This is a genomic window from Microbacterium sp. Bi121 (assembly GCF_918698005.1).
In the GTDB taxonomy this organism is placed as follows: Bacteria; Actinomycetota; Actinomycetes; order Actinomycetales; family Microbacteriaceae; genus Microbacterium.
Genome location: NZ_CAKKLJ010000004.1, coordinates 339,474 through 392,560, shown reverse-complemented (window position 1 = coordinate 392,560; position 53,087 = coordinate 339,474). Strand labels below are relative to the sequence as shown.

The following is a 53,087-nucleotide window of genomic DNA, read 5'->3' as shown; positions in this document are numbered from 1 at the left end:
AACCCGGAAGCTAAGCCTCACAGCGCCGATGGTACTGCAGGGGGGACCCTGTGGGAGAGTAGGACACCGCCGGACTCCTTTTAGTCAAAATGGCCACCCAAAGCAGGGTGGCCATTTTGCGTTAACAGAAGAGTTGAGAGAATCAGTACATGCCGAACGACGACGAGCGCCGACCACGACGCGATGACGACCGCCGGGACGACCGCCCCCGCCGGCCACGTACTGAGAACTCCGGCTCTGAAGGCCGCACTGGCGCACCGCGCCGTGACGGCGCCGCGCCTCGTCGTGACGGCGCCGCGCCTCGTCGTGACGGTGACCGCCGTGAGGGTGGTCACCAGCGTCGCGATGGTGCTGCTCCTCGTCGTGACGGTGCTGCTCCTCGTCGTGATGGTGACCGTCGTGAAGGCGGCTACCAGCCGCGTGAAGGTGGTTACCAGCGTCGTGATGGTTCTGCTCCTCGTCGTGATGGTGACCGTCGTGAGGGTGGTTACCAGCGTCGCGATGGTGCCGCGCCCCGTCGTGATGGTGACCGCCGTGAAGGCGGATACCAGCGTCGCGATGGTGCTGCGCCGCGTCGTGATGGCGACCGCCGCGAAGGCGGCTACCAGCAGCGCGAAGGTGGTTACCAGCGTCGTGATGGTGCTGCTCCTCGTCGTGACGGTGACCGCCGCGAGGGCGGTTACCAACGTCGTGATGGTGTCGCGCCCCGTCGCGACGGTGACCGCCGCGAGGACGGTTACCAGCAGCGCGACGGCGGGGGCCATCAGCGTCGCGACGACCGCCGTACCGATTCCCGGAACTCTGAGGGCCGCGGCTTCCCGCAACGTGGAGGCGCAGGACGCGAGCGTACTGATCGGCAGTCTGATGACCGACCGCGCCACGATGACCCGATCGTGCCCGAAGAGGTCACCGCGGACGACCTGCACAAGTCTGCTCGCAACGAGCTGAAGACGCTGAGCAAGGAGAACGCCGAGCAGGTCGCTCGTCACCTCGCGATGGCGTCCCAGCTCATCGATGAGGATCCTGAACTCGCCCACAAGCATGCCCTCGCGGCATCCCGTCGGGCTGGGCGCATCGCGATCGTCCGCGAGACTCTCGGTATCACCGCTTACGCCACCGGTGACTTCGCCCTCGCGCTGCGCGAACTGCGTACGTACCGTCGCATCTCGGGCAAGGACGACCAGATAGCCCTCATGGTCGACAGCGAACGCGGCGTCGGTCGCCCCGACCGCGCACTCGAAGCCGGTCGCGCAGTCGACCGTGCCACCCTGCCGACCCCGGTGCGCGTCGCACTGGCCATTGCGATGTCCGGCGCGCGTCTCGACCAGGGCGAAGCTGAACTCGCGCTCGGCGAGCTGCAGATTCCTGAACTCGATCCGGACCGCGCTTTCGAGTGGAGCCCCGCCCTGTTCGGCGCGCACGCTGCCGTCCTCGAGGATCTCGGCCGCGAAGAAGAGGCAGCCTTCTGGAGTGCACGCGCAGAAGTCGCAGCGGATGCCCTGGGTCTTAACGACGAGGACGACGAAGAGATCTTCATCGAGGACGGACTGATCGAAGGCGAGTTCGACGACGATATCGACGACGAGCCCTCTGCCTCCACGGAGCCGTCCACGCCTGAACCTCAGGAGACTCCGAAGGAGGAATCCTGAGTGGGACTCTTCTCCAAGACGCGCCCGACCCCCTTGGACGGCGTCGACGTCGTTCTCGCTGACCTCGACGGGGTCGTGTACGCCGGCGCAGGTGCGCTCCCGCATGCGGTGGAGAGCCTGAACCGCGTCGCGGAGAAGCGGCGCGTCGGGTACATCACGAACAACGCCTCACGCACCGACGCATCCGTGGCCGGCCACCTCACCGAGCTCGGGCTGACCGTCGCTGCCGAGGATGTCGTCACCAGCCCTCAGGCGGCCATGCGCCTGCTCTCGACCATGGTTCCCGCTCCGGCGACGTTGCTCATCGTCGGGGGAGAGGGGCTCGTCGTCGAGGCGGAGAAGGCCGGTTATCGCGTCACCCGCAGCGCGGACGACGCCCCGGATGCCGTCGTGCAGGGATTCGCCCCGGAGGTGGCCTGGACGGACCTCGCTGAAGCGGCGTTCGCACTCAAGGTCCCCGAGGAAGAAGGCGGCATTCCCTGGATCGCCACCAACAGCGACTGGACGATTCCGCGCGAGCGCGGTGTCGCCCCCGGCAACGGCACCCTGGTCTCGGCCGTCCACACCGCTATCGGACGCCTTGCGACCGTCGCAGGCAAGCCAGAGGTTCCGATCTTCGAAGAGGCGATCGCCCGCTTCAAGGCGCACAAGACCCTGTTCATCGGCGACCGCCTCGACACCGACATCATGGGGGCTGCCCGCGTCGGGATCGACTCCGTGCTCGTCCTGACGGGCATCGACCGACCGAAGCACGTTCTCGCCGCTCCCGAAGGATCCAGACCGACCTACATCCTCAGCGATCTGCGCGAACTGCATGAGCCGTACCCGAAGATCGAGCGCCAGGACGGCGCCGTCACGGTCAACGGTGCCACGGTCCGCGTCGTCGGGGGAGATGTCGAGATCCTCGCCGAGGGCAAGCGGCACATCGACCTCGTCCGAGCGGGTGCACACGCCATCTGGGACTCCGGCACCCCGGTCTTCGTGCTCAGGGTCCCGGAGCGGCTCTACGACGATCCCTTCCACCGGCCATAGAGTGGAATCGTGAACGACGAGACGCCGCAGCCGACCGATGGTCTGTGGAGCCGTCTGCGTCTGATCGAAGGCCAGCCGCTGGCAGCCAGGGCGGACGCGTACACGGCAGTCCACGACGACCTGTTCCGCAGACTTGAGAGCGGGACGAAGCTGGACTCATACGACAAGGGCCAGGAGAAGCCCTCGCCAGGAGACCGGTGACGCGCCTCGACGCCGCTCTCGCCTCCCGCGGACTCGCACGCTCCCGAACGCACGCGGCAACCCTGATCGCCGGCGGACTCGTGAGCGTGAACGGCCGCCAGATCATCAAACCGTCGACGGCCGTGGCCGACACCGCCGAGATCGTCGTCGCTGAGACCGACCACTACGTCAGCCGGGGAGCCCACAAGCTTGTCGCAGCGCTGGACGCCTTCGATGTTTCGACAGACGGGCGGCTCGCGCTCGACATGGGCGCATCGACCGGCGGTTTCACGCAAGTGCTCCGCGAACGCGGTGCTCGTAAGGTGCTCGCCGTCGACGTCGGCCACGGCCAGCTCGCGGCATCGATCGCGGCCGATCCCGGCGTCGTCGACGTCGAAGGATTCAACGTCCGCTACATGACGCCGCAGACTCTCGCTGATGCCACCGGCGAATCCGAGGCGCCAGGTCTCATCGTCGGGGACCTCTCGTTCATCTCGCTCGAACTGATCCTTCCGGCGGCCGCCGGTGTCGCGGCATCCGATGCGGACGTCATCGTCCTCGTCAAGCCGCAGTTCGAGGTCGGCCGGACCGCCGTCCGAGGCGGTCTCGTCACCGACCCTGCCACCCGCGCCGATGCCGTAGCCCGTGTCGTGTGGCACGGATGGGACGTCGGGCTCGGGATGCTCGGGATCATCGCCTCGCCGATCCTCGGCACGCACGGAAACGCCGAGTTCCTCGTCCACATGGCGCCCGGACGCGGCAGCAATCCGTCACAATGGACAGGACGCATCGACGAGCTGGCGGGAGGACGATGAACGAGCGCAACATCCTGGTCGTCGCCCATGCCGGCCGGGACGAAACGGTCACTGCGGCCCGTCGAGTCATCGAACTGCTCCGCGCCGCAGGCGCGCATCCCGTGCTGTCGAACGAGGATCGAGCCGAGCTCTCCGCGGTCGACGGCGACTTCTCCGACGTGGATGTGCTCGGCGACGTCCACGTCGACGATCTCGAGCTCGCCATCGTTCTCGGGGGCGACGGCACGATCCTGCGCGCTGCCGAACTCGTGCGCGGCACCCGCAGCGCCCCGGTGCTCGGCATCAACATGGGACACGTCGGCTTCCTCGCCGAGATCGAGCGCGACGCCATGGATGACGCCGTGCAGCGCGTCATCGACCGTGACTACACCGTCGAAGAGCGTCTGGCTCTCGCGGTCCGTGTGAAGGACGCCGCCGGCGCCGTGGTCTACGAGACCTGGGCGCTGAACGAGGCGACGGTCGAGAAGGCCAGCCGCGAGCGGATGATCGAGGTCGTCGTCGAGATCGACGGCCGACCGTTGTCGAGCTACGGGTGCGACGGCATGGTGATCTCGACGCCAACGGGTTCGACCGCATACAACTTCTCCGCCGGCGGACCCGTCATCTGGCCGACGGTCGAGGCCATCGCTGTCATCCCGCTGTCGGCGCACGCCCTCTTCGCACGCCCTCTCGTCGTCAGTCCTGACGCCTCGGTGGCGATCGAGATGCTCGAGCGCACCTCAGGAACCGGAATCCTCTGGTGCGACGGACGCCGCTCGCACGAGCTGCCGCCCGGTGCTCGCGTCGTGGCTCGCCGGTCCTCGCGGCCAGTGCGCCTGGCGCGTCTGCACCCGGCCGCGTTCACCGATCGGCTCGTGCGCAAGTTCCAGCTGCCGGTGGCGGGCTGGCGAGGAGCGGCATCGTGATCGAGGAGATGCGGATGCAGGGCCTCGGCGTGATCGATGATGCCGTGCTGCCGCTCGGCCCAGGATTCACCGCGATCACCGGCGAGACCGGAGCGGGCAAGACCATGGTCGTCACCGGACTCGGTCTGCTGCTCGGCCAGCGGGCAGACTCCGGCGCCGTGCGCGCCGGCGCGAGCCAGGCGTCCGTCGCCGGCGTGTGGATCGTCCCGGCTGAGGGCACGATCGCCGATATCGTCGCGGATGCCGGGGGAGAGCTCGAAGCTTTCGGTGAGAGCCAGGGCGAACTGTATGTCTCGCGGACGCTCAGCGCCGAGGGGCGCAGCCGCGCCAGCGTCGGAGGGCGAGCGGCACCCGCCGGCGTGCTGTCATCGCTCGCGGACGAGCTCGTCGTCGTGCACGGCCAGTCCGAGCAGCTGCGGCTGCGATCAGCCGCTGCGCAGCGCGACGCGCTCGACCGCTTCGGCGGAGCACCGGTGGCGAAAGCGCTCGAGGCCTACTCGGTGGCATTCGCCCGCTGGCGCGAGCTGGATGCCGAGATCGCAGACCTCTCCGAGAACCGCGACCGCCGAGCCGAAGAGGCAGACCGCCTCCGCGAGGCGCTGGCGCTGATCGAGGCGACCGCACCGGAGGAGGGTGAGGACGTCGTGCTCACCGAGCGCGCTGAGCGTCTCGCGAACTCCGAAGAGCTGCGGCTCGCAGCATCCCTCGCCCGCAACGCGATCTCCAGCGAGGAGGGCGAGGCAGACGCGTCCGCGCTCGTCGCGGAGGCCCGTCGCAACCTCGAGCGCGCCACAGACCCCGAACTCGCGAAGATCGCGGAGGGCGTCGCCGATGTCGGCTATCGTCTCGCAGATCTCGCCCTGCAGCTGTCGGCCTACCTCGCCGACCTCGACGAGACCGGGCCGCACGAGCTCGCCGCGGTCGAAGAGCGCCGCGCTGCACTGAACACGCTGATCCGGGCGCACGGCTCGCTGGATGAGGCACTGGAGGTCTGGCGGACGGGTTCCACCCGCCTCGCCGAACTCGATGACGACGGCGACCGGCTCGAGCGTCTCCAAGCGGAGCGCGACGATGCCCGTGCCGACCTCGATGCGGCAGCGTCAGCACTGACCGGTGTGCGCACAGAAGCCGCGGGACGGCTCGGCGCCGAGGTCACCGAAGAACTGCATGCCCTCGCCATGCCCGACGCGCGTCTCCAGGTCGCGATTCGGGAAGGCGTCGAGAGCGCTCATGGCCGTGACGACGTCGCGATCCTGCTCGCCCCGCATCCGGGAGCCGAACCGCGCTCGGTCGCCAAGAGCGCCTCCGGCGGCGAGCTGTCGCGCGTCATGCTCGCGATCGAGGTCGTCATCGCCGGCACCGACCCCGTGCCGACCTTCGTGTTCGACGAGGTGGATGCCGGAATCGGCGGTGCCGCGGCGATCGAGGTGGGCCGCAGACTCGCCCGGCTTGCAGAGTCGTCGCAGGTCATCGCTGTGACGCACCTGGCGCAGGTCGCGGCGTTCGCGTCGAATCATCTTTCCGTCGTGAAGTCCAACGACGGCGCAGTGACCGCATCGAGCGTCAGGCGTCTGGAGGGTCCCGAGCGCGAGGCCGAGATGGCCAGGCTGCTCTCGGGACTCACCGATTCGGATGCCGCCCTCACCCATGCCCGAGAACTTCTCAGCCTCTCCGTCTGAGCGAACTGTTAGGATTGAAGCCCGTGATGAACTCTTCTGAGGCGGGGCCCGAAAACGACACGACCAAGCACATCTTCGTGACAGGTGGTGTCGTTTCTTCTTTGGGCAAGGGCCTGACGGCTGCGAGCCTCGGCAATCTGCTCACCGCCCGCGGACTCCGCGTCGTGATGCAGAAGCTCGACCCTTATCTGAACGTCGACCCCGGCACGATGAACCCGTTCCAGCACGGTGAGGTCTTCGTCACGGATGACGGTGCCGAGACCGATCTCGACATCGGACACTACGAGCGCTTCCTCGACATCAACCTGTCGCAGGCCGCCAACGTGACCACGGGGCAGATCTACTCGCAGGTCATCGCCAAGGAGCGCCGCGGCGAGTACCTCGGCGACACGGTGCAGGTCATCCCGCACATCACCGACGAGATCAAGCGCCGCATGCGCTTGCAGGCGACGGAGGAGCCGCGTCCCGACGTGATCATCACCGAGGTCGGCGGCACGGTCGGCGACATCGAGTCGCAGCCGTTCCTCGAGTCAGCGCGTCAGCTTCGTCACGAGCTCGGCCGCGACAACGTGTTCTTCGTGCACGTCTCTCTCGTGCCGTTCATGGGCGCCTCCGGCGAGCAGAAGACCAAGCCGACCCAGCACTCGGTCGCAGCGCTCCGCCAGGTCGGCATCCAGCCCGACGCGCTCGTCTTGCGCAGCGACCGCCCGGTCAGCGAGTCGAACCGCAACAAGATCGCGCTCATGTGCGACGTCGACGTCGAGGGTGTCATCAACACCGTCGACCTGCCGAGCATCTACGACATTCCCTCGACCCTCAACGACCAGGGTCTCGACTCGTACATCGTTCGTCGCCTCGGCCTCGACGGCAAGGCAGCGACCGAGGTCGACTGGTCGCGCTGGCAGAAGGTGCTGCAGGCCGTCCACAACCCCAAGCACGAGGTGACCATCGGCCTGGTCGGCAAGTACATCGACCTGCCGGACGCATACCTCTCCGTGACCGAGGCGCTGCGCGCTGGCGGCTTCGCCCACGAGGCGCACGTCAGCATCCGCTGGATCCCCTCCGACTCGTGCGAGACACCGGAGGGTGCAGCCAAGGCGCTGTCCGACCTCGACGGCATCTGCGTTCCCGGTGGCTTCGGCATCCGCGGCATCGAGGGCAAGCTGGGCGCGCTGAAGTTCGCACGCGAGCAGGGCATCCCGACGCTCGGCCTGTGCCTGGGTCTGCAGTGCATGGTCATCGAGTACGGCCGCAACATCGCCGGTATCGCCGGTGCGTCCTCGAGCGAGTTCGACCCGGAGACCACCGAGCCCGTCATCGCCACGATGGCTGAGCAGATCGAGATCCTCGACGGCGGAGACCTCGGCGGCACGATGCGCCTGGGCCTCTACGAGGCGTCGCTCGCCGATGGCTCGCTGGCGGCGGAGGTGTACGGCGGCACGAAGATCTCTGAGCGCCACCGCCACCGCTACGAGGTCAACAACGCCTACCGTGCTCGCCTGTCGGACGCCGGTCTGGTGTTCTCGGGCCTCAACCCCGAGCTGGATCTCGTCGAGTTCGTCGAGCTGCCGCGCGACGTGCACCCGTACTACATCGCCACGCAGGCGCACCCCGAGCTGCGTTCGCGTCCGACGGATCCGCACCCGCTGTTCCGCGGACTCATCGGCGCGGCGATCGAACGTCACCGCTCCAGCGAGCTGTTCGACGTCGAAGCAGATGACTGAGCTCCGCGACGAGCCGTTCGAGCCGGAAGTCCTCCAGAGCGACCTCGTTTACAAGGGCTGGGTCTGGGATGTCCGCTCGGACCGCGTCGCGTACGGTGACGGGGAGATCGTTCGGGAGTACGTCGATCACACCGGGGCCGTCGCGGTTCTCGCGGTGGACGACGACGGCAAGGTGCTGCTGATCCAGCAGTACCGGCATCCGATCCGCCATCGGGACTGGGAGCTGCCCGCAGGTCTTCTCGACATCGAGGGTGAGGACCCCATGGTCGCCGCGCAGCGCGAGCTCGCCGAGGAGGCCGACCTCACGGCCCGGAACTGGGACCTGCTCGTCTCGACGTGGACGACGCCCGGTGGCAACAGCGAGTTGATCCGCATCTACCTCGCCACAGGCATCCAGGCGGCTCCTGACGTGTACGCGCGGGAGGACGAGGAGGCCGACATCCGGCTCAAGTGGGTTCCACTCTCGGATGCCGTGGACGCCGTGCTCGCCGGCCGGCTGCGCAACGGCATCCTGTCCGTCGGCGTGCTCGCTGCCGAGCGGAGACTGCGGGCGTAACCATGCGCGTGGATCGGGCGGTGGACGCCTACCTGCGGCACATCACGATCGAGCGCGGCCTGTCGGAGCACACGGTCGGCGCGTATCGGCGCGATCTCGCCGTGTATCTTCAATGGCTGTCGGATGCCGGGATCGACGACACGACGGCTGTGACGGGTGCGATCATCGGCCGCTTCATCGCCGACCGCTCGTCCGTCGTTCCGGCGCCGGCGGCGACGAGTCTCGCCCGACTGCAGTCGTCCGTGCGCGGGCTGCACAGGTTCCTGGTCCGGGAGGGGATCGAGGTCGAGGATCCGACTGGCCGGCTTCGACCGCCGAAGATGCCGCAGCGGCTGCCGAAGGCCCTGACGATCGATCAGGTCGAGCGGCTGCTTGCGGCCCCATCCGCCGAGGATCCTCTCGGCATCAGGGATCGCGCACTGCTCGAACTGCTGTACGCCACCGGCGCGCGCGTCTCGGAGGCGGTCGGGCTGGACGTCGACGACCTCGCCCACGGCGATGTGCTGCGCCTTCGCGGCAAGGGGGCGAAGGAGCGGATCGTGCCGATCGGATCGTTCGCCCGGGATGCCGTCGGTGCGTACCTCACGCGGGTCAGGCCGGCTCTCGCGGCGAAGGGCAGGGCGTCGGCGCGGCTGTTCCTCGGCGCCCGCGGGGCCCCGCTGTCGCGGCAGAGCGCGTGGTTGGTGATCAGATCGGCCGCAGAGCGCGCCCAGATCACGTCGGAGGTCTCGCCTCACACGCTGCGGCACTCGTTCGCCACTCATCTTCTGCAGGGCGGCGCGGATGTGCGCGTCGTGCAGGAGCTGCTCGGACACGCGTCCGTGGCGACCACGCAGATCTACACGCATGTCTCGGTCGACACGCTGCGCGACATCTACGCGACGTCGCATCCGCGTGCCCGCTGACGGGCTCCTGGGGGATCGCCGGGCACGGAACCGGCGGAATCGCAGGTGAATAGCTAGAATCGAGCAAGCATGAGGGAAGCAGGAGATTCGGTGGCTCAGAACGCGACGAAGACCAAGGGCAAGACGTCGAAGACCGACGACACCCCCATGGGTCCCACCGGGCGTCCCTACCATGGCTTCCCGACTCCCGCTCCGCTTCAGTCCCATGGGCCCGCGCGCATCATCGCGCTGTGCAACCAGAAGGGCGGCGTCGGCAAGACGACCACGTCGATCAACCTCGCAGCATCCCTCGCCGAATACGGCCGCAAGGTGCTGGCCGTCGACTTCGATCCGCAGGGAGCCCTGTCTGCGGGCCTCGGCATCCAGACCCACGACGTCCCCACGGTCTACGACCTGCTGCTGGACACCAAGCGCGACGCGCACGACGCGATCGTGACGTCCAATGTGGCGGGACTCGACGTCATGCCGGCGAACATCGACCTGTCAGCGGCCGAGGTGCACCTCGTCAACGAGGTCGCGCGTGAGACGATCCTCGCCCGCGTGCTGCGTCAGGTGGCGGGGGAGTACGACGTCATCCTCATCGACTGCCAGCCCTCGCTCGGGTTGCTCACGGTCAACGCCCTCACCGCGAGCCACGGCGTGCTCATCCCGCTGGAGTGCGAGTTCTTCGCCCTCCGCGGCGTGGCGCTGCTCATCGAGACCATCGAGAAGGTGCGCGACCGGCTGAACCCCGCGATCCAGCTCGACGGCCTGCTCGCCACGATGTACGACGCTCGCACTCTGCACTCGCGCGAGGTGCTGGAGCGCGTGGTCGAGGCCTTCGGCGACGATGTGCTCGAGACCGTGATCGGACGCACTGTGAAGTTCCCCGACGCGTCGGTGTCCGGGGTGCCCATCACCGAGTTCGCGCCGGAGCATGCCGCCGCTCAGGCGTACCTGCGACTGGCTCGGGAGCTGGTCGCCCGTGGCGCCGTCGCGTAGCGAGGAAGTCGCCGATCCCTCGACAGGCTCAGGGATCGAGTCTGCGGATGCGGCCCCTGAACCCGTCGAAGGGTTCCGCGTCTCGCTGACGAACTTCGACGGGCCGTTCGACCTGCTGCTGAACCTCATCTCGAAGCACGAGATGGACATCACCGAGGTGTCGCTCAGCGCCGTGACGAACGAGTTCATCTCGTACCTGAAGGAGCTCGAGGCCGACGAGGAGCTGGATCAGGCATCCGAATTCCTCGTCGTCGCGGCGACTCTGCTCGACATGAAGGTCGCCGGGCTCCTGCCGCAGGGCGAGCTCGTCGATGCCGAAGCCGTCGCGCTGCTCGAGGCTCGCGACCTGCTGTTCGCGCGGTTGCTGCAGTACCGGGCTTTCAAAGAGGTCTCGGCGTGGTTCGCGCGGTGCCTGCAACGCGAAGACCGTCGCCACACCCGCGCCGTCCGACTCGACGAGAAGCACCGACGCCAGACGCCGGAACTGGTCTGGACGCTCAGCGCCGATGACTTCGCGGCCCTCGCCCTCCTCGCGTTCGCGCCCAAGGAGATCCCGACCGTCGGCTTCGACCACCTGCACGCACCGCTGGTCAGCATCCGCGAGCAGGCCGCGATCGTCGTCACTCTGCTCCGCACCAGCGAGTCGCTGACGTTCCGCGAGCTCGTCGCCGGCACCGCAGAGCCCGGCATCGTCGTCGCACGGTTCATCTCGGTGCTCGAGCTGTACCGTCACGCCGCACTGTCCTTCGAACAACTGGAACCGCTCGGCGAGCTCACGCTGCGCTGGGCCGCCGACTCCTGGTCGGACGAGACACTGGCGAGCCTGGGAGCCGACTATGACCGATGACACTTCGACGGGCTCAGCGACCGCCGTGCTCGAGACTCCACTCACCGAGAAGCTCGAAGCCATCCTCCTGATCATCGACGAGCCGCTCGGCCTCGTCGCCCTCGCCGCGGCTGTCGGTGCACCGGTGCCAGCCGTGCGCCAGGCGATCGAGACGCTCGTCGACGACTACGACGGCAACGGCCCCGGCCCCCGTCGAGGATTCGAGCTGCGCGAGGTCGGCGGAGGGTGGCGGCTGTACGTGCGCGAAGACCATGACGACCTCGTCGCGGAGTTCGTCGGCGGACAGGCGCCTGCTCGGCTCTCGCAGGCGGCGCTCGAGACTCTCGCGGTCATCGCCTACAAGCAGCCGGTCACGCGGAGCCAGGTGGCATCCATCCGCGCGGTGAACGTCGACTCCGTCGTGCGCACGCTGCTCGCGCGCGGACTCATCACCGAACTGTTCGCCGACTCCGAGACCGGCGCCATCAATTACGGCACCACGGACGCACTGCTGCAGAACCTCGGCATCAACTCGCTCGACGAGCTGCCGCCGATCTCGCCGCTGCTCGACGACGGTGCAGAAGGATTCGACGAAGGAACCATCCGATGACCCATTCGACAAGCTCAGGGACCGACGCAGGACCAGAAGGCGTCCGCCTGCAGAAGGTCCTCGCCGCCGCCGGCGTGGCATCGCGCCGCGTGGTCGAGCAGTACATCGTCGAAGGACGCATCCGCGTCAACGGCGAAGTCGTCCAAGAGCTCGGCCGCCGCATCGACCCCGAGAACGACCTCGTCGACGTCGACGGCACGGCGATCCAGCTCGACGTCTCGAAGCGCTACGTGATGCTGAACAAGCCCACCGGCGTCGTCAGCACGATGAAGGACGAGAACGGACGCCCCGACCTGCGCCGGTTCACGAAGGAGTACGAGGAGCGGCTGTACAACGTCGGGCGACTGGATGCCGAGACCAGCGGACTGCTCATCCTCACGAACGACGGCGAGCTCGCCCACGTGCTCGCCCACCCGTCGTTCGGGGTCACCAAGGTGTACATCGCCAAGGTCGAGGGAATCGTCACGGCTCAGACGATCGCCAAGCTCACCACGGGCTTCGATCTGGATGACGGCTTCATCCAAGCGGACAAAGCGCGACTGCTGGACGCTTCCCGCGGGGCCAGCCTCGTCGAGCTCACTCTGCACTCCGGACGCAACCGGATCGTGCGCCGGATGCTCGCCGAGGTGGGGCATCCCGTCACCGAACTCGTGCGCCGTCAGTTCGGTCCTCTCCACCTGGGAACCCTCCCGGCGGGGAAGAGCAGAGAACTGACTAAAATCGAACGTGGTGCGCTTCTGACTCTCGCGCGCCACGATGCCCCTGCGGACGCTACGCCGGGAGACGCCCAGGAGACCGAGTGAGCGACACCGCCAGAACCCATGGCAACGGCAACGCGCCGCGCCTCTCGGGGACCGTGCGCATCGTCGGTGCCGGGCTCCTCGGAGCGAGCATCGGGCATGCGCTGCGCGCCAAGGGAATCGACGTCGTCCTCGCCGACACGTCGCCCGCTCAGCTGCGTCTGGCGATCGACTACGGCGCAGGACGCGCTGCCCGCGAGGACGACGCCCCGTCGCTGATCGTCGTCTCGGTTCCGCCGGACGTGACCGCCGACGTCATCGAGGCGGAGCTCGCGAAGCACCCGGATGCTGTCGTCACGGATGTCGCGAGCGTGAAGCTCGAGCCGTTCCGTGCGCTCAAGGATCGCGGCGTCGACCTCACGCGCTACATCGGGTCGCATCCGCTCGCCGGTCGTGAGCGCGGGGGAGCGATCTCGGCCCGCGCCGATCTGTTCATCGGGCGCCCCTGGGTCGTCTGCCGCGACGAGGAGACCCGCGCAGCGGATCTTGCTCTCGTCGAAGACCTCGCCCTCGACGTCGGTGCCATGCCGCTCGAGATGACGCCGGAGGAGCACGACCGCTCGGTGGCGCTCACCTCGCACGTTCCGCAGGTCGTCGCCAGTCTTCTCGCCGCACGCCTCGCGATGGCCGACGAGGACGCGCTGCGGCTCGCCGGACAAGGCGTCCGCGACACCACCCGCATCGCGGCATCCGCCCCCGAACTGTGGGTGCAGATCCTCGGGGCCAACGCCGATCCCGTCGTCGAAGTGCTCGACGCCCTCGCCGCGGACCTCAAGACCGTGTCGGACGCGCTTCGCGCCCCCGACGCGCCCGGCGCGCGTCGAGCAGTCGCCGAGACGATCAGACAGGGCAACGACGGCGTCGAGCGACTCCCAGGCAAGCACGGCCAGAACCGCAAGTTCGAGCAGCTCGTCGTCATGGTGGACGACACCGCCGGCCAGCTCGGACGTCTGTTCGGCGAGCTGGGCGAGCTGGGTGTGAACGTAGAGGATCTGCGCCTGGAGCATTCGCCGGGCGCGCAGTTCGGCCTCGCCGAGATCAGTGTGGCCCCCGCCGCTCTGCTCGGCGCGGTGGAGGGACTGCAGGAGCGCGGATGGCGGATTGCAGGAGCGACCAATGAGTAGCACTTCGACAGGCTCAGCACAGGTGAACTTGCCCGGAGCGGGCAAGTTCATCGCCATCGACGGCCCCGCAGGTTCCGGCAAGTCGAGCGTGTCAGCGGCGATCGCCCGGCAGCGCGGCTACGGCCTCCTCGACACCGGTGCCGCATACCGTGCGCTCGCGTGGCACGTCCTCGAGCGCGGCGACGACACCGATGACTCGCAGGCCGTTCTGGCCGCGGCATCCGAATTCGATCTGCGTCTCGGTCTCGACCCCGACGACCGCACCGTCGGCATCGGCGAGACGGACATCACGGCGGCGATCCGCGAGCCGCGCGTCTCCGGCGCCGTCAGCGGTGTCGCCCGCGTGCCCGCCGTCCGCGAGCAGGTCAACATCTTCTTCCGGTCTCTCGTCGCGCACGCGCCCCACCCGGCCGTCGTCGTCGAGGGGCGCGACATCACCACCGTCGTCGCCCCTGATGCACCGGTCCGCATCCTCCTCACCGCTGCGCCCGAGGTGCGCGCGGCCAGGCGAGCCGGTGAGCTCGCCGGAGAGAACGCTGCGGAGGTGGCAGCAGCACTGCACAAGCGCGATGCCTCCGACAGCGCCGTCGTCGACTTCCTGAACGCCGCAGAAGGCGTCGAGGTCGTCGACACCACCCACCTCGATTTCCCACAGACCATCGACGCCGTACTCGCGGTGATCGACCGAAAGCAAGGAGCGGAACATGGCCGCTGACGAAGAATACGAAGGTGGCCCCGACCACCTCGCCGAGAAGATGGATGAGCTCGACGAGCAGCTCGCCGAACAGCGCGCTGAGGCCCTGCGCGCCGGTCTCGCCGACTACGACCTCGATGAGGAAGACGCTCAGCTCCTCGCGGGCCTCAGCCGCGCAGAGGGCGGTGTCGAGTTCCTTCCCGCCCTCCCCGTCGTCGCGATCGTCGGGCGCCCGAACGTCGGCAAGTCCGCGCTGGTGAACCGCATCCTCGGCCGCCGCGAGGCCGTCGTCGAGGACACCCCCGGCGTCACCCGCGACCGCGTGACCTACAAGGCGGAGTGGAACGACCGGCGGTTCTCGCTCGTCGACACCGGCGGGTGGGAGCCGGATGCCAAGGGCATCGACCGCTCCGTCGCAGCGCAGGCCGAGATCGCCATCGACCTGTGCGACGTCGTGCTGTTCGTCGTCGACGCGATGGTGGGCGCCACGTCCACCGACGAGCACGTCGTGCGGTTGCTGCGCAAGAGCGGCAAGCCGGTGTTCCTCGTCGCGAACAAGATCGACGACACGCGCCAGGAGCCTGAGTCCGCGGCCCTGTGGAACCTCGGTCTCGGCCAGCCGTACCCGACCTCGGCCGTCCACGGCCGCGGTGTCGCCGACCTGCTCGACGCCGTGCTCGAGAAGCTGCCCAGCATCTCGGCCGTCGCGAAGTACGAGATCGGCGGACCGCGCCGCGTCGCGATCCTCGGTCGCCCGAACGTCGGCAAGTCGTCGCTTCTGAACAAGGCCGCAGGTGAAGAGCGCGTCGTTGTCAACGACCTCGCCGGCACGACTCGCGACCCGGTGGACGAGGTCGTCGAGCTCGGTGGCAAGCTGTGGCGTCTGATCGACACCGCCGGCATCCGCCGCCGCGTGCACCTGCAGCAGGGCGCGGACTTCTACGCGTCGCTGCGCACCTCGGCCGCCCTCGAGAAGGCCGAGGTCGCCGTCGTCGTGCTCGACGTGTCGCAGCCGCTCAGCGAGCAGGACGTGCGCATCATCGACCTCGTGCTCGAGTCCGGTCGTTCACTCGTCCTCGCCTTCAACAAGTGGGACCGCCTGAGCGACACCGACCTCGAGAACCAGGACCGCCGCCGGTACCTGGAACGCGAGATCGAGCAGGATCTCGCGCACGTGAGCTGGGCGCCTCGGGTGAACATCTCCGCCAAGACCGGCCGTCACCTCGACAAGCTCGTCCCCGCGCTGGAGACGGCTCTGGAGAACTGGGATCGCCGCATCCCGACCGGCAAGTTCAACGCGTTCATCTCCGAGCTCGTCGCCGAGCACCCGCACCCGCTGCGCGGTGGCAAGCAGCCGCGCATCCTGTTCGGCACGCAGGCGTCGACGCGTCCGCCGACGTTCGTGCTGTTCACGACCGGATTCCTCGACCCCGGCTACCGCCGGTACATCCAGCGCCGTCTGCGCGAGCTGTACGAGTTCGAGGGCACGCCGATCGTCATCAACATGCGTGTGCGGGAGAAGCGCCAGCGCTGAGTCAGCTCGTCGTCAACGCGTCCTGGATGCTCGGGCTGAGCCCGGGCGGGACGTCGACCTCGACCGCAAGCGCGTGCAGTGCTCGACTGAAGTAGTTGCGCACCGATGCCGCAAGGGCGATGTCCACGATCTCGCGATCGGTGAATCCGACCTCGCGCAGGCGGAGGCTGTCGGCGTCCGTCATGGATGCCGAATCGCGGCTGAGCTTCGCCGCGAAGTCCATCAGGGCCATCTCGGCGTCGCTGAGCCGCGCGTCGTGATAGTCGCGGAGGATCCGTTCCAGCTGCTCCTCGTCGAACAGCTTCAGCGACTTGCGCGCGTGCGCGTATCGGCATGACTGCGAGCCGATCGCGTCCGCGGCGGCAAGAGTGGCGAGCTCGTACCGGCGGACTCCGAGCTGCGAGACGATCGTGCGCACCAACTGCTGGAAGGCGCGGAACGCATCAGGGTTCACCGCCATCATGCGGGTGTGGCTGGGCACGTAGCCGAGCTCGGCGATCTCGGAGGCATACAGATCGGCGACGGCCTCATCGGCGTCATCCGGGGTGGTGATGATGGACATGGCAGGTCTCCTTGGATCAGGTGGTCACACGAACGGCGACGCCAACCCGTGCTGCAGCGCATACAGGCTCGCGCCCACCCTGTTGCTCGCGCCGATCTTGGCGTACGTGCGCTCGACGTGGTTGCGCACGGTCTTCTCGCTCAGCACGAGCTTGTCGGCGATCTGCCGGTTGCTGAGCCCACGGGCCACGTGCGCCAGCACCTCGCGTTCGCGCAGAGTGAGGCCGTCGTCGTCGCGAACTCGAGGGGTGTGGCGCCCTGCGACGACGCTCAGCAGGGCCTCGGTGTACTCCGGGTCGAGCTGACCGTGTGCACTGCGGCCACGCATCCGCTCTGCGGCTGAGGCTGCATCCAGCGCTTCGCGGTACGGGCGCGGCTCGAGCGCTGATTGGTAGGCGACAGCGACCGCCAGGATGCGCTCGCCCGGGCCGAGCGAGGCACCCGGCATACCCAGCGGGTAGCCGCTGCCGTCGAGATGCTCGTGGTGGGCGCGGGCATAGGTCCGCTCCCGCTCGAGGCCGGAGATCCGTGACAGCACCCGGTCGGTGAGGTACGGGTGCATCCGTACCCGTTCCCACTCCGACGCAGTGAGATCACCGGGCTTGGACCAGATCTGGCTCGAGACGCCGAGCCGGCCGATGTCGTGCAGATGCCCGGCCCGGCGCAGGGCGCGCACCTCGTCGGCCTCCATCCCGAGCTGTGCGCCGACGTCTGCAGCGAGCGCGGCGACGGCTCGCGAATGCCCGAGCGCGAAGGGACACTTCAGGTCGGCGAAGTCCCCGATCGCGCTCACCAGCCGGTCTAGGCCGTCCTGGTCCAGCCGCGTCTCAGCATCCGGTGCCTCGGCGATCGCCGCAGACCAGACATCGCCATCCGCAGCCTCGGCGAACACCGGCGCCGGGTCGCTGACCACCGCGTCGACGACGGCGGGGTCGAAGTGTCCGCCACTGCGGGCTCCCATCATCGTGACGGCGGCGTCGATGCCGTACATCCGCTGATGGACCTCGGCGACATCCGCGACCTGTGCGATGCGCATCTCGATGGGGATCTCGTCGCCCGGGCAGCCGCGGGGGAGGCCGGCGCCATCGAAACGCTCGAAGGTGAACTCCACGGCCCGTGCCACATCGATCGGCAGTCCCAGGTGGACGGCGAGTTCGGCGGCGGACGCGCAGTGCGAGTGCATGAGAGCCCCGAGCTGTCCGCGGGCGTCGCGGAGCATCTCCCCGATCATCAGCATCCGCCTGGTCGTCGGCTCCCCGCGAGCGACGTTGCCGAAGAGGAAGCGTATGAACGGCATCCCGACCCAGTCGACCGAGTACGCGTCATGACGGACGGCGATGTCGTCGCCGAACCACCGTGCGTACTCCTCAGAGTCGGCATTGCAGCCGATCCACATGATCAATGCCGTGTAGTACGTCGTGGCGCGCTGGGCGCTGCTCAGACCGAGCCGATCGGCCAGCCGGCAGGCGATGATCGCCGTGCGGAGCATGTGTTCCGCGGGTTGCCCGAGCCCGAGGTCGATCGCCACCGAGAGCCCTGCCAGGACCTCGATTCGGCGCGGCAGGACTCCCCGCCTCTGCTGCGCCGTCGGGTCCATTTCTCCAGTGTGCTCTCGATCAGTTCCGAACGGCAGTGCTCGTGAGAACGGGGGAGAAGCTTGCCCGCCCGACGAAGAAGATGCCGCGCTGAGGGAGCCAGAAGTCGGCCAGGTGGGTCTGCTCGGGCAGCGGCCCGATGCGACCCAGATCCTCGCCGTCGAGCAAGGCCCGCCCGCCGATCACGCGCCACACCTGCTGAGGTGCGGCCTTGTAGAGCGGGCCGTTCGGCGTGTTGCCGTGCAGCTTCGTGCGCCCGATCCCCAGGAATGCCGCCGCCATCGGACCCATCGAGGCGAGCACCGCGTCGCTGTTCCAGGCGCCGTCGGGCATGGCCCCGCCGGCCGCGCTCATCATGCGCGTCGCCGGCGTGCTGGCGAGGTTCATCCGCCACGACAGCCGGTCGCCCATCTTCACCTCGCAGGTCCAGTCATCGGGCCAGGCCATGTCGATGGCCGGCACGTGCTCACCCGGCGCCACGGATCCGAAATACCGGGGACAGCTCAATTCAGGCTCGACCGTGGTGAAGATCTCCCACCTGCCGTCCGGGGCACGGTGCCAGATCGCCCGGTACGCCGGGCCGACCGATGTCGCGACGAAAGCCCGGAGCGCGAGGTAGTGGTCGCTGGCGTACGGCAGTCCCATGACGCCGTACCCGGTGAATCGTTCATCGGTGCCCTCGATCAGTCGTGGTTCGGCCTCCTGTGCGGCGGTGGCCGCGCGGGGTGTGGTGTTCATGAGTCCAGCGTGCGCGCGGTGGGCGAGCCTCGCCTGAGGCATCCGCCTCAACTGTGCGGCTGGTTGCCGAAGTGCGGTCCGAGTGGTGCAATGGAGGGTGGATGCCTCAACCACGTCGCATCCATCAACGCTGCCCACAAGGCCTGCCGAAAGAGGATGCAATGTCGCACACCCTGCCCCTTCCCGATTTCTCCCACGAGCGGGTGGAGGTGACCACCGGCAGGCGAAGCGGATTGTTCATCGCCGTCGCCCTGCACTCCTCCGTGCTCGGCTCGGCTCTGGGCGGCGCCCGGCTGTGGACGTACCCGCACTGGAGCGACGCGCTCGGCGATGCCCTGCGTCTTTCGGCAGCGATGACCCTGAAGAACGCGACTGCCGGTCTCGATGCCGGCGGCGGGAAGTCGGTCATCGGGCTGGAGGAGGGGACGGTGCTCGACGCCGAGCGTCGCCGTGATGCCTTCCTCGACCTCGGCGATGTCGTCGAATCGTTCGGCGGCTCGTACCGCACGGCCGAGGATGTCGGATCGACCATGAACGACATGGCTGTCGTGGGTGAGCGCACGGCGCATGTCGTCGGACTTCCGGATTCCACTGGTGGCTCCGGCGAACCGGCGGGCCCCACGAGCCTCGGCGTCTACGAGTCGCTGCGCGCCGTTCTCGAGCGCACCACAGGAACAGCGGATGTCGCCGGTCGCCGCATCACCATCTCGGGCCTCGGCCAGGTCGGTGGGCGCCTCGCGATCCGCCTGTCCACCGAGGGCGCGATTCTCACCGTCACTGATGTGAACCCCGCACGCCGCCACCTCGCCGGCGAGCTCGGTGCGACCTGGGCGGAGCCCGGATCCGAGCACCTGGTCGCCTCCGACGTCTTCGTCCCAGCCGGCATCGGCGGGCTGCTCACGGACGATGTGATCGATGCTCTCGACACCCGTGCGGTGTGCGGCCCCGCGAACAACCCCCTCGCGTCGCACAGCGGCGCGGACCGGCTCGCTGCCCGTGGCATCCTGTACGCACCCGACTTCGTCGTCAACGCGGGTGGCGTCATCTACCTCGACCTCGAGGCGAAGCAGCAGGGCGCGCGCGAGGAGATCATGGGTCGTGTCGCCGAGATCGGTGACACGGTGCGCCGGATCCTCTCCGACGCGGAGGAGCGGGGGATCACCCCGCTGGCCGCTGCCGAGGAGCTCGCGGCCGAGCGCCTGCGCGCCGGAGCGCCGGCCTTGGCCGTCTAGACCAGTCCGGTCAGACCCCGTAGACGTCGCGCACGCGATCGCGCAGCTGGTGGGAGCAGGCGGTCACCGCCTGCTCCCATGTCAGGTTCGCACCGTCCTGGGCGTTATCGGAGACGGCCTTCCAGATGCGGATCGGAACATCGAACTGCGCGGCGACCCACGCGTACGCGAACGACTCCATGTCGACCAGGCGGCCGCCGAGAGACAGGATGAGCTGCACCGCCTCCGCGTCGTCGATGAAGCTGTCGCCGGTTGCGATCGAGACGTCGCCCTCACCGAGCTGCATGCGCTGCGGCATGGAGACGTGCTCGCCGCGGACGCCCTCTTCGTTGATGACATCGTGCTGGAACGCCCAGTGGACCTCGTGCACGCCGGAGTCGATGGTCTCGTCGAGCGCGCCAGCGGTGCCGACCACGAGGATCTCGTCGTAGGTGCCGGCGTCGAGCGCGCGGGTCAGCGCGTAGGTGGCCTTGAGCTTGCCTGGCCCGGTGACGAGGCGTTCGAACCCGGGGAGGTTCTCGGGGAAGGCGACGAGTTCGGATTCGAGGGCGGCGACGAGGAGTTTCACGGCTCCATTCTCCCAGAGCCCCGCGCCTCCCGCGGGTCGTTGAGCGAGCCCACCTGCGGGTCGTTGAGCGAGCGCAGCGAGACGAAACGCGTTGAGCGAGCGTCAGCGAGTCGAAACGATCCCCGGCTCCCGAAACGAACCGCAACGCACGACCCCGATTTCCGGATGCTGTGAAAGGCTGGACCCGTGACGATCGTGCCCCCGGAACCAGGAGAGCCGCGGCGCCCGCTCGGGCCGCGCGACCCCGGTGACGCCTGGGTCGTCGCCGAGACGGGGGAGCGGTACTGGGGGCGTTTCGGTGCCGCGGGTCTTCTCGCCGTAGATGCTGAGCGCGGAATCCTGCTGCAGCACCGCGTCAGCTGGAGTCATTTCGGTGGCACGTGGGGTCTCCCAGGAGGGGCGCTGCACGAAGGCGAGTCCGCCGTCGACGGTGCGATCCGCGAGGCGACCGAGGAGGCCGGCATTCCGGACGGTGCCGTACGCGTGCGGTTCACGAGCATCTACGACATCGAGATCTGGTCGTACACGACGGTCGTCGCCGATGTGGTGGAGCCGTTCGAACCCGTGATCAGCGATCCGGAGAGCGTCGCCCTGGAGTGGGTGCCGTTCGAGGAGGTCGACGATCGTCCGCTGCATCCGGGGTTCGCCGACGCGTGGCCGCGTCTGCGCGAGCGCCTCACGCCCTCTCTCGGTTAGTCCCGCCCGCGCAGTCTGTCGATGTCGCGGCGCTCTCGCTTGGTCGGACGACCGGCGCCGCGGTCACGGACGCCGAGCGCCGCGATCGGCTCGCGCACCGGTGTGCGGTCTTCGTAGGCGAGCGCGGCGACGGGTGCACCGACGCGCTTCGTGAGCGTCTGACGGACGATGAGGATGCGATCGAATCCGCTGATCCGCACTCGTACCTCGTCGCCGGGCTTGACGGTCTGCGCAGCCTTGATCTTGTCGCCGTTCACGCGTACATGCCCTGCGCGGCATGCGGTGGTCGCCGCCGAGCGCGTCTTGTAGATGCGGATCGCCCACAGCCAGCTGTCCACTCGCACTGGGGAGGTCATCAGCTGCCCGGTCATGCGGCGCTCCGCGTGCGCAGCGCCACCAAGGCGCCCGCGACGATGAGGCCCTGGCCGAGTGTGTAGGTGAGCATGACGAGGGGGCTGGTCCAGTCGGGCATCATGTCGCTCATGAACAGCCGGAACGCGAGCACGGTGTCGCTGATGAGGAAGAAGACGCCGCCCGTCACGACGAGCGGGTGGCAGCGGGCCGCGAACGCTGCGGTGCCACCGAGCACGAGGCCGTACGCGGCGACGGCGGGGAGCAAAGAGCCGGTGTGCGGTCCGAGCACGATGATCATTCCGACCCACCAGGCGGCGTAGACGAGCGCCCACCACGGCAACCGCCGAACGCGCAATACGCGGGCGAACAGGACGATGTACGCGACGTGGGCGAGGCCGAAGAAGAGCAGCATGAGGGGCAGCTCCGGGCCGCCGGGGAAGAACGCACCGGCTCCGTCACCGAGCCACGACAGGGCGATCGCCGCGAGCAGCAGGGCGATTGCGACGACGGGGCGCAGACGCAGCGAGACGAGCACGGGGATCGCGAGCAGCGGCATGAGCCACAGCTTGGTCGGATTCGCTATATCGCTGCCCATGGCGAGGGCCGCGACGTGGATGATCGACATCGCGATGTAGGGCAGGAATGCCCAGGGGAGGAGCGTTTTCAGCGGGGTGCTGCGCGGCATCCCACCATCGTATGGGTGCGCCTCTCAGGCGACCTCGAGACTCACGAGCGGACGGTCGGGCTTGGGGCCGTCGATCTTCGTGAAGCCGGCAGCGAGGAACGTCGACAAGGCGCCGTGGAACAAATCGTTGACGCGGACATCGGTCTTCGCCGTGTCGATCGGATAGCCCTCGATCACCCGCGCGCCGGCGGTTCGCGCGTACTCGATCGACGCTTGGAGGAGCGCGGCGTTCAGCCCCTGCCCTCGGTGCTCCTTGCGGACCACGAAGCAGCTGATCGCCCAGACGCTGTCGTCGTCGAGGGACTCGCGGGTGGTGGCCACGATGTTTCGGGTTCGGGCGAGGCGCCGTTGCGAGAGCCGTGGCCCGACACGGACCCAGCCGGCGGCTTCGCCGTCGATGTACGCCACAATGCCTGGAGGGCGGGCGGAGACGACCTCGTGCTGGAACATCGCGGTGCGCTGATCGAGGTCGGTCGTCTCCCATTCTTTGTTCGTGAGAACTGGCCAGACGCACTGGCAGCTGCGACCATCTCCACCGCCGCTCAGTGCGTGCTGGATGTCGTCCCAGACCTCAGGGCTTGCAAGCGCGGTGGTGATCGTAGGCATGTGCGGCAGGTTACGCCGAGGCGCGGACACGGGCAAGGCTTCTGGTTCGCGAACGCATCGCGGTGCGGCTAAGATAGGGGAGTTGCCTGCGCGAGAGCGCACGACAACGGGCTGTGGCGCAGCTTGGTAGCGCACTTGACTGGGGGTCAAGGGGTCGCAGGTTCAAATCCTGTCAGCCCGACCGAAGGGAAAATACCTGATCAGAAGATATTTTCGAGAGGTCGTGAGATCGGTGTTCGTGCCGGTCTTGTACCCAAAATTGTACCCGTTGAACCCCTTGACTCGACATGGTCAAGGGGTTCAGGCGTTTCTAGCTGCTCATCCCGGCCTCCCGAAAGTGCTCGTTCATCCGTGTCGCAGCACTCTGCAACGCGCTGTTGTCAGTGTGCAGGTACGCACGCGTCGTCTCTACCGATGCATGTCCGAGGATGTCGCTCACAACGTGGATAGGAATGCCGGCATTCGCGAACCATGTTGCGCCTGCATGTCGGAGATCGTGACGGCGCAACCCTCGCAATCCCAAAGATGCAACCAGTTCGTCCCAATCGGTTGCGTCACGCAATGCAGCGGTGGTGATGACACCACCGCGTGGGCCGCGCAACAGCGGCAGGTTGCGCGACCGTCGTGTCGTGAGCCTGCGCAGCATGGGTTCGAGCGGTTCGATGATCGGCACGCGGCGGGCGCGACGACCCTTCGGAGGCTTGATGCTCAGGCCGCCGGCGCCGGGGAAGCACTGCCGTTCGATCGTGACGACCTTGCTCGCCCAGTCGACGTCGCTGACGAGGAGCCCGCCTACTTCAGAGCTACGTGCGGCCAGAAATGCGCTGAGCATGACATGGTCGCCATAGCTTGTGTGGATCTGTTCGCAGGCCTCAGCGATTCGTGCGACATCATCGGGACCTGGAATCAACTTCGTGTGTGGAAGCTCCAGGTTCGTGCGGTAGCGCCTGTCGGCGCGGTCACGCGCAGGATTGCGAACGACGAGATCATCGCGCACCGCTTCATCGAGCACCCGTGTCAGTGCGGCGATCGTGTTCTTGAGCGTGGAGAGGGAATGCGTCGTCTCCCAGCTGTCGATCGCTCGGTCGACGAGCCCCGTCGTGATGTCGCGAAGACGGGTGTGGCCCAGCGTGGGGAGAACCCTGAGCCGGAGTCCGGCTCGGTATCCAGCTGCAGTCGAGGTCGGATCGACACCGCGAAGGAATCGGTCGCCGATTGAACGCGCGTAGTCGCTCAGACTGATGAACGGATCGATGGTTCGGTTCGAGTTCGTGCGCATGAGCTCGAAGAACTCCTGGGCAGCGATGTCATCATCGACCGTGACGGAGCGGCTTCGGCGCTCCCGCGATAGCGGATCGGTCCAGCGGATCCGGGCGAGGATCCGAGAACCGCGAAGGGTGTCGAGGTGGAGGGGAACTCCGAACGGTGGCAAAACGGAATGATGAACAGTCATCCCACCGAGAATCTCCCCACATCACGGTAGAACACAATCGGCCGACATGAGCAGAGTGCGACCGTTGACGCTACGTGGCGTCTCTGTGCCTGCCGCAGGGTGACGGTACGCTTGAAGCGCAGGTGTTGCAAACATGAAGCGCGCTTCGAGAGATACAAGCAAGTTCGGATCGTGCCAGCTTGTCACGGCCCAATCTGGGCACAACGGCGTGGGAAAGTGAGACCGAACAATGCACGGAGCGAATCGTCTCACTGTCGAGGAACTTCGTGACATCGTTCAAGACGCTCATCTGAACTTTCTCCTAGGCGCTGGCGCTTCAGCAGACTTACTCAAGCCGCTCGGAGCGGTCGAAGAGTGGCTCACACAGCTCTCGCGAGACGAAACGACCGCAAGAAGCCGAGTTGATCGCGTGCGAGCCTCGGTGTATGCATACTTTTTCGAGGGGGTCATTGCTCCCAACCGGAGCATCGTTGCTGAGGACTCGGATGCAGCCGCCGTGTTGCAGTCCTACAGAAAGTTCCTCCGGACGGTAAATACGCTGCTTGTCCGCCGCCGGAGCTCGATCCTCGACAAGCAGGTCAACCTCTTCACAACTAACGTGGACGTGGCAGTAGAAGTCGCTGCAGAGGAACTCCAACTCGAACTCAATGATGGATTCTCAGGACGATACCTGCCGCTGTTCAGCACCAGTAATTTCGGCACGGTAAAGTCACGGCGCAGCCTTCAATATGACAACCTCTCTGAGGTTCCCGCTTTCAACCTGTTGAAGCTTCACGGCTCGACTAGCTGGACGACTCGCGCCCTGGGCTCCGGCGGTGAGTCGAAGAGCCTCATCACCTTTGACCCCGACACGGAACGCCTCGACATCATCGAGGGAGAACTCTCCAACGCGATCGAAGCCCTCTACGAAATCGACAGCGACACCGACATCGACGCTCTCCTGACCGCCACGAGCGATCCCGATGACGAAGATGACACGCTGGCCTACTTCATGGCGGCGTATGAAGAGCTTGCGATCGTCAACCCGAACAAGGACAAGTTCAGCGTGACTGTGCTGAATCAGAACTATTACGACCTGCTCCGGCTCTTCTCGAACAGCTTGGAGAAGGAGAACAGCGTCCTGTTCATCATCGGATTCTCGTGTCGGGACGAACATATCCGGGAACTCATCATAAGAGCCGCCCGAAGCAACCCGACTCTTCAGATCATCGCCTTCGCCTACCTGCCCGGCGAGGTGCAAGCGTTGAAAGACCGACTCGACGCCGATCTCGCCTCGAACGGCAACATACTCGTTGTCGGCCCTCCGGAAGCGGACGACGAAGCTAAACAGGACAAGTACTCTCTACGCCGGATCACCGAGATCTTCTTCGAACCCCTTCTGCCCAAGCCTCCTCGCAGGCCCGACAGCATCGTGGATGTTCGCCTAAAGCTTGCCCAATCTCTGGATCTTGACGACGATGAGTAGCGCCATCGACGCGCAAGAGCTTTCAGTATTCAAGATCGGCAGCGTCGTCGAAGTCAGCGGCCGAACCGTTCGAATCCGTGTTGACAAGTCGAAGAACGGCTCTCACCTCCTCTATCAAGGGAAGATCCTCAGAAATGTCTCGGTAGGCGGATACGTCAAGATTGCAAAGGGCTTCTACGACATCATCGCGAAAGTCGATGGCGAAGCCGTCTCCGAAGACAACGAAGCTCGTTCGCCCTACGGCAGCAAACGTTCGCACGTCGACCGGGTGCTGACAGTCAGCCTGCTCGGTTTTTTTGACTCAAAAGGCAAGTTCCAACGAGGTGTGCGCGAGCTGCCCCTCATCAACAACGACTGCTTCGTCCTGAGCCAGGAGGAGTTCGACGAAATACACAGCTTTGTCAGTGGCAACGACGTCGCACTCACCATCGGAACACTCGCCATGGAGAAGGGCCAACACGTTAACATCGGTGTCGACGCCGTCTTCGCCAGCCACATCGGGATCTTTGGGAACACCGGTAGCGGCAAGTCATACACTCTCGCGACGATCTACCACCAGCTTTTCGAGCGCTACAAGGACTCCGCAGAGTTCAAAAGGAATGCCGAGTTCGTGCTCATTGATTTCAACGGCGAGTATGTCAATAGTGCGGAGGTGACCGAAGACAACCGATCTACGTCTGTTATCACAGACAGTAGCTTGAAGCGCGAGTACAGACTTTCGACGCGGGGCAAAGGAAAAGACCGTCTACCGATATCTAAGGGGACGGCTGAAGATCCTGTCTTCTGGACGGTTCTCTTGGACGCTTCGGAGAAGACGCAAGCTCCGTTCATCCAGCGAACCCTCGAGAGTACCTTCTGGGACGACAAGCTCGAAGACGATGACGCGCTCAAACACGAGATCGCGTACATCGTCCACAATGCGATAAAGAACGGAGACTCCGCCCAGGATCGGGCGTCGATCAACCACTTCCTCAAGGAGGTAGCGCTCGCACTCGGCAAGAAGGTTCCTCGCGAGCTGACGGATTACACCGATCAACTACATGCGAAACTCGGCTACCACAACGTTGGGAAGACGTTTTACTACCGTGACGATCAAAAAGGCGACGTCTACGCGAACGATCCCCGCAACGACGGCTTTTTCCGAGAACTCACTTTCGCCAAGATCGAGAAACTGGATCTCCAATTCGGTCTGGTGAAGCACTTGAATCGCATCCGATTCAAGTTGATCGTCCAGTACTACAGTGATGTATTTCGCGGCTTCGCGAATCGCGAACATCTTGGGCCCGTCATCAAGCGACTTGAGACACGAATGCCGGCTATCAGAAAACTGCTTAAGGTGTCGGGCAAGGGACTGATTCGTAAGCCCCTGACGGTGATCTCGCTGCGTGATGTCAACCTTGACATGAAGAAGGTCATTCCTCTACTTCTGTGTCGCCAGCTTTACGACCGAAAGAAGAAGAAGTCTGGTCATGGGAAATTCTTGAACATCATCATTGATGAAGCACATAACATCCTCTCTACAACCTCAGCTAGAGAGAGCGAGAGCTGGAAGGACTACCGTCTCGAGACGTTCGAGGAGATCGTGAAGGAGGGGCGAAAATTTGGGGTCTTCCTTACAATCGCGAGTCAGCGGCCACACGACATTTCAGACACGATCGTCTCTCAGCTTCACAACTACTTTCTACACCGCCTCGTGAACAACCTCGACATACACGCCATCGAGAAGGCAGTCTCGTATCTCGATAAAGTCTCCTTCGAATCTCTGCCGATTCTTCCCACTGGCACGTGCATCCTGTCAGGCGTTTCAGCCCAAGTCCCCGTGGTCGTCGGCGTCTCGGCGCTAGCCCCGCACTTCGAGCCGAACAGTAAGACCATGACCTTGAACGACAAGTGGCACCCGATTGATGATAAGGACGCCTAAACCAAGAATCTTGGTTGCATCTGCCTTCGATTTGTGCCCGAGGTCAGGTGCATTCTCAACTCTCGAGCGCGCTCTTACGAGGATGGCCGGCTTCCGTCGCGGTGAACCGGGGTCGGATCTGCGCGCCGAGTCATCGCGCCTGCTGACTCAGGTGATGAGCGACATGCGAAGTCGTGGGCAGGGATTTTCTGAACTGGCCCGCATTCTGGACGTTCGCGCTCAGGACGTCCAAGATCTGATGCTTGGCATCGTCACGTTTGCGATTCAGGGCGACGGCGTGGTGCGGTCGCGGAGCACGGCTGGACTCCGAGACGCTTCACTCGCTTCCGTCACGGATCTCAACGCGCGGCGCGGATCACGCTGAGCGTCGCGTGGGGCGACGGGCAGATAGTGTGGGCTCCCAGTAGACCGGGCTCCGAGGTATCGGATGACCGCAAGGAACAAGGGAGGCGACTGGTGCGCATCGTCTCGTACCGTCAGGGGTCAGGTCGTCCGACACAGACCGCGCGCGGGAACTTGAACGAGCTGGTGATGCTGATGGAGGCGGCCGTCGCACTCGCTAACGTCGAGCGCTGGGTGCAGGAATCTGTGTCTGCCGCGGCTCGCGCGAAGACCGGCTCATCAATCCTGACGGACGCAATCAAGAATGCCGGCAAGCGCGACTCGTACGAGGTCTCTGTGGTTGACGGTTTCATGCGCCTCGGCGCCGTCAGCTTTGCGGCACATGGTTCGGAAGCAGTTTGGGAGCGTAGCTTTCCAACAGGGAAGAAGGGGCGGCCTTTATCGGTTGATGTCTGTCTTTTCAATGGCAAACGAAAAGAGGAAGCGCGAGTCGAGTTCGGGTTATACACCCTCAGCAAACTGAGGAGTGATGCGAAGAAGCTCGCGATAGATCTGTCAGCAGCGGAACCGCACGATGTCTCGAACTTCGTCATGCTCTGGCGGACGCGCGAATCGGGTGTCACTGCGACCGACAAGACTTGGCGAGACACCTGCATCAAGGACGCGGCGAGCGTGACCACGGCTGCTTTCGATGTCAAGATGGAAGTGGCGTCGGAGCAGGACATGTTTGTCGCCGGGAGCGCGGACCGGCGCAAGGTGCAGGTCGCACTCTTCTCGGTCGTTGTTCGAAATGCGCCGGGCGATCCGACTGCACCGGCTGGAGGCGCCATCGATCTGCCGCTCTGAGGGCCCATTCACCGTCCTTGACTTTCGCGCCAGGGCAGTCGCCACCGGCAAAGGGTGCTTGTCAGCCGAGCTGATCGCGATATCAATCGTCGCGGGCGGGGATGCGTTGCCAGCCGGGTGGAACGGTTCGTAGGTTCTGACCTGGGGTCCACGCTCGGACTTGGGAACGAACGAGCGCTCCCGGATGGGACTTGCCCCAACCCATCTCCCGGTACACGTCCTTTCCTGTGTTCTCAACCCAGATCAGCGATTTCCGCTCGGCGGTGAGCCAGTCCTGTAGGAAATGGGCGTCCATCAGGAGCTCGTTCTGGCCGACGTTGACTGAGTGCCGCAGAACAGCGATGAGTTGGCCGCTCGCGTCGGTCCACCCGTTACGGCCGTTCCAGTGGAGGATTCCTGGTGCGGGTCCAAAGAACTCAGGAGCGGGGGCATCGAACGAGATCGTTTCGAGGTTTCCTGGCGCGTACTCGTTCTCGCCGAGCAGCTCCCACGCTGCGGGTCGCGTCGGAACGGTGAGTGGGTCGGTCCAGTCGTGCTTCACGACACTCAGCGTCTCGCCGTGGTGGTGCCCGAACGGGTACTCGCCGACGTACCCGTTGTAGCTCGTGGGGAGCCGAGACATCCCAAGGCCGTTGATCAAGTCCCGTCCTTCGAGTTCGCCAAGGGCGGCGGGAAGATCGTCGGTGCTCACCACGTGGGTGTAGAGGTTGGTCCAGACCTGGTGGGTGCGCTTCGTGGTGTCGCCGGTGAGGTCCCAGCTGTATGAGCCCGACACAACGATGAAGGGGTGTCCGTCTCGTTCGGCGGAGGTGACGTCGATAGTGGGCAGGTCGGAGTCTTCAGCCACCCATTGAGCGTCAGTTCTCCCAATCTTCGCGTCCCAGTTGTAGACCGGCACCCAGGGGCGGGGCGCATCGCTCGCGGGTTCAAACTCGGTCACTGTGGGGTCGACCTGCCGGACGATGGAGGATTCGGGTCCAGGAACTGCCGGCGGAGGGGCTTCCCAGGAGTTTCTCTTCTTAGGTGCGTGGTCGGATAGATGCCCGACAAGCCGGTTGAGTGCGATCCACTGGTACTTCTTGCCGATCCGTTCGATCCACTTCGGCTTCCCGCGTCCCGGCCCGTACTTCCCCAGGACGTAGCCGTCGAAATTTGAATGCAGGCGGGGTTGGTATCCGAACCGGATGACCTCTGCGACCACCCACCGCGCGCCGGCTGCGACGTCAACACCTGGCCGATCAAGGAGCTCGTGCTTGAGCTGGTAGATGAAGAAGTCGTCGGCCGTGGTGGAGCGCACGAGCTTCGGGTAGTCGTTGTTGTCGTAAGGGGCAATGTCGTCTTCCGTTGGCCACGTCAGCGGCCAAGTGCTGCTGTAAGGGGGTCGGAAACGGTTGGGCGTGACGTCTGCGGGGAGCGCTCCGCGATCGTGTGCCGCTTCGAGGATGCAGCGTGCGGCGTCGCGAACGGCAGCGTTGGGGGTCAGGTCTGCGGAGGGTGCGAAGAATGCGGCCCAGACGATGCTGGCCGCTGCAGTCCAGTCCGCGCCGCTGCCGCTGGACAGCAGCGCCGAGTAGGAGACCTGAAGCGCGCGTTCGACGACCCACTCGTCGTCGACGATGCAGAATCGTTCGAGCAGGGCGGCGGATTGGTGAGGATGGCGCGCGAGCAGGCGGGCTGCGGCGATGGTGGCTGGCTCGCGAACGCGACGATCCGTCGCGCTAGTTGCCCACAGCAATGCGGTGACCCACAAGCGTGTGGTTTCCGCGCCGACCTGGTCGAGCGGTTTCTCACCTCCCCAGCGGATGAGACGGTCGACCGCTCCGCTGGTGCCGTGACTTGTGTGCAGCCATCCGGCCAGAAATTGATCACGGGCCGCCATGGTGAGTCCGCTGAGGAACTCGTGGAGGAAGTCGGCGTTGAGTGGGTGGCCAGGGCGAGCTGCGAGCCTGAATAGCATCGTGAGGCCCGCGTCGAAGGTCTCACGGCGGCGCAAAGCGTTGGTGATGATGCTGCCCGTGTCGGGAGTGATGGAGGACACAGCTCGCCAGGCCGTGCCGGCGATAACGGCAGCGTCGCGGGCGGCGGTGTCGGGGATCTCGACAGTGAAGGCGGTTAGCTCGAGCCCGAAGCGTTCGGCGACGACCACCGAGACCGCTTCGAGGAGTCCGACGTCGATGGTCGTATCGAGTCCGATGAGCTCTCCGAGGCGACCGGACAGCTGAGTGCGGACGCCATCCGCGTCGTTCACGTGCGCGAGAGCGTCGGAGACGATCAAGTGGTGGCCGATGCGCTCGAAGGTGATGGTGATGATGTCGGTGCCGTAAGGCCTGCTGTCCGGGATAACGTCTTCTTCGACAAGACCTTGCGCGATGAGTCCATCGAGCAGGGACTTCTCCACACTGCTATCGGACCAGATCGGGTTCAGCACCGCCTGCGCGGCGAGGCGGGTGAGCGGGGCGCCGTCCTGGTCTGCGATAGCGCCGGCCAGGTCGTGCATCGCTCGGTGAACGATCTGGTCGGACACTGATGCGTCGATGCGGTTGCTGACGGCCTCGTTCGCGTGGTCGAGGACCATTTTGGTGAGCTCGCCCAGTCCCATGTTGGCCTGGTCGAGCGAGAGGCGGCCATCGGATCGCAGCGCATCGCAGACTAACCGGAGGTAGAGCGGGTTATCGAACTCGCCGTGGATCGGTGGTGACGTCGGAGGCTCGAGGCCGTAGAACGCGGCGTATTCGCTGACCGCCTCGAACTCGACGCCTTCGAATCCCGTGTGTTCGAATCGGGGAATGGACATGCCGGGCGGGAGGACCTGGTTGACGTAGTGGGTGCGTGCGGTCAGCAGCAACCGAACGTGCGGGTATCTGCTGACGATGGAGATGAGGCGGTCGAGGTTGTCCCGCCAAACCGACCGGGGGCGGGTGTCGTTGAGCGCGTCGATGACGAGCAGGGTGGGTGCTCCTGCGGCGCGCGCGCTTTGGTCCAGGAGAGCGATGGTCTCCTCGCTGGTCAGGTCGGCTGGCATCTGGAGAACGTCGCGGAGGTGGGTGAGTGGGTCGTGGTCATTGAACCAGCGACCGTGCATCACGATGCTGGGCCGACCTTTCTGAAGGCGCCGGGTCGCGGCATCGAGGGCGAGGTAGGTCTTGCCGATGCCAGCGGGTCCGGTCATCAGCGCAACTTGCGAGCTGGCGAGCGTTCCGAGGGGGCTGATGAGGAGCTCGGTCGCAGTTGCGAGTTTCCCGCCCACGTCACGGAGAGCATCGACGGCTTCGGCCGGGAACTGGACCATGTATTCGCTCTGGTACTGCCTCCAACCCGGGGTGTCCCAGTTTTCGTGTGTGGCGTTCATCCGATCCACCTCGACGGCCTCCTGTTCCCTGACCACTGTGAAGGCGGCCTTCAGCGTCTTGCCGAGACCTCGGAACTCAGCGTCGGTCCGGGTGCGCTCCCAGGTCTTGAGGGCGTCGATGACGGTCGTGGCGGCGCTGCGCGCGGCGCCCAGGTCGGCGGCCGTTGCATCGTTTCCGGCGTGCTGCAGGCGTCGTGTCGCTTCCGTGAGCTCGTCGACCTGGCCGAGGACGACCTGCCACCACTCATTGTCCGAGCAGAGCGCGGCGATGCTTCGAGCGGCAGGGACGTCCACGTTCAACTCTGGGGTGTACCGAGGTCGAGCAGCCTCGGTCGCGTCCTGCAGCCGGTCGATCCACCACTGTTGGGAGAGAACGTCGGCGTCGAACCAGTACCGCCGCTGGGCGCCGGAGGCGTCCAAGCGGGTTAGGCGTGTGGCAATGTTCGTCGCCCATTCGAACTCGAAGGTGACGGTCATGCCGCGGGCGGCCGCCATCGTCTGCCAACCCTCGAGCCAACCACCAGGGTCGTTTATCTTCTGCAGTAGCGATTTCCCCTTGCCGCCCGTGGGGCCGGTCGGGTCGGCGGGGATGGCGATGATGTACTTGGTGAGATCCGGGTGGTTGGTGAGGGCTGCTTTGACGGATGCGTCGAGCTGCGACTTATCGACGTCGGCGTGGCCGATCCAATACTTCGCTTGCCAGCCGTGCTCGGCGCCGCCGGGAAGGGTCCAGTAGCACTCGACGCCTCCATCGCCTCCGGCTCCGTGAAGGGACACGAACTTCGCGTCGGCGTGCGGGGGCTCTTGCGCGACCAGCTCGCAGATGAGTTGCTCGTATCCGTCGCGCTGGCCTCCCGCGCCCAGCGAGCGCACGCGCGCAAAGTCGATATCAGGAATGTTCACTCGGTCTCCTCGCTGTGCCGGACAAGCAACTGGGCGCGCTTATCAGTTCCCCCATTTTCGTTCAGCGAAACCGCGCATAAACTCGTCCAGATCATTGCAGGTACGTCCTTCGTTCGAGGCGAATCATGTGGCGCCGAAACCATGCGCTAGCCCTCAATCACAACCCCGCTCACCTTGCTCTCGTAGTCCACGTCCATCGGGATGAAGCTGCCGTGGAAGAACAGACCGGACCTTCGCGGAGCGGTGGTCCCATCGGGCGGCAGCGTCACCGCCTCCCGATATCCGAGCGGCCGTCCACCGATCACGTGCTCGGGTAGTCGCCCTATGACGATGGTGGGGTACGGTGCCACTCCGCCCGGTAGATCCTCACCGAAGTGGCGCTTTGCCCGCGCATGGAACATAGCGGCGTAGACGTTCGCGATCATCCAGGCCTCGGCGAGCACGATCGGCACATCGACCCGCAGCGAGATGGCTTCCACTCCCTGCTTCGGCTTTACATGGGGCCGGCTAAGGTATGTCAGCATCGGGCGGTCGAAGATCGGCACCGACTTCCCTTCGCCGAACGCGCTGAGCGGGATCCGGCCGACGTCATCGGGCGGCGTCGTGATGAACTCGATGCGGACGTCGCCACGCGCGCTCACCGCAAGGCCATGCTTGACCTTGTTGTGGGCCGCGTTGACCGACAGCTCGTCGCCCGTCAGCAGCGAGCTCGCGTGGTTCACCCACGCCACGGCGGTCTCTGCAGCGGCGGCCGCGTTCTCGTCGACGCGCGTGCCAGGCGCGAAGAGGCATCGCAGGAACAACTCCTCATCGCTGTTTACGGCGGCCATGGTCGTCTGGACGACATCAATGAGGGCGTTTGGGCTATCCGCAACGAGGAGCCATGTGCTCGGCGCGTCGCCTTCTTTCGGCTTCGCGGCTGTCACGGCGTACATGAAGCGGAGCAGCGCTTCAGCCGCCTGGTGGCGCAGGCTGAGCGCCTCGACCGCTATCTGCAGCCGACGATCCCGTTCGGCGAATGCGAGCAACGAGTCGGTCTTTGTCAACCCGAGCGCCGCAAAGAACTCCGGTTCGTCGGCCGGCGTCGGGGCCGCCGCACTGTGCTGCGCGGCAAGCAACGATGAAATCCGCGAGGCGAAGTACGAGGCGGGGTGAGAGAGGAAGAACTCGTCATCGAGTGCCTTGGCATGGCTCTTGCTCAGATGGATGCTGTCTGCGCGTAGGTGGAGGTGCATCGGGTTCCCTTCGACATCTGCTCACTATTCTGGCCGCGCCCGCCGACAGTACCTCCAACTGCTCACGCTTGCAGATTCTGGCCGATGAGCGCATAAGTGTGCCCAGCCGGTGCGGTCACCTGCTCCCGCCGCCTGTTTAGACTGTCACTCCGTCCTCAATGCGAGAGCGAAGCGGCTATCTGAGCTGGATGAGCAACCCCGCTCGATTTCCAGATCAGAGTTGGTCGTCGCCGAGACCTCGAAGCAATCGGGTTGGAGGACTCGCGCTCATAAACATGAACGGACCACGATGCGCCGCTCGACCACGGTTCCAGTGACCCTGAAGTGCTCGCAGGCTCTCACGAAAATGATCTCGCACGCGCCCGTGTCAGCAACCACGCCGATCCCCACAGACTCTTCGTGTGAGCAGCGCCGCTACCGCGGGTTCGCTCACGACCGGCGAGCCTGCGGGAATTCTTGTCAGAATCGGAGGGGAGGCACGATCGCATGCAGCGTTGACGTTCAACCCGGCTAGCGTCTCGGATGGTCTGGGCATCGGTCCGCGATGGGCGAACTGCTAGCGTGCGCGCGTGCCGACGACCTTCCCGAGCGTGACGGCCACATCAAAATCCCGATCCCACTTGAGCGCGACCAGGTCGTCCAACTCCATCTCAGGGCGGAGCAGATCGAGGACATCGGCTTCGAACACTGAGCCCGGTTCGGCAAGGTCGAGCGCGTCACCGCGGAAGTGCTGATACGTGTTGCGTGAGCGAAACATGACCGAGTACCCACCATCTACAAGCTGCCCCACAGAGACATCCCACTTCGATTCAAGTACCTGAAGCGTATCGGCGACATCTTTGGCGTTGAACGGCTCCGTTAACAGATCGACTCCCACCGCTTCTCGAGTGGAATCCAGTGGAAGTGTCTCCGCCCAGTGCACCGAGAGGTGACGCTCCAAACCGATAATTTCACGAACGGCTTTGTTGAGCTCCAGGTAGTTGGTGTTCAGATTCGAACGCATCCAGCCCGTGATCCAAAGGATCGGGGCGTTAATCAGATTTGCCCGCAACGAGCCATTGCCTCCACCGTAGACGGATTCACGGATGCTCGTCAGCAGCTCTTCGCAGTGGTAGTCCTTGCAGAAGCGGAACAGGTGTGCGGATTGCCGCGATAGGCCGTTCCAGGGTGAAGACTGTGGGAGCGGGAAGTCATCCAAAATCGTCTCCAGTTCGCGTTGAAGCTCTGGCTTGGCGGCCGACAAGACGAGAGCGTCGTCGGTCTCGTCCCACCGCCCAGCGCCCTCGTAGTCGAATTTCGCCTTGCATGAGGCATATATAACGGCCTGAGCACACGTATTGAATAGCTCGGTGCTCACCCGGTACGCAACCTCGCAATGGTAATTCGGGTTGAATCTGCCGAGCTCCTCATCGGCGACCTGCTCGAAGATCTGCTTCGCCGACAGCACGTCTCGCGCGGCACGCCTGAGGATCCGATCGATCTCGTCGGACGAACTGTCGATGGGCGGTTCGTTAGGGCGCAGGTCATCAATGAGCTCCGCGATTGTCGCGTCGATACGCTCAAGGGTCATCCGAAGCAGGCCGTGAACGCTGTCAATGCGCAGCCGCTGCGCCTCGTCTTGGAGCAGCATCTGCTCAACGATTAGATCAAGGTCGCCCAGGAAGGGATACCTGTCACGGATAAGCGCATGACGTCGCCCGCGCGCGTTCTGCTTCGTGAACATCTCGGCTATGACAAGGCCGAGCGCGAAGACGTCCGCCGGTTTGCCGATGGCGAGGGCGTTGTTCCTTACCATTTGTTCGGGAGCGAGGTAGTTGCGGTTCACTAGTAGATCCCCGCGAGCCGTGAGCGAGGAGTCCTTGAAATGCGCGATGCCGAAGTCGGCCAGCACGAGCCGACGCATGTCAGGGTCGACGAGGACATTCTCAGGTTTGATGTCGCGATGCACTATGCCGTCGCGATGTGCGTACGCGAGAGCATCGCAGAGTTGGCGTGTGTACTCGAGAAGCAAGTCAGCATCGGTTTCGTCGCTGATCACGTTTCGCAGTGTCATTGGGTAGAAGTCCATGACGTAGTAGAAGAAGGTCTCGTCCTCTGAGCACGCGTGGATACTCACGACGTTCGGATGATTCGATGTCTGTCCGTACTCAATCTCCTGCTTGAAACGCTTGTTGCGGGCTGAGTCCGCGTCGCGGTCCTTCTTGATCCGTTTGATTGCGAACACATGACCGTCGGGCATGCGGCGGACCTTCCACACTACGGCTGATCCGCCTTCTCCCGGGGCTGAATCACGCTCGTAGGTGACGCCATTGATGATGAAGGGTTCACGCTTCGGCATGAGCCCACGCTACTCATCTCCTCGGGTGCTGATGTCGGCCGCCTGAAGTGAGCGGGGGCCGATCGCCCCGACGAGCCTCAAAGCGGCTAGAAGGCGCCGAGACGAACGAGGGCTATAGCTGGCCATCGACAGGCGTCTGCCGACCTCACGTGAACCTCGCCGAAGTGACCAACGGCTATCCAGGGCCGGGACCAAACAGGGACCAGAACCATGCATCCCATGCATTGCAGGACGTGAAATCGACCCCGCAGGGTCGCAGAAACACCGGAAAATCAACGGAAACGGCTCATGCGGCTGCCTGGGGGTCAAGGGGTCGCAGGTTCAAATCCTGTCAGCCCGACCGAAAGGCCCGGAACTCGCACGAGTCTCCGGGCCTTCGGCATTTCAGGAAGTCCTGCTCTTGGGTCGATACGTCCGGGCGAGACTGCGCCTGTTCGCCTCATCGATCTCGACCAGCTCCCAGTCGAAGCGGCGCCCACCGGGGACATCGAAGATACGGATCCCGTCGCCGAGGAAGACGGGCGCGACGAACACCTGCAGCTCGTCGATGAGATCGTGCTCCAGCGCCTGCCGAGCGATATCGGCGCTGATGATCTGAATGTCTCGATCGCCGGCGATCGCTTGCGCGCGGTCGATCGCCTCGACGATGGAGCAGTTCACGGCGATGACGGTCGGGTCGTCCGCCAGTTCCTCCGGCCGGTGCGTGAGGATGAACTCCGTCCCCGACCACGCTCCGCCGTAGGCTTCGGCAGTCCTCTCGTCACGCTCGTCCCGCTGTGCCTGGGCCGCGTCATACCCGTCGCGGCCGGAGATGATGACGGCCACCTTCGAAGCCATCCGCTCTGTGGTGCCCTCAGCGTGCGGTTCGGAAGCGGCGAGCCACGACATATCGTGTCCGGGACCGGCGATGAACCCGTCGATCGATGCGGTGAACCCCCAGGCGACTTTGCCCATGCTGACGCTCCTTCGCTGTTGCGTGTGAGTGTAACTGAGCGGTGATCCGTCGGTCTGCTCGTCTCACCGTCAACCCGTTGACCCGGTGACCGCACGCGAGTAGACAGACGGCATGAGCGAAGCATCAGGCACGATGAAGACGCTGATCCAGAAGATCGGCCGAGCGAAGGAGCTGGATGCGCCAGCCACGACCTTGATTGGGTGGGTCAAGACGGCGACCCGGTCGAAGGGCGTGAAGAACGCCCTGTCCGGATCATGGCTCGGGCATCAACTGCATCCGATGCTCACGGACCTCCCGATCGGCGCCTGGGGCGCTGCGGTGGCACTCGACCTCACAGGCGGGGAGGAGAGCGCCGCAGCTGCGCGCCGCCTCGTCGGCCTCGGCATCCTGGCATCCGCGCCGGCCGCCCTCTCGGGCGCCTCAGACTGGTCCGACACGATCGGCGCCGACCGGCGCGTCGGCTTCATCCACGCGGCATCCAACGCCACTGCGAGCGTGCTGCAGGCCAGCTCCTGGCTCGCCCGTCGACGCGGCCATCGGGGAGCGGGCATCGTGCTCAGCATCCTCGGCCTGTCGCTCACACTCGGCTCCGCCTATCTCGGCGGTCACCTGTCCTTCGTCCGTGGCATCGGTGTGAACCACACGGCGTTCCAGCGACCGACCCGCAAATGGACAGACGTCGCCGCCGAGAGCGACCTCGCAGACGGCTCGCTCACCCGGGTGACCGTGGGAGACGTTCCCGTCCTGCTCGCCCGGCAGAACGGCGAGCTGCACGCGATCTCGGCGGTGTGCACGCACGCCGGGGGACCACTCGACGAGGGAACCCTCGACGCCGACGGCTGCGTCACGTGTCCGTGGCACGGCAGCCGGTTCCATCTGGAGGACGGCGAGGTCGAGCGCGGCCCAGCCAGCGTTCCGCAACCGCTCTGGGAGGTCAGCGTGGATGACGGCCGGGTCAGAGTTCGCGCAACCTGATGACAACAGCCTGCGATACGGACATCACTCCGCACATCGTCGACGTCCTGCGCCCCGACGAGGTCTTCGTGTTCGGCTCCAACTCCGGCGGTCAGCACGGCGGTGGAGCTGCGCGCGTGGCTCATCAGCGCTTCGGAGCGGTCTGGGGCGAAGGCCATGGCCATCACGGTCAGACGTACGCCATCGACACCATGAACGGGCTCGACGTGCTCGCCGACGAGGCCCGAAGCTTCATCGCGTACGCCGCAGCACATCCTGAACTCCGCTTCCTCCTCACGCCGGTCGGCTGCGGGATCGCGGGACACACGCCCGAAGAGGTCGCGCCGCTGTTCGTCGGCGTCCCCGCCAACGTCACGATCCCCGAATCCTTCGTTCCGCATCTGTCTGCTTGACTGGGCAGATGGAGCGTCTTCAGGTTCCGCTCTATCTCGCGGCCCTCGCCATCGGCGCTGCCGTCGGCCTGCTGTTTCCGGTCATCGCGCAGCCGGCCGAAATCGCCATCACACCCGTGCTCGGTCTGCTGCTCTACGCGACGTTCTGCGGCGTGCCGTTCGCGAAGATCGGCCGGGCATTCCGCGACTGGCGGTTCCTGACGACGATCTTCGCCGTGAACTTCGCCGTCGTCCCGATCGTCGTCTGGATGCTGTCCCGCATCGTCGCCCATGACCAGGTGCTGCTCGTGGGTGTCCTGTTCGTGCTGCTCACCCCGTGCGTGGACTACGTCATCGTCTTCACAGGCCTCGCCGGCGGCTCACGAGATCGGCTGCTCGCAGCCACGCCACTGCTGATGCTCGCGCAGATGCTCCTTCTGCCGCTTTACCTCTGGGCCTTCGTCGGTGCGGACTTCGTCCTCGGCATCGACCTCGCGGCGTTCGCTGAAGCCTTCGCGCTGCTCATCATCCTGCCGCTCGCCGCAGCCGGTCTCACGCAGCTCGCCGCAGCACGCACCCGCTGGGGCGGCCGGGTGCTGAGCACGGTCGAAAAGAGCATGGTGCCGCTGATGATGCTCACGCTCGCTGTGGTCGTGGCATCCCAGATCGCCGGCGTGGGGGAGCGGATCGGTTCGCTCCCGCTGGTGATCATCGTCTTCGTCCTGTTCGCGGCGATCATGGTCCCGGTCGGACTGGCCGCAGCACGTATCGCGCGACTCGATGCACCGGGCTCGCGAGCGATCGTCTTCAGTGGCATGACCCGAAACTCGCTCGTCGTCCTGCCGCTGGTTCTTGCTCTTCCCGCCGCATTCTCCCTCACGCCGCTGATCGTCGTCACGCAGACGCTCGTCGAACTCGTCGTGATGGTCATCGCCGTGAAGGTCGTTCCGCGGTTGATCCCGGCCGCGCGCACACGCAGCATCCCCGCATAGCGCCGCGAAACGGACGTTGTGTCACGCGCTCCGAGACCTGTCAACCCCCTCACAGCGACACCTTCGGCCCCGGGAGACTGCTCGTGATGGCGGTATCAGCTCTTGGAGCACCCCGCCACGGGATCGAGGAGGAACCATGGAATCGACACCGGACGCCGCTTCTGATGCCGGCGAAGACATCCGCGACGTGGACGACGAGATCCCCGAGGCCGATCTGCCATCGTCGGCCGAGCAGCCCGAGACCCAGGGCGATGACCCTGTGGAGGCGGAACTCGGCGACGAAGGACAGGGCGACCTCGCGCCCGAGGATCTCTGACCGGCGGAAGCAGCCGATCAAGGCCGGCGAGGAGAGTGGACACCATGTCGGAGCAGACGATATACCGAGCACCCATGCGTTCGCGCGATCCTGATGTGCCGACCGGCATCGCCGTGACGCGGGCACTCGAGGGAGGACTGTGCGGTGTCGGCGGACGACTCGATCATCCACCTGCTTCGCTGTCCGACGCCATCGTGCAGACCGATGCGACGTACGGTGAGCGCGCAGCGCGACGACTCGAGCGATTCGCGTCAGCTGCGCTCAGGTCGTTCGTGTGGACCCGCGATCTGAATGCGTCTCTGTGGCTCGGCCGGATAGGCGGGGCGTGGATATACGACGCGAATCCGGGGGCGTGGGCTGTCGACCTGATGCACGTCCGGGCATGCGAATGGATCCCGACGCCCATCCCGCACGAGCAGGCGCCTCCGTCCGTGCGTGCCTCTTTCGCGCGCGGCGGCCGCAACTGGCAGCGGATTCGCGCCGCCGACGCCGCAACGGGAACCGCCCGGACATGGTCGCGATACTGGCACGACGCGCCGGTCCCGGGCACTCGCCCATTCGGATAGTCAGCCCGATGCACAGGTGCGAATCATGTCGCGCCGCCGGCTTCTCGCGCCCGCGCCACGACAATGCCGCGCTGCGATGTCCAGAAGCCGTCGAGCATCTCGCGCAGCTGGGCGGCATCGACGTCGGCACCGAACGCTTCAGCGCCTGGCTCGAGCATGATCCCCGACGCAAGAGGGCCTGCGAGCACGGGATCGAACCCGAGCGCGTCCACGAGGGATGACACGACGTCGACATCGGCCGGGTTATCACCGGCGACGGCGATCGCCTTGCGACCGGATGCCCCGGCCGGACGCGCCTCATCCTCGAGGTCCTGATACCCCATGTGGCTCAGCGCCTTCACGACCCGCGCTCCGGCGAGGTGCGTCTGCACGAGCTCGCTGGTCGACGTCTGCGGATCGCTGAGGTCGTCTCGGATGCCGTCCGAGCCCCACCAGTAGTTCGTGGCGTCGATGACCAGCCTGCCGCGCAGCGCGTCGGCGGGCAGCATCCGGTATCTTCCGAGCGGAAGCGCGAGGATGACGGCATCCGATTCGGCGATCACGGTCTCGACAGGCGCGGCAATCGCACCGAGTGCTCGAATCCGCCCGGCGATGACCGCGGGGTCACCCGAGTGCGCGACGAGGACGCGCAGACCGGCGGATGCCGCGAGCCGAGCGAGCACGCCGCCGAGCCGACCGGCCCCGAGAATGCCGAGAGTCTGGATCGTGCGCGCGGAGGTCACTCCGTCATCGTAGAACCCGGGCCCGAGCAGTCAGTCAGAGCTGGTTCACGCGGATCAGGTTGCCGGACGGGTCGCGGAAGGCGCAGTCGCGTACGCCGTAGTCCTGATCGGTCGGCTCCTGCACGATGTCGGCTCCGCCGGCTTCGAGCTTCTCGAACAGCCCGTCGAGGTCGTCGGTGGCGAGCGTGACGGCGCCATAGACGCCCTTGGCGATGAGGTTCATGATCGTCTCGCGCTCCTCATCGCTGATGCCAGGATCGACGGCAGGCGGGCTCAGCACGATCGATGTCGAGCTGCCCTCGGGTGCCACCGTGATCCAGCGCATGTTCTCGTAACCGACATCGTTGCGGACTTCGAAGCCGAGCAGATCACGGTAGAAACCGAGCGCCGCATCGGCGTCGGTGTGAGGCAGGAACGCGTAGTGGATGTTGATGTTCATGGCATTCACGCTAGGCGGATGCCGTCACCTGCGCTTCTCGATTCCTGACCGGTCTGGTCACCTGCTTGGCCAGGCACGGTGGGACGCCGTCCACTGAGTGCGACGGGTCCTCGCGGTACGCGCTCGGCGAGACCCCGACGAGCTCGGAGAACCGGGTGCTGAACGTGCCGAGGGACGAGAACCCCACGGCGAAGCAGATCTCGGTGACGGACAGATCGCCTCGACGCAGCAGGGTCATCGCCCGCTCGATGCGCCTCGTCATCAGGTACGAGTAGGGCGGCTCGCCGTAGATCCGCCGGAACTCGCGGCTCAGGTGACCGGCCGACATGTGCACGCCGCGCGCGAGGTCCTCTACGTTCAGCGGACGCGCGAACTCACGGTCGATCCGGTCGCGCACGCGGCGCATGACCGTGATGTCCGCCCGGTCGCTCGCTGCCGCCATGCGTCCATCCTGTCAGGCCTTCTCGCGCTCGGGACATCGAGCGGCGAACGCATCAGGAATCGAGAAGTGCTGTCGCGCCCGCCGCCGATAGCGTGGGGTCACGGCAACGAAACGACGAGGAGACAGCACCATGACGAAGAACGACGCCGGAGGATTCTCCGCAGAAGAGCGCGCCGCGATGAAGCAGCGTGCGGCGGAGCTCAAGGCCGACGCCAAGCGCGCCAAGGGTGCTGCGAAGGCAGCGGCCGAGAAGGCAGAGCAGCTCGCGAAGATCGCGCAGATGCCGGATGGCGACCGCGAGATGGCCGAACGCCTGCACGAGATCGTCGAATCCGTCGCGCCGGACCTGGCGCCGAAGCTGTACTACGGTCAGCCCGGCTACGCGCGGGACGGCAAGGTCGTGGTGTTCTTCCGCAGCGGCCAGATGGACAAGGAGCGCTATTCGACGTTCGGCGTGAGCGCGCAGGCCGCCCTGGACGAGCCGACCGGATTCTGGCCGACCTCGTACGCGCTCATCGACCCGACAGAGAAGGCGTGGGAGCAGTTGAGCGAGGTCGTGAGGCGCGCGGCAGGAGCCTGATCGTAGAGTGCTGTCATGGCAGACATCGATGTGGACGTGCTCGTCATCGGCTGGGGCAAGGGCGGCAAGACGCTCGCCGGAGCGCTCGGCAGAAAGGGTCGATCCGTCGCACTCGTGGAACAATCCGCGTCGATGTACGGCGGCAGCTGCATCAACATCGCCTGCGTCCCGACGAAGGACCTCGTGCACAGCGCATCCGAGCGTCGGGAGGACGATGACCCGCAGTCGTATTTCATGGATGCTGTGGCCGGGCGCGATGCGCTGACCGACAAACTGCGTGCGCGCAATCACGCCATGCTCGGCGAGGTCGACAGCGTCACGCTCATCGACGGCCGCGCACAGTTCACGGGACCGCACGCCGTCGAGGTCTCGGCAGGCACCGACATCCTCAGCATCCGCGCGGCGAACATCATCATCAACACGGGCACGGAGCCGGCGCGGCCGGCGTTCCCGACCGAGAGCTCGCGCGTCTTCGACTCGACGACCATCCAGCACATCGATCCGCTGCCCGAGCGGCTCATCGTCGTCGGCGGCGGCTACGTCGGGCTGGAGTTCGCGCACATGTTCGCGAAGTTCGGGTCGCGAGTGACTCTGCTCGATCACGGTGACACGTTCATGAAGCGCGAGGACCGCGATGTGGCCGATGCCGCGCGGTCGCTGCTAGAGGAGTCCGGCGTCGAGCTCGTGCTCAGCGCCGATGTCCGTGCCGTTCGGGAGGACTCTGCGGACGTCAGCGTCGACGTGACGGTCGCAGGCGAGAGCTGTGCGCTTGCCGCGGATGCCGTGCTCGTCGCCGTCGGTCGGCAGGCGGTCACGACGGATCTCGGTCTTGACGCCGCCGGTGTGGAACGGGACGAGCGCGGCTACATCACCGTCGATGACAGGCTGCGAACGTCAGCCGAGCACATCTTCGCCGTGGGCGACGTGAACGGCGGACCGCAGTTCACCTACATCTCCCTCGACGACAACCGCATCGTCATGGATCAGCTCGACGGCTCAGGCACGAGGTCGACGAGCGACCGCGTCGCCGTCCCGTACACGGTGTTCCTCACCCCGCCGCTTGCCCGGGTCGGAATGGACGAGGACGAAGCGCGGGCCAGCGGTCGGCGCGTACGGGTCGCATCGAAGGCCGTCGCCGATATCGCGGCGATGCCGCGGCCGAAGATCATCGGCGAAACCCACGGCCTCATCAAGGTGCTGGTGGATGCCGACACCGATCTGATCCTCGGGGCCACGGTGTTCTCGATCGACGCGCAGGAAGTGATCAATCTGCTCGCGCTGGCGATGCGCCACGACGTCACGGCGAGCGAGCTCCGCGACAGCATCTGGACGCATCCGTCCAGCACCGAGGCACTCAACGAGGTGCTCGCGTCGACGCGTCCGTTGTAAGCGGTTCGTCAGTCGACGCTGCCGGCGGCAGCTGTCGCCCTGTTGCGGCGGAGCTGTCGGACGCGCACCACGATCCAGGCGACGACGGCGATGACGACGACCGCGATGACGACCTTCTGGAAGATGCCCGCATACTCCTCGACGATGTGCCAGTTGGCGCCGAGGTAGAAGCCGGCGAGCACGAAGATCGTGTTCCAGATCGCACTCCCCGCGGTGGTCAGCATGGTGAAGCGCAGCAACGGCATCCGTTCGATGCCCGCCGGGATCGAGATGAGGCTCCGGAAGATCGGGATCATCCGGCCGAAGAACACCGCCTTCGATCCGTGCTTCTCGAACCAGGCCTCCGTGCGCTCGACATCCTCGACTTTGATCAGCGGAATGCGCTCTGCGATCGCGTACATCCGCCGTCGCCCGAGCCAGGCGCCGATGCCGTACAGGGCGAGAGCGCCGACGATCGACCCGACCGTCGTCCAGATCAGAACCTCGACCAGGCCCAGAGTTCCCTGCGCAGCCGTGAAGCCGGCCAGCGGCAGGATGATCTCGCTCGGCAGCGGCGGGAACAGGTTCTCCAGCGCGATGGCGACGCCGGCCCCGACTCCGCCGAGGGTCTCCATGAGGGCGACCGCCCAGGCCGCGATCGCGTTGAGGTTCTCGGCTCCGGCATCCATGACCACCAGCGTAGGGAAGACCGTCTGTGGATCCCCGCAGAGTCACCCGATGTTCACGTCGGCGTGGAACGGACGCAACTGCGGGATCCAACACCGTACGGCCTGCGCATACGCCACGTACTCGGCCCCGAAGCGGGCTTCGAGGTCGTCCTCCTCGAGCGGTCGGACGATCCAGTTCCAGATCAGCGACCCGCTCAGGGCGTAGACGATCACCACCCACGACCCCATCGCGAGCCCCACGGCGACGCCCTGTGCGATCCCGGCGATCGCCATCGGATTGCGGACGAACCGGTACGGACCGGTGACCACCAGCCGGCGTGCCATCGCCGATGGCAGTGGTGTGCCCTCGCCCTGCGTCGACATCACGGCGGCGGACCAGAGCCCCAACGCGCCCGCGGCGACGAACAGGATGCCGCCGCCCACGCGCACCGCATCGGGGAAATCGACGTGCAGGCTCCACCGCTGCTCGAAGAAGACGATGACCGCCGGGATCACCCCGAGGAACAGCCCCCAGAACACGACGATCTGCGCGGCCGAGCGAGTGACATGCGCACGGGTCGTCGTCGCCGTCGCGAGCCGGAAGGAGAACGGCCCGAAGAGGATCCACTCGGTGGGAGCACGCCCCAGCCAGACCAGCAGCCCTGCGGCGATGCTCCCGACGGTGGCGGCGATCATGAGCAGCACGCCCCACCCGGCGAGCCCTGTGAGTGTCGCGTACAGCGCCATGCCGGCAGCGACGACCGCGGTCCACGGTACGACGATCCACACGGCCCTGCGCACGCCGACAGCGACGAGCAGCGACGCGATGACGAAGAGCGGGATGTCGAAAGCGGCCACCAGTACCGGATCCAGGCGCCCCAGTGTGAGTTCGCGGACGGATTCCGACAGGGCCACACCGAACCACCAGATGGTGCCCGCGATGGCCTGCGCAGTGAAGTACAGGCGGCCGGTCCGCGCGTCGAGTCTCGACAGCAGCGAAGACGGCATGCAGCGAGTCTAGAGGTCTGCAGCGCGAAGCCCTTGCCTCTGCCGCCGGTCTTCGTAGGCTGTAGCCATGGACAGGACGATCGTTGTCGCGATGCCCGCCCCGATCCCGCACGGGCATCGTGTCGAGGTAGTCGAGCGGGTGGATGAGAACGGCGAGCGTTCGGTCCTCGCCGTGACGGATCTGGAGACGCGGATCCGGTACGAGCACTCCCGGTCCGCCGTCTCGGGAGCGGCGACCTGGGTCGGTCGGGTTCTGGAGTGCGCGGTCAACCCCAGCCGTGCGGGTTTCAGCACCACGCTGCTGGTCGACCCTGTCGGGCCCGGTGCGGCCGAGGCCGATGTGGCCCTGCGCGGGGCGGATGCCGCGGCATCCGCCGTCACGGACGAGGCGCTCCGCTGGGGCGGGGCTGACCGCAAGCCCGAGCCGGAGGCGCCGCGCTTCTGGTGAGCTGACGCGTTCAGCGGAAATCGCGCGATCGGTGCTCGATGCCGGTGCGCAGATCCTGGAATGCATCCGCGAGCACGTTGATCACACCCTCGGGTGAGCGCTCCAGGATCCCGCGGATGATCAGCGCGGGGGAGTCGCGAGCGATGCGGCGGTAGCGATTCCAGACCCCGGCGGAGCAGACCACGTTGACCAGGCCGTGCTCGTCCTCGAGATTGAGGAACGTGATGCCGGATGCCGTCGCCGGGCGCTGTCGGTGCGTGACCAGTCCCGCCACCTCGATGCGCCGCCCGACCTCATGCTCGCGCAGCTGGGTCGCGGTGAGCACGCCGCGTTCATCGAGTGCCGAGCGGAAGTGCACCATCGGGTGGTCGTCGATGGAGACGCCTGTGGTGGACAGGTCAGAGGCCAGGCGTTCGTAGCTGGTCTGATCGGTGAACAGCGGCGGCTGCACGGACAGGGTGGTGCCCGGCAGATAGCGGGCTCGATCCTCGGCGGCTGCGCCGGAGAGCCAGACCGCCTCGCGGCGAGTCAGCCCGAGGCATTCGAAGGCGCCGGCGGATGCCAGGGACTCCAACTGCGCCGCCGTGGCATCCGTTCGGCGCACCAGATCATGCAGGTCCCGGTAGGGGCCGTTCGCCTCGCGCTCCGTGACGATCCGCTCTGCCATCGGCGTGCCGATGCCGCGCACGCTGCCGATCCCCAGCCGGACGGCGAACGCGCCGTCACGGCGATGCGCCTCCGACTCATCCGGTGCGTCGCGGTCGAATTCGCCTGGGGTCGGCTGCTCGTAGACGGCACACGACTCTCTGCCGGTGGGACCTGTGGGGCGGGTGGGACCGGTGGCATCGATCGGCTCGAGTCCTGCTTCCGCTGCCGAGGCGTGCAGATCGGGACGCCGAACCTGCACGCCATGCCGGCGGGCGTCCGCGGTGAGCGTCGCAGCGGAGTAGAACCCCATCGGCTGTGCGTTGAGGAGCCCGGCGAGGAACGCGGCCGGGTAGTGCAGCTTCAGCCAGGAGCTGGCGTACACGAGCAGCGCGAACGACAGCGAGTGCGATTCGGCGAATCCGAAGTGGGCGAATGCCTGGATCTGCGCGTAGATGCGATCGGACTGCTCGGGGGAGAGCCCGTGCCGCGTCATGCCGGCGTACAGCTTGTCGCGGATGCTGTCGATCCGCTCCAGCCCGCGTTTGGACCCCATCGCCCGCCGTAGCGTGTCCGCTTCATCGGCGTCGCAGTCACCGATGGCCGTCGCCATCTGGATGAGCTGCTCCTGGAACACGGGGATGCCCTTGGTGCGCTCGAGCACCGGCTCCAGCACCGGATGCGGGTAGGTCACCGGGTCGACGCCCATCTTGCGCCGGACGAACGGGTGAACGGCGCCGCCCTGGATGGGGCCGGGGCGGATGAGAGCGATCTGGATGGCGAGATCGTAGAACCTCCGCGGCTGCAGCCGGGGGAGCAGCCCGATCTGCGCACGCGATTCGACTTGGAACACTCCGATCGAGTCGGCGCGGCAGAGCATGTCGTAGACCGCTGTCTCTTCCTTCGGGATCGTCTCCAGCTTCCACGTCTCACCCGTCGAAGCGGCGACGAGGTCGAAGCAGTTCTGCAGAGCGGCGAGCATGCCGAGCCCCAGCAGGTCGAACTTGACCAGCCCCATCCACGCCGCATCATCCTTGTCCCACTGGATGACGGTGCGCTTCTCCATGCGGGCATGCTCGACCGGAACGACCTCGCCCACTGGACGCGCGGTGAGCACCATGCCGCCGGAATGGATGCCGAGATGCCGTGGTGCCTTCAGAACCTCACCGGCGTACTCCAGCACCGTCTCGGGGATGTCGTGGCCGTCGGCGGGCATCAGGTCTGCGCCCCAGCCGTCGACCTGGCGCGACCAGGCGTCCTGCTGGCCGGGGGAGTAGCCCAGTGCCCTCGCCATGTCGCGCACGGCGTTCTTCGGGCGGTACTGGATGACGTTCGCGACCTGCGCCGCGTTCTCGCGCCCGTACTCCCCATAGACCCACTGGATGATCTCCTCGCGGCGCCCGGAGTCGAAGTCCACGTCGATATCCGGCTCTTCCTCGCGGGTGCTGGCGAGGAACCGTTCGAACGGCAGACCGTAGAGGATCGGGTCGACGGCGGTGATGCCCAGCAGGTAGCAGACCGCGCTCGCAGCTGCCGATCCGCGGCCCTGGCAGAGGATGCCGCGCCGCTTCGCCTCGGCGACGATGCCGTGCACGATGAGGAAGTAGCCGGGGAAGTCCTTCTCGTCGATCACGTTGAGTTCGCGTTCGATGCGGGCACGGCCGGCGGCATCGAGTCGGGGGTACCGGTTGGGCACCGCCTCCCACACCAGATGCCGCAGCCAGCTCATCGGCGTGTGCCCGTCAGGAACCTTCTGCCGTGGCAGGGCGGGGCGCGCGCGGCGCAGTTCGAACGCCGACTCCTCGGCGATGCGCAGCCCGTGCGAGATCGCGCCGGGGTAGCGGCGGAATCGCTCGGTCATCTCCGCGCCACTGCGCAGATGCGCCGACCCGTGCGACGGCATCCACCCGTCGAGATCGTCCATGCTGCGGACTGCGCGCACTGCGGCGACGGCCTCGGCGAGCCCGGCGTGCTGAGGCGCCGCGTAGTGCACGTTGTTCGTCGCGACGATGGGGAGATGACGGGATGCCGCCAGCTCGGCGAGAGCGTCGTTACGGCGGGAGTCCTGCGGATCGCCGTGGTCATACAGCTCGATGGCCACGTTGTCGTGCCCGAAGAGGTCGACGAGTCGCCGCAACGGCGTCTCGGCGTCCCCGCGGGCCAGCCCCTGCCGGACGCCGCCCTTGCGGCATCCGGTGAGGATCGTCCACTGACCGTCCGCGCTCGCCGCGAGGTCATCGAGGTCGTAGACGGGGCGGCCCTTCTCGCCGCCGCGCAGCTGCGCCCGGGTTATCGCCCCTGACAGCCGGTGATACCCCTCCATGCCGCGCGCGAGCACGAGCAGATGCTCGCCGACCGGGTCGGGGATGCCGCCTTGAGGTGCAGGGAGACCCAGCGACAGCTCTGTGCCGAAGACGGTCTGCAGGTCGATCAGGGGGTTCCGGGTCTTCAGCAGATCGGCCGTCTCGGCGAAGCGCGCTGCTCCGTAGAACCCGTCGTGATCGGTGATCGCGAGGGCGCTGAGGCCGAGGCGTGCGGCTTCGGCGAGCATGTCTTCGGGCGGGGAGGCGCCGTCGAGGAAGGAGTACGAGGTGTGCGCGTGCAGCTCGGCGTACGGGACGGCGTTCTCCGGAGGGTCGACCGGCGGCGGAGAGACGGACCTGCGCTTGCGGCTGACCGGTCCGGGGTCCGGCCGGGTGGGAAGGGGTTCGCCGCTGAGCGTCTTCTCGAGCTCGTTCCACGGCATCGCCGGATTGTGGAAGCCCATCAGCGGTACCTCCCCTCGACCCACCAGGAGCCGTCCTCCCAGAGAGCGAGCCAGGCGCGCTGGGACTCGTCGACGATCTGGAACCGCTGCGCGTTGCGGGCACGGTCGGCGTCCCAGGCGCGTTCCCGAAGCGGCCAGGGGCCGGCCCAGCTGAGCACCGGGATGTCTTCGATCCGTGCCGGCGGAGTCGACAGCATCCCGCGCTCGTCCACCGTCGGGGGCGTACCATCGGCCCCGGTCACCCTGGCGGGCAGCGGCGGGGAGAACACCTCAGAGGGGAGGGGAGCCGGAAGGCTCCCCGGCCAGGGCAGCTCGGCATTCCGTTCATGCGGGGTCTTGTCGCCCCACGGCTGGAACAGCTGCCTCTCCGCCAGCCGTCGCCCTCCGGTCACCTGCGGGGTCACGACGCCGCGATGCCCGAGCAGCGCCTGCACGCGAGACACCGCATGATGCAGGCGCTGCTCCGGCCCCTGCCCGAACAATCCCGGCTGATGATGCGCGCTGTCATCGACGCGCGTCGGGGTGATCCGCACCTCGAGGATGCCGGCGCCGGTGTTTTCAGAACCGACCCGCTCGGTGTCGGCGAACGCTCCCGCCATCCCCTCGAGCTGCCAGCGCACCCGATCGATCAGATCACTCGCCTCGAACGACGTGGGATGCATCCAGACCCGTGACGAGACGCCCCCGTCGTCATCGGTGAGGTCGATGCGCACCTCCGTGCACACTTGTGAGAGCTCGGCGAGGGCTGCGGTGACGGCATCCGCTGTCTGACGCACCGCGAAGGCGACCTGCTCGGCCTGCGCGAGGGGGCTGTCGAACACGATCTCGCGCGCGAGCTGCGGCTCAGGAGTCTGCGGCGTCAGCGGTCGCGAGTCCGCGCCCGCAGCAAGATCGTGCAGCCGCACCCCCTGCTCGCCGAGCCGGTCGCGGACGTGACCGGCCTCGAGCGCGGCGAAATCGGCCAGCGTTCGCACCCCGAGCTTCGTCAGCAGCGCCGTGATCTGCTCGTCGCCCAGCACGTGGACGGGGAGCGGCGCGAGGAAATCACGCGACCCTCCCTGCCCGACCACTCGAACGGGGTCTGCCAGGCGAGCCGCCTGCTCGGCCGTGAACAGGCCGTCCGCGACGCCGGAACGCGCCCCTGGATGGGTGTGCTCGGCGAGCGTGTCGATGAGATGGAGGGCGGCCTGTTCCTCTCCGCCGTAATAGCGGGCGGCTCCTCGAGCCCGGAGTGCGACCAATCCCGGTCGCAGCGGTTGGATGCCAGGCACCAGCTCTTCGAGCAGGCGGAGCACAGGGAGGAACATCCGCTGCTCCTGCAGCGGGTCTGCGGGAAGGATCCGCAGCCCGGGGGAGCTGGTCTGGGCGAGTCGGCGACGCTGTCCCCGGCGCACTCCCTGGGCGCGGGCGGACGCCGAGCATGCGACGACGAAGTTCGCCTGCACGACGGCGACCGGCTCGTCCCCTGGCGGGGAGCCGAGCGCCGCACGCACCGGCCAATCCGGCAGCCACAGCACGAGGTGACGGGGAGGCGCGTTCATCCCGCGACCGCCAAAAGGCCGGGCCTCGAAAGATCGGGTGCGGGCAACGGTGCGACAGGCCGCAGCGCAACAGGAGCGGCATCCACCCGCCCGAGCGAGGTCGGCATCTGCACGCGCACCCGCCTGCCGGACTCGAACCGGCGCCCCGACGCCCGCAGCGTCACAGTGCGATCCGACAGCAGCCCCCACCCGGAGCCCAGACCGTGCCACTCGGTCTCCTCCACGCGGATCGTCGCCTCGCTCTGCGGCCAGGGGGCGGTGACCAGCAGCGTGCAGCCGCGGTCGCGCAGGCGTGCGTTCAACCGGGCGATGTCGGCATCTGCGACACGGCTGCGCGGGTGCACGGCGATGATCGGGATCACCTCGGAGAGAGCCACAGCGACGGTGAGCCAGCGCGGGCCGGGGTCGGGCACGAGGATGAGCCGCTCGAGCTCGACGCCGAGATCGCTCATCGCCTCGACGCCGATCGTGGGCATGCCGATGATCGCGCACCATGAACCCTTCTGCGACGGAGCGGCGAGGAGGGCGCCGAGCAGACTCGGAGAGGGAGAGAGGGAGTAGGCGGAGCCCACTCGAAGGCCGGGGTCGGGAAGCAGCCCCTCCAGTGCCGGATCGAGCGGAAGGAAGGGGACGTCGCTGCGCCGCCGCTGCATGCGGGAGATCTCGCTGCGCAGGCGATGCACCTCCTGCGCGCGGGAGGCGACGCTCTCGCGAGGGAGAGCCGCGGGGGCGGGAAGTGCGGTGCCCATGCATCCATCCTCGAAGATACCTACGAATAAATCAAGTGACGCTTCGATGGTAATTCGTACACCGGACATTGACGTTATCCACAGGGCGGATCCGCGTCATCCGCGTTTCTCGTAACCTTCCGGCATGCCTCCGGTCTCGCCGTTCGACGTCTCGCCGTACGACGTCGCCGTCATCGGTGTGCACCTGGCCCTCGCGGGAATCGGCATCTGGCTGCTGGCGATCGACGCCCGCACCCATCGTCTGCCGAACCGGATCGTGCTGCCGGCGCTCGCGGCATCCCTCGTTCTCGTCGGCGTCGACGCGCTCGTGACCCAGCGCACCGACGCGCTGCTCGGGGCGCTGGTGGGGATGCTGATCCTCGGCGGCTTCTACGTCGTGCTCCGCGCCATGAGCCGGGGAGGGATCGGCGGGGGAGATGTGAAGCTCGCCGCCCTCATCGGCCTCGTGCTCGGATGGCACGGCATGCAGGTGCTCGTGATCGGCGCGGCATCCGCCTTCGTCCTCGGCGCGATCTACGCCCTTGCGCTCATGGCGGTGAAGCGCGCGAACCGGTCCACCCGCATCGCATTCGGCCCCTGGATGATCATCGGTGCGGTTCTCGGCATCGCGATCGGCTGAGGACATCGCCGCCGA

The 53,087-nt window shown here is 66.4% G+C and carries 49 protein-coding genes, 1 tRNA gene and 1 pseudogene; 31 read left to right on the top strand and 20 right to left on the bottom strand.

Annotation, left to right across the window (positions count from 1 at the left end; translation table 11 throughout):
- Positions 1–183: 183 nt before the first annotated feature.
- The 17 genes from LQZ87_RS08965 (at position 184) to der (ending at position 16,014) form a co-directional block, all read left to right on the top strand.
- A complete protein-coding gene (locus LQZ87_RS08965; RefSeq protein WP_230103116.1) occupies positions 184–948 on the top strand; it encodes a hypothetical protein in 765 nt (254 codons plus the stop codon).
- On the top strand, positions 894–1,649 hold the full coding sequence (locus tag LQZ87_RS08960; protein WP_230103115.1) for a hypothetical protein: 756 nt from the start codon (positions 894–896) through the stop codon (positions 1,647–1,649). The genes LQZ87_RS08965 and LQZ87_RS08960 overlap by 55 nt, the downstream gene beginning before the upstream one ends.
- Positions 1,650–2,681: an HAD-IIA family hydrolase gene (locus tag LQZ87_RS08955; RefSeq protein WP_230103114.1), complete on the top strand. Its 1,032-nt coding sequence runs from the start codon at positions 1,650–1,652 to the stop codon at positions 2,679–2,681.
- A 6-nt stretch (positions 2,682–2,687) separates the two neighbouring features.
- Positions 2,688–2,882, top strand: coding sequence for a hypothetical protein (locus LQZ87_RS08950; RefSeq protein ID WP_230103138.1), 195 nt, complete (start codon positions 2,688–2,690; stop codon positions 2,880–2,882).
- Positions 2,879–3,676 (top strand): TlyA family RNA methyltransferase, encoded by a 798-nt coding sequence (locus LQZ87_RS08945; RefSeq protein WP_230103113.1) that lies wholly within the window; start codon positions 2,879–2,881, stop codon positions 3,674–3,676. Before LQZ87_RS08950 ends, LQZ87_RS08945 begins: the two co-directional genes overlap by 4 nt.
- Positions 3,673–4,581: an NAD kinase gene (locus tag LQZ87_RS08940; protein ID WP_230103112.1), complete on the top strand. Its 909-nt coding sequence runs from the start codon at positions 3,673–3,675 to the stop codon at positions 4,579–4,581. Before LQZ87_RS08945 ends, LQZ87_RS08940 begins: the two co-directional genes overlap by 4 nt.
- Positions 4,578–6,260: a DNA repair protein RecN gene (recN, locus tag LQZ87_RS08935; RefSeq protein WP_230103111.1), complete on the top strand. Its 1,683-nt coding sequence runs from the start codon at positions 4,578–4,580 to the stop codon at positions 6,258–6,260. The genes LQZ87_RS08940 and recN overlap by 4 nt, the downstream gene beginning before the upstream one ends.
- A gap of 26 nt (positions 6,261–6,286) precedes the next feature.
- Positions 6,287–7,984: a CTP synthase gene (locus LQZ87_RS08930; RefSeq protein ID WP_230103137.1), complete on the top strand. Its 1,698-nt coding sequence runs from the start codon at positions 6,287–6,289 to the stop codon at positions 7,982–7,984.
- Positions 7,977–8,540 (top strand): NUDIX hydrolase, encoded by a 564-nt coding sequence (locus LQZ87_RS08925; protein WP_230103110.1) that lies wholly within the window; start codon positions 7,977–7,979, stop codon positions 8,538–8,540. The genes LQZ87_RS08930 and LQZ87_RS08925 overlap by 8 nt, the downstream gene beginning before the upstream one ends.
- Positions 8,541–8,542: 2 nt before the next feature.
- Positions 8,543–9,445 (top strand): site-specific tyrosine recombinase XerD, encoded by a 903-nt coding sequence (gene xerD / locus LQZ87_RS08920; protein WP_230103109.1) that lies wholly within the window; start codon positions 8,543–8,545, stop codon positions 9,443–9,445.
- Positions 9,446–9,592: 147 nt separating this feature from the next.
- Positions 9,593–10,426, top strand: coding sequence for a ParA family protein (locus tag LQZ87_RS08915; protein WP_230103136.1), 834 nt, complete (start codon positions 9,593–9,595; stop codon positions 10,424–10,426).
- Between the two features lie 34 nt (positions 10,427–10,460).
- Entirely contained in the window at positions 10,461–11,273 is an 813-nt protein-coding gene (locus LQZ87_RS08910; protein ID WP_230103135.1) for a ScpA family protein, read from the top strand.
- Positions 11,263–11,862 carry an SMC-Scp complex subunit ScpB gene (scpB, locus tag LQZ87_RS08905; protein WP_230103108.1) on the top strand — a complete coding sequence of 200 codons (600 nt, stop codon included), beginning with the start codon at positions 11,263–11,265 and terminating at the stop codon, positions 11,860–11,862. Before LQZ87_RS08910 ends, scpB begins: the two co-directional genes overlap by 11 nt.
- Positions 11,859–12,665: a pseudouridine synthase gene (locus LQZ87_RS08900; RefSeq protein WP_230103107.1), complete on the top strand. Its 807-nt coding sequence runs from the start codon at positions 11,859–11,861 to the stop codon at positions 12,663–12,665. The genes scpB and LQZ87_RS08900 overlap by 4 nt, the downstream gene beginning before the upstream one ends.
- Positions 12,662–13,786: a prephenate dehydrogenase gene (locus LQZ87_RS08895; RefSeq protein ID WP_230103106.1), complete on the top strand. Its 1,125-nt coding sequence runs from the start codon at positions 12,662–12,664 to the stop codon at positions 13,784–13,786. The genes LQZ87_RS08900 and LQZ87_RS08895 overlap by 4 nt, the downstream gene beginning before the upstream one ends.
- The gene (cmk, locus tag LQZ87_RS08890) at positions 13,779–14,501 is read left to right on the top strand and encodes a (d)CMP kinase (RefSeq protein WP_230103105.1); all 723 of its coding nucleotides are present in this window, start codon (positions 13,779–13,781) and stop codon (positions 14,499–14,501) included. Before LQZ87_RS08895 ends, cmk begins: the two co-directional genes overlap by 8 nt.
- Positions 14,491–16,014, top strand: a complete 1,524-nt coding sequence (gene der, locus LQZ87_RS08885; protein WP_230103104.1) for a ribosome biogenesis GTPase Der — start codon at positions 14,491–14,493, stop codon at positions 16,012–16,014. Before cmk ends, der begins: the two co-directional genes overlap by 11 nt.
- 1 nt (position 16,015) lies before the next feature.
- Here der and LQZ87_RS08880 read toward each other — a convergent pair whose 3' ends face one another.
- Genes LQZ87_RS08880 through LQZ87_RS08870 form a run of 3 tightly spaced genes read right to left on the bottom strand, consistent with a single transcriptional unit; the run spans position 16,016 to position 18,908 of the window.
- Complete coding sequence (locus LQZ87_RS08880) at positions 16,016–16,576, bottom strand: carboxymuconolactone decarboxylase family protein (protein ID WP_230103103.1); 561 nt, start codon at positions 16,574–16,576, stop codon at positions 16,016–16,018.
- Positions 16,577–16,600: 24 nt separating this feature from the next.
- Positions 16,601–18,172 carry an HD domain-containing phosphohydrolase gene (locus LQZ87_RS08875; protein ID WP_230103102.1) on the bottom strand — a complete coding sequence of 524 codons (1,572 nt, stop codon included), beginning with the start codon at positions 18,170–18,172 and terminating at the stop codon, positions 16,601–16,603.
- A gap of 19 nt (positions 18,173–18,191) precedes the next feature.
- Positions 18,192–18,908 carry a hypothetical protein gene (locus tag LQZ87_RS08870; protein WP_230103101.1) on the bottom strand — a complete coding sequence of 239 codons (717 nt, stop codon included), beginning with the start codon at positions 18,906–18,908 and terminating at the stop codon, positions 18,192–18,194.
- A 161-nt stretch (positions 18,909–19,069) separates the two neighbouring features.
- On the opposite strand from LQZ87_RS08870, the gene LQZ87_RS08865 reads away from it, so the two are divergent.
- Positions 19,070–20,140 carry a Glu/Leu/Phe/Val dehydrogenase family protein gene (locus LQZ87_RS08865; protein WP_230103100.1) on the top strand — a complete coding sequence of 357 codons (1,071 nt, stop codon included), beginning with the start codon at positions 19,070–19,072 and terminating at the stop codon, positions 20,138–20,140.
- Positions 20,141–20,150: 10 nt separating this feature from the next.
- On the opposite strand, the gene LQZ87_RS08860 is transcribed toward LQZ87_RS08865, so the two are convergent.
- Entirely contained in the window at positions 20,151–20,708 is a 558-nt protein-coding gene (locus LQZ87_RS08860; protein WP_230103099.1) for a nucleoside phosphorylase, read from the bottom strand.
- 186 nt (positions 20,709–20,894) lie between these two features.
- On the opposite strand from LQZ87_RS08860, the pseudogene LQZ87_RS08855 reads away from it, so the two are divergent.
- Positions 20,895–21,377: pseudogene (locus tag LQZ87_RS08855) on the top strand (NUDIX hydrolase); the annotation flags it as partial.
- 23 nt (positions 21,378–21,400) lie between these two features.
- Here LQZ87_RS08855 and LQZ87_RS08850 read toward each other — a convergent pair.
- The 3 genes from LQZ87_RS08850 to LQZ87_RS08840 are packed head-to-tail and all read right to left on the bottom strand — an operon-like array spanning position 21,401 to position 23,049.
- Positions 21,401–21,760, bottom strand: coding sequence for an RNA-binding S4 domain-containing protein (locus LQZ87_RS08850; protein ID WP_230103134.1), 360 nt, complete (start codon positions 21,758–21,760; stop codon positions 21,401–21,403).
- 11 nt (positions 21,761–21,771) lie between these two features.
- Positions 21,772–22,443 carry a lysoplasmalogenase family protein gene (locus LQZ87_RS08845; protein WP_230103098.1) on the bottom strand — a complete coding sequence of 224 codons (672 nt, stop codon included), beginning with the start codon at positions 22,441–22,443 and terminating at the stop codon, positions 21,772–21,774.
- A gap of 24 nt (positions 22,444–22,467) precedes the next feature.
- On the bottom strand, positions 22,468–23,049 hold the full coding sequence (locus tag LQZ87_RS08840) for a GNAT family N-acetyltransferase (RefSeq protein WP_230103097.1): 582 nt from the start codon (positions 23,047–23,049) through the stop codon (positions 22,468–22,470).
- A gap of 107 nt (positions 23,050–23,156) precedes the next feature.
- On the opposite strand from LQZ87_RS08840, the gene LQZ87_RS08835 reads away from it, so the two are divergent.
- A tRNA-Pro gene (locus tag LQZ87_RS08835) sits at positions 23,157–23,230 on the top strand.
- 129 nt (positions 23,231–23,359) lie between these two features.
- Here LQZ87_RS08835 and LQZ87_RS08830 read toward each other — a convergent pair.
- Complete coding sequence (locus tag LQZ87_RS08830; protein WP_230103096.1) at positions 23,360–24,502, bottom strand: site-specific integrase; 1,143 nt, start codon at positions 24,500–24,502, stop codon at positions 23,360–23,362.
- Between the two features lie 229 nt (positions 24,503–24,731).
- Between LQZ87_RS08830 and LQZ87_RS08825 the strand changes: the two genes are divergently transcribed.
- The 3 genes from LQZ87_RS08825 (at position 24,732) to LQZ87_RS08815 (ending at position 29,076) form a co-directional block, all read left to right on the top strand.
- A complete protein-coding gene (locus tag LQZ87_RS08825) occupies positions 24,732–25,967 on the top strand; it encodes an SIR2 family protein (protein WP_230103095.1) in 1,236 nt (411 codons plus the stop codon).
- Positions 25,960–27,888 carry an ATP-binding protein gene (locus tag LQZ87_RS08820; protein ID WP_230103094.1) on the top strand — a complete coding sequence of 643 codons (1,929 nt, stop codon included), beginning with the start codon at positions 25,960–25,962 and terminating at the stop codon, positions 27,886–27,888. The genes LQZ87_RS08825 and LQZ87_RS08820 overlap by 8 nt, the downstream gene beginning before the upstream one ends.
- A 456-nt stretch (positions 27,889–28,344) precedes the next feature.
- Positions 28,345–29,076: a hypothetical protein gene (locus LQZ87_RS08815; RefSeq protein WP_230103093.1), complete on the top strand. Its 732-nt coding sequence runs from the start codon at positions 28,345–28,347 to the stop codon at positions 29,074–29,076.
- An 82-nt stretch (positions 29,077–29,158) separates the two neighbouring features.
- Here the strand turns inward: LQZ87_RS08815 and LQZ87_RS08810 are convergent, their stop codons facing one another.
- The 4 genes from LQZ87_RS08810 to LQZ87_RS08795 form a co-directional block, all read right to left on the bottom strand.
- Entirely contained in the window at positions 29,159–32,425 is a 3,267-nt protein-coding gene (locus LQZ87_RS08810; RefSeq protein WP_230103092.1) for an NACHT domain-containing protein, read from the bottom strand.
- Positions 32,426–33,474: 1,049 nt separating this feature from the next.
- Positions 33,475–34,563, bottom strand: a complete 1,089-nt coding sequence (locus LQZ87_RS08805; RefSeq protein ID WP_230103091.1) for a hypothetical protein — start codon at positions 34,561–34,563, stop codon at positions 33,475–33,477.
- Positions 34,564–35,119: 556 nt separating this feature from the next.
- Positions 35,120–36,901: a serine/threonine-protein kinase gene (locus LQZ87_RS08800; RefSeq protein ID WP_230103090.1), complete on the bottom strand. Its 1,782-nt coding sequence runs from the start codon at positions 36,899–36,901 to the stop codon at positions 35,120–35,122.
- Between the two features lie 384 nt (positions 36,902–37,285).
- Positions 37,286–37,855: a dihydrofolate reductase family protein gene (locus LQZ87_RS08795; RefSeq protein ID WP_230103089.1), complete on the bottom strand. Its 570-nt coding sequence runs from the start codon at positions 37,853–37,855 to the stop codon at positions 37,286–37,288.
- Between the two features lie 112 nt (positions 37,856–37,967).
- Here LQZ87_RS08795 and LQZ87_RS08790 point away from each other — a divergent pair, with 112 nt between their 5' ends.
- From LQZ87_RS08790 to LQZ87_RS08775, 4 genes are all read left to right on the top strand, one after another.
- Positions 37,968–38,831, top strand: a complete 864-nt coding sequence (locus LQZ87_RS08790; protein WP_230103088.1) for a Rieske 2Fe-2S domain-containing protein — start codon at positions 37,968–37,970, stop codon at positions 38,829–38,831.
- The gene (locus LQZ87_RS08785; protein WP_230103087.1) at positions 38,831–39,223 is read left to right on the top strand and encodes a hypothetical protein; all 393 of its coding nucleotides are present in this window, start codon (positions 38,831–38,833) and stop codon (positions 39,221–39,223) included. Before LQZ87_RS08790 ends, LQZ87_RS08785 begins: the two co-directional genes overlap by 1 nt.
- An 8-nt stretch (positions 39,224–39,231) precedes the next feature.
- Positions 39,232–40,194: a bile acid:sodium symporter gene (locus LQZ87_RS08780; protein WP_230103086.1), complete on the top strand. Its 963-nt coding sequence runs from the start codon at positions 39,232–39,234 to the stop codon at positions 40,192–40,194.
- A 136-nt stretch (positions 40,195–40,330) separates the two neighbouring features.
- Entirely contained in the window at positions 40,331–40,510 is a 180-nt protein-coding gene (locus LQZ87_RS08775) for a hypothetical protein (RefSeq protein WP_230103085.1), read from the top strand.
- A 589-nt stretch (positions 40,511–41,099) separates the two neighbouring features.
- Here LQZ87_RS08775 and LQZ87_RS08770 read toward each other — a convergent pair.
- Genes LQZ87_RS08770 through LQZ87_RS08760 form a run of 3 tightly spaced genes read right to left on the bottom strand, consistent with a single transcriptional unit; the run spans position 41,100 to position 42,679 of the window.
- Positions 41,100–41,798 (bottom strand): NAD(P)-binding domain-containing protein, encoded by a 699-nt coding sequence (locus tag LQZ87_RS08770; protein WP_230103084.1) that lies wholly within the window; start codon positions 41,796–41,798, stop codon positions 41,100–41,102.
- Between the two features lie 34 nt (positions 41,799–41,832).
- Complete coding sequence (locus LQZ87_RS08765) at positions 41,833–42,237, bottom strand: VOC family protein (protein ID WP_230103083.1); 405 nt, start codon at positions 42,235–42,237, stop codon at positions 41,833–41,835.
- A 10-nt stretch (positions 42,238–42,247) separates the two neighbouring features.
- Positions 42,248–42,679, bottom strand: a complete 432-nt coding sequence (locus tag LQZ87_RS08760; RefSeq protein WP_230103082.1) for a helix-turn-helix transcriptional regulator — start codon at positions 42,677–42,679, stop codon at positions 42,248–42,250.
- A 130-nt stretch (positions 42,680–42,809) separates the two neighbouring features.
- Between LQZ87_RS08760 and LQZ87_RS08755 the strand changes: the two genes are divergently transcribed.
- The gene (locus tag LQZ87_RS08755; protein ID WP_230103081.1) at positions 42,810–43,259 is read left to right on the top strand and encodes a DUF1801 domain-containing protein; all 450 of its coding nucleotides are present in this window, start codon (positions 42,810–42,812) and stop codon (positions 43,257–43,259) included.
- Positions 43,260–43,274: 15 nt separating this feature from the next.
- Positions 43,275–44,648, top strand: coding sequence for an FAD-dependent oxidoreductase (locus tag LQZ87_RS08750; protein WP_230103080.1), 1,374 nt, complete (start codon positions 43,275–43,277; stop codon positions 44,646–44,648).
- A gap of 8 nt (positions 44,649–44,656) precedes the next feature.
- On the opposite strand, the gene LQZ87_RS08745 is transcribed toward LQZ87_RS08750, so the two are convergent.
- Together LQZ87_RS08745 and LQZ87_RS08740 are read right to left on the bottom strand one after the other, a co-directional pair.
- Positions 44,657–45,316 carry a DedA family protein gene (locus tag LQZ87_RS08745; protein ID WP_230103079.1) on the bottom strand — a complete coding sequence of 220 codons (660 nt, stop codon included), beginning with the start codon at positions 45,314–45,316 and terminating at the stop codon, positions 44,657–44,659.
- 42 nt (positions 45,317–45,358) lie between these two features.
- The gene (locus LQZ87_RS08740) at positions 45,359–46,303 is read right to left on the bottom strand and encodes an isoprenylcysteine carboxylmethyltransferase family protein (protein WP_230103078.1); all 945 of its coding nucleotides are present in this window, start codon (positions 46,301–46,303) and stop codon (positions 45,359–45,361) included.
- A 67-nt stretch (positions 46,304–46,370) separates the two neighbouring features.
- Between LQZ87_RS08740 and LQZ87_RS08735 the strand changes: the two genes are divergently transcribed.
- The gene (locus tag LQZ87_RS08735; RefSeq protein WP_230103077.1) at positions 46,371–46,751 is read left to right on the top strand and encodes a hypothetical protein; all 381 of its coding nucleotides are present in this window, start codon (positions 46,371–46,373) and stop codon (positions 46,749–46,751) included.
- A gap of 10 nt (positions 46,752–46,761) precedes the next feature.
- On the opposite strand, the gene LQZ87_RS08730 is transcribed toward LQZ87_RS08735, so the two are convergent.
- From LQZ87_RS08730 to LQZ87_RS08720, 3 genes are read right to left on the bottom strand one after another with little or no spacing between them, the layout of a single operon-like run.
- Positions 46,762–50,163, bottom strand: coding sequence for an error-prone DNA polymerase (locus LQZ87_RS08730; protein WP_230103076.1), 3,402 nt, complete (start codon positions 50,161–50,163; stop codon positions 46,762–46,764).
- Positions 50,163–51,704: a DNA polymerase Y family protein gene (locus LQZ87_RS08725; protein ID WP_230103075.1), complete on the bottom strand. Its 1,542-nt coding sequence runs from the start codon at positions 51,702–51,704 to the stop codon at positions 50,163–50,165. Before LQZ87_RS08725 ends, LQZ87_RS08730 begins: the two co-directional genes overlap by 1 nt.
- Positions 51,701–52,453, bottom strand: a complete 753-nt coding sequence (locus LQZ87_RS08720; RefSeq protein ID WP_230103074.1) for a hypothetical protein — start codon at positions 52,451–52,453, stop codon at positions 51,701–51,703. Before LQZ87_RS08720 ends, LQZ87_RS08725 begins: the two co-directional genes overlap by 4 nt.
- Positions 52,454–52,577: 124 nt before the next feature.
- Between LQZ87_RS08720 and LQZ87_RS08715 the strand changes: the two genes are divergently transcribed.
- Positions 52,578–53,072: an A24 family peptidase gene (locus tag LQZ87_RS08715; RefSeq protein WP_230103073.1), complete on the top strand. Its 495-nt coding sequence runs from the start codon at positions 52,578–52,580 to the stop codon at positions 53,070–53,072.
- Positions 53,073–53,087 lie beyond the last annotated feature (15 nt).

What these genes read in the sequence shown, in the direction of transcription:
- LQZ87_RS08730 (WP_230103076.1), bottom strand. Translation starts at nt 50,163, where the DNA reads ATGGGCTTCCACAATCCGGCGATGCCGTGGAACGAGCTCGAGAAGACG.
- LQZ87_RS08865 (WP_230103100.1), top strand. Translation starts at nt 19,070, where the DNA reads ATGTCGCACACCCTGCCCCTTCCCGATTTCTCCCACGAGCGGGTGGAG.
- LQZ87_RS08785 (WP_230103087.1), top strand. Translation starts at nt 38,831, where the DNA reads ATGACAACAGCCTGCGATACGGACATCACTCCGCACATCGTCGACGTC.
- LQZ87_RS08800 (WP_230103090.1), bottom strand. Translation starts at nt 36,901, where the DNA reads ATGCCGAAGCGTGAACCCTTCATCATCAATGGCGTCACCTACGAGCGT.
- LQZ87_RS08780 (WP_230103086.1), top strand. Translation starts at nt 39,232, where the DNA reads ATGGAGCGTCTTCAGGTTCCGCTCTATCTCGCGGCCCTCGCCATCGGC.
- LQZ87_RS08790 (WP_230103088.1), top strand. Translation starts at nt 37,968, where the DNA reads ATGAGCGAAGCATCAGGCACGATGAAGACGCTGATCCAGAAGATCGGC.
- scpB (WP_230103108.1), top strand. Translation starts at nt 11,263, where the DNA reads ATGACCGATGACACTTCGACGGGCTCAGCGACCGCCGTGCTCGAGACT.
- LQZ87_RS08915 (WP_230103136.1), top strand. Translation starts at nt 9,593, where the DNA reads ATGGGTCCCACCGGGCGTCCCTACCATGGCTTCCCGACTCCCGCTCCG.
- LQZ87_RS08715 (WP_230103073.1), top strand. Translation starts at nt 52,578, where the DNA reads ATGCCTCCGGTCTCGCCGTTCGACGTCTCGCCGTACGACGTCGCCGTC.
- LQZ87_RS08840 (WP_230103097.1), bottom strand. Translation starts at nt 23,049, where the DNA reads ATGCCTACGATCACCACCGCGCTTGCAAGCCCTGAGGTCTGGGACGAC.
- LQZ87_RS08965 (WP_230103116.1), top strand. Translation starts at nt 184, where the DNA reads ATGACGACCGCCGGGACGACCGCCCCCGCCGGCCACGTACTGAGAACT.
- LQZ87_RS08760 (WP_230103082.1), bottom strand. Translation starts at nt 42,679, where the DNA reads ATGGCGGCAGCGAGCGACCGGGCGGACATCACGGTCATGCGCCGCGTG.
- LQZ87_RS08930 (WP_230103137.1), top strand. Translation starts at nt 6,287, where the DNA reads ATGAACTCTTCTGAGGCGGGGCCCGAAAACGACACGACCAAGCACATC.
- LQZ87_RS08880 (WP_230103103.1), bottom strand. Translation starts at nt 16,576, where the DNA reads ATGTCCATCATCACCACCCCGGATGACGCCGATGAGGCCGTCGCCGAT.
- LQZ87_RS08830 (WP_230103096.1), bottom strand. Translation starts at nt 24,502, where the DNA reads ATGACTGTTCATCATTCCGTTTTGCCACCGTTCGGAGTTCCCCTCCAC.
- LQZ87_RS08875 (WP_230103102.1), bottom strand. Translation starts at nt 18,172, where the DNA reads ATGGACCCGACGGCGCAGCAGAGGCGGGGAGTCCTGCCGCGCCGAATC.
- LQZ87_RS08850 (WP_230103134.1), bottom strand. Translation starts at nt 21,760, where the DNA reads ATGACCTCCCCAGTGCGAGTGGACAGCTGGCTGTGGGCGATCCGCATC.
- LQZ87_RS08745 (WP_230103079.1), bottom strand. Translation starts at nt 45,316, where the DNA reads ATGGATGCCGGAGCCGAGAACCTCAACGCGATCGCGGCCTGGGCGGTC.
- xerD (WP_230103109.1), top strand. Translation starts at nt 8,543, where the DNA reads ATGCGCGTGGATCGGGCGGTGGACGCCTACCTGCGGCACATCACGATC.
- LQZ87_RS08805 (WP_230103091.1), bottom strand. Translation starts at nt 34,563, where the DNA reads ATGCACCTCCACCTACGCGCAGACAGCATCCATCTGAGCAAGAGCCAT.
- LQZ87_RS08940 (WP_230103112.1), top strand. Translation starts at nt 3,673, where the DNA reads ATGAACGAGCGCAACATCCTGGTCGTCGCCCATGCCGGCCGGGACGAA.
- LQZ87_RS08810 (WP_230103092.1), bottom strand. Translation starts at nt 32,425, where the DNA reads ATGAACGCCACACACGAAAACTGGGACACCCCGGGTTGGAGGCAGTAC.
- LQZ87_RS08720 (WP_230103074.1), bottom strand. Translation starts at nt 52,453, where the DNA reads ATGGGCACCGCACTTCCCGCCCCCGCGGCTCTCCCTCGCGAGAGCGTC.
- LQZ87_RS08870 (WP_230103101.1), bottom strand. Translation starts at nt 18,908, where the DNA reads ATGAACACCACACCCCGCGCGGCCACCGCCGCACAGGAGGCCGAACCA.
- LQZ87_RS08795 (WP_230103089.1), bottom strand. Translation starts at nt 37,855, where the DNA reads ATGGGCAAAGTCGCCTGGGGGTTCACCGCATCGATCGACGGGTTCATC.
- cmk (WP_230103105.1), top strand. Translation starts at nt 13,779, where the DNA reads ATGAGTAGCACTTCGACAGGCTCAGCACAGGTGAACTTGCCCGGAGCG.
- LQZ87_RS08750 (WP_230103080.1), top strand. Translation starts at nt 43,275, where the DNA reads ATGGCAGACATCGATGTGGACGTGCTCGTCATCGGCTGGGGCAAGGGC.
- LQZ87_RS08735 (WP_230103077.1), top strand. Translation starts at nt 46,371, where the DNA reads ATGGACAGGACGATCGTTGTCGCGATGCCCGCCCCGATCCCGCACGGG.
- LQZ87_RS08725 (WP_230103075.1), bottom strand. Translation starts at nt 51,704, where the DNA reads ATGAACGCGCCTCCCCGTCACCTCGTGCTGTGGCTGCCGGATTGGCCG.
- der (WP_230103104.1), top strand. Translation starts at nt 14,491, where the DNA reads ATGGCCGCTGACGAAGAATACGAAGGTGGCCCCGACCACCTCGCCGAG.
- LQZ87_RS08845 (WP_230103098.1), bottom strand. Translation starts at nt 22,443, where the DNA reads ATGCCGCGCAGCACCCCGCTGAAAACGCTCCTCCCCTGGGCATTCCTG.
- LQZ87_RS08925 (WP_230103110.1), top strand. Translation starts at nt 7,977, where the DNA reads ATGACTGAGCTCCGCGACGAGCCGTTCGAGCCGGAAGTCCTCCAGAGC.
- LQZ87_RS08765 (WP_230103083.1), bottom strand. Translation starts at nt 42,237, where the DNA reads ATGAACATCAACATCCACTACGCGTTCCTGCCTCACACCGACGCCGAT.
- LQZ87_RS08820 (WP_230103094.1), top strand. Translation starts at nt 25,960, where the DNA reads ATGAGTAGCGCCATCGACGCGCAAGAGCTTTCAGTATTCAAGATCGGC.
- LQZ87_RS08775 (WP_230103085.1), top strand. Translation starts at nt 40,331, where the DNA reads ATGGAATCGACACCGGACGCCGCTTCTGATGCCGGCGAAGACATCCGC.
- LQZ87_RS08825 (WP_230103095.1), top strand. Translation starts at nt 24,732, where the DNA reads ATGCACGGAGCGAATCGTCTCACTGTCGAGGAACTTCGTGACATCGTT.
- LQZ87_RS08755 (WP_230103081.1), top strand. Translation starts at nt 42,810, where the DNA reads ATGACGAAGAACGACGCCGGAGGATTCTCCGCAGAAGAGCGCGCCGCG.
- LQZ87_RS08740 (WP_230103078.1), bottom strand. Translation starts at nt 46,303, where the DNA reads ATGCCGTCTTCGCTGCTGTCGAGACTCGACGCGCGGACCGGCCGCCTG.
- LQZ87_RS08900 (WP_230103107.1), top strand. Translation starts at nt 11,859, where the DNA reads ATGACCCATTCGACAAGCTCAGGGACCGACGCAGGACCAGAAGGCGTC.